At 46.3% G+C, this 47725-nt stretch carries 38 protein-coding genes and 1 rRNA gene; 3 read left to right on the top strand and 36 right to left on the bottom strand.

What is annotated here, in order from left to right; genetic code table 11:
* Positions 1–441 precede the first annotated feature (441 nt).
* The 4 genes from ASG85_RS26115 to ASG85_RS26100 all read right to left on the bottom strand — a co-directional run bounded on the left by ASG85_RS26115 (position 442) and on the right by ASG85_RS26100 (position 5704).
* Entirely contained in the window at positions 442–1728 is a 1287-nt protein-coding gene (locus ASG85_RS26115) for a dicarboxylate/amino acid:cation symporter (protein WP_060648178.1), read from the bottom strand.
* Positions 1729–1856: 128 nt separating this feature from the next.
* Entirely contained in the window at positions 1857–3281 is a 1425-nt protein-coding gene (locus tag ASG85_RS26110) for an NAD-dependent malic enzyme (RefSeq protein ID WP_060648173.1), read from the bottom strand.
* Positions 3282–3411: 130 nt separating this feature from the next.
* Complete coding sequence (locus ASG85_RS26105; protein ID WP_060648177.1) at positions 3412–4128, bottom strand: response regulator; 717 nt, start codon at positions 4126–4128, stop codon at positions 3412–3414.
* Positions 4106–5704: a sensor histidine kinase gene (locus ASG85_RS26100; RefSeq protein WP_321166607.1), complete on the bottom strand. Its 1599-nt coding sequence runs from the start codon at positions 5702–5704 to the stop codon at positions 4106–4108. The genes ASG85_RS26105 and ASG85_RS26100 overlap by 23 nt, the downstream gene beginning before the upstream one ends.
* A 117-nt stretch (positions 5705–5821) precedes the next feature.
* Between ASG85_RS26100 and ASG85_RS26095 the strand changes: the two genes are divergently transcribed.
* Positions 5822–6898 carry a DctP family TRAP transporter solute-binding subunit gene (locus ASG85_RS26095; RefSeq protein WP_060648171.1) on the top strand — a complete coding sequence of 359 codons (1077 nt, stop codon included), beginning with the start codon at positions 5822–5824 and terminating at the stop codon, positions 6896–6898.
* A 75-nt stretch (positions 6899–6973) separates the two neighbouring features.
* On the opposite strand, the gene ASG85_RS26090 is transcribed toward ASG85_RS26095, so the two are convergent.
* The 5 genes from ASG85_RS26090 to ASG85_RS26070 all read right to left on the bottom strand — a co-directional run bounded on the left by ASG85_RS26090 (position 6974) and on the right by ASG85_RS26070 (position 13201).
* The gene (locus ASG85_RS26090; RefSeq protein ID WP_057301935.1) at positions 6974–7246 is read right to left on the bottom strand and encodes a Fur family transcriptional regulator; all 273 of its coding nucleotides are present in this window, start codon (positions 7244–7246) and stop codon (positions 6974–6976) included.
* 65 nt (positions 7247–7311) lie between these two features.
* Complete coding sequence (locus ASG85_RS26085) at positions 7312–8775, bottom strand: catalase (RefSeq protein WP_060648170.1); 1464 nt, start codon at positions 8773–8775, stop codon at positions 7312–7314.
* Positions 8776–9312: 537 nt separating this feature from the next.
* Positions 9313–10236, bottom strand: a complete 924-nt coding sequence (locus ASG85_RS26080; protein ID WP_063860382.1) for a polyprenyl synthetase family protein — start codon at positions 10234–10236, stop codon at positions 9313–9315.
* Positions 10237–10244: 8 nt separating this feature from the next.
* Positions 10245–10883, bottom strand: a complete 639-nt coding sequence (locus ASG85_RS26075; protein ID WP_057301938.1) for a response regulator transcription factor — start codon at positions 10881–10883, stop codon at positions 10245–10247.
* Positions 10880–13201 (bottom strand): ATP-binding protein, encoded by a 2322-nt coding sequence (locus ASG85_RS26070; RefSeq protein WP_057301939.1) that lies wholly within the window; start codon positions 13199–13201, stop codon positions 10880–10882. Before ASG85_RS26070 ends, ASG85_RS26075 begins: the two co-directional genes overlap by 4 nt.
* 70 nt (positions 13202–13271) lie before the next feature.
* Between ASG85_RS26070 and ASG85_RS26065 the strand changes: the two genes are divergently transcribed.
* Entirely contained in the window at positions 13272–13472 is a 201-nt protein-coding gene (locus ASG85_RS26065) for a hypothetical protein (RefSeq protein ID WP_060648168.1), read from the top strand.
* A 243-nt stretch (positions 13473–13715) separates the two neighbouring features.
* The gene (locus tag ASG85_RS26060; RefSeq protein ID WP_057301941.1) at positions 13716–14153 is read left to right on the top strand and encodes a hypothetical protein; all 438 of its coding nucleotides are present in this window, start codon (positions 13716–13718) and stop codon (positions 14151–14153) included.
* Between the two features lie 100 nt (positions 14154–14253).
* Here ASG85_RS26060 and ASG85_RS26055 read toward each other — a convergent pair whose 3' ends face one another.
* The 27 genes from ASG85_RS26055 to rrf all read right to left on the bottom strand — a co-directional run.
* A complete protein-coding gene (locus tag ASG85_RS26055; protein ID WP_060648167.1) occupies positions 14254–15231 on the bottom strand; it encodes an aromatic ring-hydroxylating oxygenase subunit alpha in 978 nt (325 codons plus the stop codon).
* Between the two features lie 21 nt (positions 15232–15252).
* Positions 15253–16401 carry a BMP family ABC transporter substrate-binding protein gene (locus ASG85_RS26050; protein ID WP_060648166.1) on the bottom strand — a complete coding sequence of 383 codons (1149 nt, stop codon included), beginning with the start codon at positions 16399–16401 and terminating at the stop codon, positions 15253–15255.
* 8 nt (positions 16402–16409) lie between these two features.
* On the bottom strand, positions 16410–16895 hold the full coding sequence (locus ASG85_RS26045) for a (2Fe-2S)-binding protein (RefSeq protein ID WP_057301944.1): 486 nt from the start codon (positions 16893–16895) through the stop codon (positions 16410–16412).
* A complete protein-coding gene (locus ASG85_RS39405) occupies positions 16888–19341 on the bottom strand; it encodes a molybdopterin cofactor-binding domain-containing protein (protein ID WP_060648165.1) in 2454 nt (817 codons plus the stop codon). The genes ASG85_RS26045 and ASG85_RS39405 overlap by 8 nt, the downstream gene beginning before the upstream one ends.
* Positions 19325–20245 carry an FAD binding domain-containing protein gene (locus ASG85_RS26035; protein WP_060648164.1) on the bottom strand — a complete coding sequence of 307 codons (921 nt, stop codon included), beginning with the start codon at positions 20243–20245 and terminating at the stop codon, positions 19325–19327. Before ASG85_RS26035 ends, ASG85_RS39405 begins: the two co-directional genes overlap by 17 nt.
* Before the next feature lie 1206 nt (positions 20246–21451).
* Positions 21452–22087 (bottom strand): NTP transferase domain-containing protein, encoded by a 636-nt coding sequence (locus ASG85_RS26020; protein WP_156396814.1) that lies wholly within the window; start codon positions 22085–22087, stop codon positions 21452–21454.
* Between the two features lie 5 nt (positions 22088–22092).
* Positions 22093–23082, bottom strand: a complete 990-nt coding sequence (locus ASG85_RS26015) for an XdhC family protein (protein ID WP_060648160.1) — start codon at positions 23080–23082, stop codon at positions 22093–22095.
* A gap of 34 nt (positions 23083–23116) precedes the next feature.
* Entirely contained in the window at positions 23117–24712 is a 1596-nt protein-coding gene (gene ggt / locus ASG85_RS26010) for a gamma-glutamyltransferase (RefSeq protein ID WP_060648159.1), read from the bottom strand.
* On the bottom strand, positions 24706–25950 hold the full coding sequence (locus ASG85_RS26005; RefSeq protein WP_060648158.1) for a pyridoxal-phosphate-dependent aminotransferase family protein: 1245 nt from the start codon (positions 25948–25950) through the stop codon (positions 24706–24708). The genes ggt and ASG85_RS26005 overlap by 7 nt, the downstream gene beginning before the upstream one ends.
* The gene (locus tag ASG85_RS26000; RefSeq protein ID WP_060648176.1) at positions 25937–27217 is read right to left on the bottom strand and encodes a M20 family metallo-hydrolase; all 1281 of its coding nucleotides are present in this window, start codon (positions 27215–27217) and stop codon (positions 25937–25939) included. Before ASG85_RS26000 ends, ASG85_RS26005 begins: the two co-directional genes overlap by 14 nt.
* A 1-nt stretch (position 27218) precedes the next feature.
* Positions 27219–28619: an allantoinase gene (locus ASG85_RS25995; protein WP_060648175.1), complete on the bottom strand. Its 1401-nt coding sequence runs from the start codon at positions 28617–28619 to the stop codon at positions 27219–27221.
* 47 nt (positions 28620–28666) lie between these two features.
* The gene (uraH, locus tag ASG85_RS25990; protein ID WP_060648157.1) at positions 28667–29023 is read right to left on the bottom strand and encodes a hydroxyisourate hydrolase; all 357 of its coding nucleotides are present in this window, start codon (positions 29021–29023) and stop codon (positions 28667–28669) included.
* Positions 29020–30489, bottom strand: coding sequence for a factor-independent urate hydroxylase (pucL, locus tag ASG85_RS25985; protein ID WP_060648156.1), 1470 nt, complete (start codon positions 30487–30489; stop codon positions 29020–29022). The genes uraH and pucL overlap by 4 nt, the downstream gene beginning before the upstream one ends.
* Before the next feature lie 828 nt (positions 30490–31317).
* Positions 31318–32535 (bottom strand): response regulator transcription factor, encoded by a 1218-nt coding sequence (locus tag ASG85_RS25980; RefSeq protein ID WP_060648155.1) that lies wholly within the window; start codon positions 32533–32535, stop codon positions 31318–31320.
* The gene (locus ASG85_RS25975) at positions 32532–34394 is read right to left on the bottom strand and encodes a sensor histidine kinase (protein ID WP_060648154.1); all 1863 of its coding nucleotides are present in this window, start codon (positions 34392–34394) and stop codon (positions 32532–32534) included. Before ASG85_RS25975 ends, ASG85_RS25980 begins: the two co-directional genes overlap by 4 nt.
* A 31-nt stretch (positions 34395–34425) precedes the next feature.
* Positions 34426–35442, bottom strand: coding sequence for a substrate-binding domain-containing protein (locus tag ASG85_RS25970; RefSeq protein WP_057301956.1), 1017 nt, complete (start codon positions 35440–35442; stop codon positions 34426–34428).
* A 38-nt stretch (positions 35443–35480) separates the two neighbouring features.
* Positions 35481–37205, bottom strand: coding sequence for a methyl-accepting chemotaxis protein (locus tag ASG85_RS25965; protein WP_082588231.1), 1725 nt, complete (start codon positions 37203–37205; stop codon positions 35481–35483).
* An 89-nt stretch (positions 37206–37294) separates the two neighbouring features.
* Positions 37295–38458: a multiple monosaccharide ABC transporter permease gene (gene mmsB / locus ASG85_RS25960; RefSeq protein WP_060648152.1), complete on the bottom strand. Its 1164-nt coding sequence runs from the start codon at positions 38456–38458 to the stop codon at positions 37295–37297.
* Positions 38442–39992: a multiple monosaccharide ABC transporter ATP-binding protein gene (gene mmsA, locus ASG85_RS25955; protein ID WP_057301959.1), complete on the bottom strand. Its 1551-nt coding sequence runs from the start codon at positions 39990–39992 to the stop codon at positions 38442–38444. The genes mmsB and mmsA overlap by 17 nt, the downstream gene beginning before the upstream one ends.
* 90 nt (positions 39993–40082) lie before the next feature.
* Positions 40083–41213, bottom strand: a complete 1131-nt coding sequence (gene chvE, locus ASG85_RS25950) for a multiple monosaccharide ABC transporter substrate-binding protein (protein WP_060648151.1) — start codon at positions 41211–41213, stop codon at positions 40083–40085.
* A 188-nt stretch (positions 41214–41401) separates the two neighbouring features.
* Complete coding sequence (locus tag ASG85_RS25945) at positions 41402–41884, bottom strand: nucleoside deaminase (protein ID WP_060648150.1); 483 nt, start codon at positions 41882–41884, stop codon at positions 41402–41404.
* A 31-nt stretch (positions 41885–41915) separates the two neighbouring features.
* Complete coding sequence (locus tag ASG85_RS25940) at positions 41916–42845, bottom strand: ABC transporter permease (RefSeq protein WP_060648149.1); 930 nt, start codon at positions 42843–42845, stop codon at positions 41916–41918.
* A gap of 57 nt (positions 42846–42902) precedes the next feature.
* Positions 42903–44024 (bottom strand): ABC transporter permease, encoded by a 1122-nt coding sequence (locus tag ASG85_RS25935; protein WP_060648148.1) that lies wholly within the window; start codon positions 44022–44024, stop codon positions 42903–42905.
* On the bottom strand, positions 44021–45526 hold the full coding sequence (locus tag ASG85_RS25930) for an ABC transporter ATP-binding protein (protein WP_060648174.1): 1506 nt from the start codon (positions 45524–45526) through the stop codon (positions 44021–44023). Before ASG85_RS25930 ends, ASG85_RS25935 begins: the two co-directional genes overlap by 4 nt.
* Positions 45527–45912: 386 nt before the next feature.
* Positions 45913–46446 carry a chromate transporter gene (locus ASG85_RS25925; protein WP_057301964.1) on the bottom strand — a complete coding sequence of 178 codons (534 nt, stop codon included), beginning with the start codon at positions 46444–46446 and terminating at the stop codon, positions 45913–45915.
* Positions 46443–47033: a chromate transporter gene (locus ASG85_RS25920; RefSeq protein ID WP_060648147.1), complete on the bottom strand. Its 591-nt coding sequence runs from the start codon at positions 47031–47033 to the stop codon at positions 46443–46445. Before ASG85_RS25920 ends, ASG85_RS25925 begins: the two co-directional genes overlap by 4 nt.
* A 596-nt stretch (positions 47034–47629) precedes the next feature.
* Positions 47630–47725: ribosomal RNA gene (gene rrf / locus ASG85_RS25915) — 5S ribosomal RNA — on the bottom strand; the annotation flags it as partial.

Here is a 47725-nt window from a genome sequence, read left to right as displayed (position 1 = left end):
TAAAGAAAAATGAAGTAAAGCCGTTTAAACTCGCAATTTAATAAGTAATCTGTTGCTTTAGTCGACTAGTGTCCAGTATTAGGGGGTTAGACCGAATTACTGCCGAAATCTCGCTTCATTCCATCGTTGTTGCATAACGTACAACAATTTGGTCCTATTCAGGCCATTTCGCACCAAATGGGCTCAAAATGTTGTGCAAACTACAACTTCAAGTTACCAAATAGCCTTTTGGCATCTGAATTGTTGTATAAACTACAACACTGACAACCACTATAGCCCATTTGCCCTCACAAAAACTGAAAGAATCTAAAAATCGAATTTTGGCGTTTTGAATACCAGTTGGGAGGAGGCATTATAGGTGGTAAGCTCTGCCTTTCCCTCTAACCCCAAAAAAATAAAAAGAGGGCATTCCGTCAAATGGAATACCCTCTTTTAACCATTTTACACAGCAGAAACTTCTTTCACAGCCCCCGTTTGTAGCGACATATCTGGTTCTTCTGGATTTGCATTAAACTGATTTTCACTCTTCGCAATCACAATTGTCGCTACGCTATTACCAATAATGTTCGTAATTGCTCTCGCTTCGGACATGAACCGGTCCACCCCAATCAGAAGCGCCATGCCTTCAATGGGAATGACATTGTTCGGAATTGCGGCAATTGTGGCCGCCAGTGTGACGAAGCCTGATCCGGTAATGCCCGCAGCACCCTTTGAAGTTAGCATCAGTACGCCCATGAAGGTCAGTACCTGCATCCAGTTTAGTTCAATACCATAGGCTTGCGCAATGAATAACCCTGCCATAGATAAGTAGATCGATGTACCATCAAGATTGAATGAATAACCAGTAGGAACAACAAGACCTACAACGGACTTAGATGCGCCAAACTTCTCTAGCTTTTCCATAACGCGCGGCAATGCGGATTCGGACGATGATGTTCCTAATACAAGCAGCAGCTCTTCTTTAATGAAACGCAAAAGCTTAATTAAGCTAAACCCATACATTCTACAAATGGATCCGAGCACAATAAAGATGAACAATGCCATGGTTATATAGACGGACCCCATCATTTTACCGAGAGAAAACAAGGAATGAACGCCGAATTTACCGATCGTATAAGACATTGCACCAAAAGCAGCAATTGGAGAGAACTTCATGATGATTCCTACAATGCGGAAGAATATTTCATTCATCTTCTCTAAGAAATTCGTAACGGGTTTCACTCTGTCCCCAAGACCAGCCATCGCCAAACCAAACAAGATAGAGAAGAATAGAACCGGCAGCATATCACCTTTGGAGAAGGCAGCCATCACGTTATCCGGAACGATACTTGTAAGGAAATCGACAAAGCCGTGACTAGTTGCTGCCGCGTCTTTCGTATATTTCGCAACATCTGCGGCCTTCACACCAGCCGTGCTCATTCCTGCGCCAGGGCGAATGATGTACATGACAGCTACGCCGATAACCATTGCAAACGTAGTAATAACTTCAAAGTACAGCAGCGCCTTGCCGCCGATTCGACCTACTTTTTTCATGTCACCCATTCCAGATATCCCGATAACAATGGTAAAGAACACAATGGGAGCTATGACCATCTTGATCATTTTCACGAACACATCGGAAAGTACTTTTAAGCTCTCTCCCTGATGAGGGAAAAACTGACCGACAGCAATCCCGAGCACAATCGCTAGCAGTACCTGCAGGGTTAAGTTTTTTCTAAGTTTCATCATCATCTTAATTCCTCCTAAAGTTATTTGGGACCCCCGCAAAGTAGTCGGAATATACTTCAGAGCTTAGCGTCACTTTGTGGGGAATTATAGGGATCTTTGAGCGTAGCTCAAAGTCTCTCCTTGTATCGTTAGGCTTGGACTTTCTCTTTACGTCTTCTGGCGACCCCGTCTTCATAAGCTGCTTCTATAACCGCATCTCTCACTCGTTCTGCGACTGATTGATTGAACACACTTGGAATAATGTAAGACTCATTCAGCTCATCCTCTTGAACAACCGATGCAATCGCCTTGGCTGCGGCAAGCTTCATATTCTCAGTCACTCTGGATGCCCTGCAATCCAGCAATCCCCGGAACAAGCCTGGGAAGCACAGCACATTGTTGATTTGATTCGGGTAGTCCGAACGGCCAGTTGCCATAACCCGCACATAAGGCTCTGCCTCTTCGGGGAGAATTTCCGGCGTCGGGTTTGCCATTGCAAAGACGATCGGATTTTCCGCCATTTTGGCGACGTCTGCTCTTTTCAGTACACCAGGACCCGATACACCGATAAAAATATCTGCTCCTTCAATAACTTCCGACAGCGATCCTTGAATCTGCTTAGGATTTGTATGTTCCGCATACCATTGCCAAAACGGATTGTCGTAAACGCCATCACGCGTGATAGCACCCTGTCGATCGACACCGATAATATTTCGAACACCTGCAGCCATCAGCATTTTGGTGCAAGCCGTTCCTGCCGCGCCAACGCCGCAAAGCACAACTTTGCAATCCTCAAGCTTCTTGCCCACGATCTTAACGGCATTAATCAATCCTGCCAAAAGCACCACAGCTGTACCATGCTGATCATCATGAAAAACGGGAATATCCAATTCCTCGATAAGCCGCTGTTCAATCTCAAAGCATCTAGGTGCAGATATATCCTCTAGATTGATTCCGCCGAACGTCGGAGATAGCGCTTTCACGATATTCACAATTTCATCTGTGTCCTGTGTAGCCAGACATATTGGGAAAGCATCAACGCCTGCTAACTGCTTAAACAGCATCGCCTTTCCTTCCATGACGGGCATCGCTGCTTCAGGTCCAATATCCCCTAGACCAAGTACGGCAGTTCCATCCGATATGACCGCGACTGTGTTGCGCTTGATTGTAAGTGTATGAGCAAGCGACGGCTTTTCGTGGATCGCCATGCACACCTTGGCAACACCCGGCGTATACACCCTAGAGAGGTCATCCCGATTTTTAATAGGATATTTTGGACTCATTTCAATTTTCCCGCCCAAATGAAGGAGAAACGTTTGATCCGAAACATGAACGATTTTCACTCCCGCCAATTTTCGGATGGCCGCGGCAATCAATTCCGTATGCTTGTTATCGTATACATTGATCGTGATATCCCGAACCGTGATGTTTTTATCCGTTCTAACGACGTCAATGGCTATAATATCTCCACCTGCATCACTAATGGCCGTAGCCACACTGCCGAATGACGCGGTATCCTTATCCAATTCTAATCTCAAAATAATACTTGTATTAACTCCCGATGGGATTGACACGTTCTTCACCTCAAGCGATATTAGACTTTGTTATAACATCTATTTCTGTTCTCATGATATCGCTTTCAAAAGAAGGCGTGAAGAATTTGACCATATTGGTACTTATGGTCTTTTTGGTCTTCACTTTGAGTTATGATCTTTTATCGTCTGCCATCCATACATATCTATTAATCGGGCGCCCAATCCCGCCATATTCAAGGTCTAACTTCACCTGCTTATTCTTCTCCAGAAAATCCAGATACCTGCGCGCCGTAACTCTTGCTAATCCAACGCCCTCGGCTACTTCTTCCGCGGATAAAGATTTGTGCTGCTGCATCAGAAACAGCATGACTTGTTTCATCGTCAGTGCTTGCAGGCCTTTGGGCAAATCCCTTTGCACACTGAACGCAGGTGATTCAGGAAGCGGTTCTCCCCCGTTATTACCGTGTAATAGTTGATCCAATTCAACTTGTGATAATGTCGATTCTGTACCTAGTCGCCTCTTCATTATTTGGTAATTTTCCAGCGCTTCTCGGACTCTTTCAAACTTAAAAGGCTTCATGATATAGTCCACGGCCCCCTGATGAAGCATCCGCTGGATCGTTGGAATGTCATTAGCCGCCGTAATGACAATGGCATCTGTGTCCAACTGTTCATTTCGAATCTGCTGCAGCAATTCGGTTCCATTTTGCCCCGGCATATAGATATCTAGAATTACAAGGTCAGGCTTCAATTCACGAACTTTCTCGATACCATCTAACCCGTTAGAGGATGTCCCTACAATTTCAAAGCCGGGAACTCTCTCAACAAACTGTCTGTTCACTTCAAGAACCATCGGATCGTCCTCAATCAGTACGACTCTGTACATGAGTTTCTTCCTCTCTTGTATGCATCGGGAATGTGAGAATAAAGCTCGTCCCCACGCCAACCGTGGACTCTACTTCCAGATGAGCACCGCATTTGTTCACAATATTATGGATTAAATACAAACCAATGCCCCTGCCTTCGCCTGCATTTGTGGAGAAGCCTCGCTCAAACATGCGTTGTTTGGTTTCCTCACTCATACCCTTCCCATTATCCTCGACCAAAATCGATAATACCTCATCATCCTGTTCGATACTGATAAAGACCTCTTTCTTACCTTCCTTCTGCTTCAGGGCATCAAAAGCATTCTCAATCAGGTTCCCCAAGATGACCACAACGTCGTGCTGATCCAAATGTTCCGGAAATCGCACCAGCCTGCTTGCCCGGTCCAAACGGACATCGACGCCCAACTCTCTGCCGCGGCTGATTTTCCCCAAGAGCAACCCTGCCGCACTCTCATTCGCGATCTTGCTCGAGACAAAGCTGCTGAGCTCGGATTGCGCTTCCATCGTTTCGAATAAATAATCAAGCGCCTTTTGCTTATGATCAAGTTGGATCAAGCCGCCGATGGTATGCAGCTTATTCATATATTCGTGATTCTGCACACGAAGTGCGTCAACAAATGCCCTTACTCCGGTCAACTCTTCCGCGATTTTCGTCACCTCTGAGCGATCTTGAAAAATAGCTACGGCGCCAACCGTATGATGCCCAACTTTAATAGGAACCCGATTACTCAAAATATGGGCAGGACCAACATGCAGTTCTTGGTTATAAACAGCATGATTCAGCTGCAAAATTTCCGGAAGTCTCGTATCCGGCAGCACTTCCCGAATATGGCGTCCCAGTACTTCTCCTTCGATTTGCAGCATTTTTTTGGCTTTATCGTTAAAAACCGTGATGTATTCCTGGCTGTCTATGGCAATAACGCCTTCATGCATCGCATTGAAAGTGGCGGTTCGCTCTACGAGCAGCTGGGCGATTTCCTCAGGTTCCAAGCGAAACATCTGCTCCTTAATATGCCTTGAGAGCATCCACGAACCCAACACACCAAAAAGCAAAGATAAAAATACCGTCACATAAATTTGCCCCCGCATGTCGAGAATGATCCCGGTTAGTCCCGGCACCAGCTTCCCCACCAATACGACGCCTACTTGTTCGTGCTGCTCATTCATGACAGGTACGAAGGCTCTAAGCGCTGTCCCTTGCTCTCCTTTTGCCCTGGAAAGATACGTATGCTCGGCAAAGGCAGCATGCTCGTCCTCCCCCTGCGAAAGCTCCCCGATCCGGGAGGATGACGGGTGAGACCAACGAATGCCGTTCATGTCCATAACAACAATATAGTCAACGTCATTAATGATTCGAAGACGTTCAGTGATCGGATTAATTTCCTGCCTATGGCTTTGTTCCGTAAGCCCGCTGAGGATAGAAGGCAATTGGGTAACTGTGCGCGCAGTAACAAGCAGTCTCTGTCCAAGCTCTTGTTCCTGAAGGTGAATCACACGGCCTATTAAAATGATACCGCCGATACAAATCGCAAATAATACGATACCGAACGACAGGATCGTAATTTTCCAATTCATGCGAAGCCCCTTGATCTTCAAAGCCATCACCTACTTTCTAGCTTACCGTTTATTTCTACGATCATCATACATTATGTTACACTGAATTTATGATATACAACAGCTGGGGGGTCCATTATGAGAACATTTTTCGGTATTACGTTGTTTATTTTAATCGGCCTCCTGACAGCGGTGGGTTTCGGTTTTTCCTGGCAATTTAATAACGGCCCGCTTGTGGGTGATGATGAGCAGATTGGACTCGGCCAACAAAAGGTCATCCGATTCAGCTTTAGTGTAGCGGAGAATACACCCAAAGGTTTAGCCGCTCAAGAGTTCGCCCGATTAGTTAAAGAAAAAACAAATGACACCATCAAAGTAGAGTTGTTTCCGAACAGTACTTTATACAATGATACGGAAGAAGTTGCGGCTTTGCAGGGAGGCAGCATTCAAATGATTGCGCCAAGCTTCTCTAATATATCCGAGGTCGTACCTGAGTGGATGGCGATGGACCTCCCTTTTGCTTTCCAAAATGAAGAGGCTGTAGAAAAGGCGTTCCGGGGCAAGATCGGAGATATCCTAATGCGCAAACTTGAAGAAAAAGGCATTATCGGTCTAAGTTTTTGGGCAAATGGTTTTCAGCAGATGACCTCCAATCGCGGCATGCTCGTCCATCCGGAAGATTTTCGAGATTTGACATTTCGGATTCTTCCTAGCAAGGTTATTGAATCCCAATTTCGTCATCTGAATGCGAAGACAGTCCCCATTCCTTTTAACCAAGTTTACCGCAGTATGGAATCCGGTCTGGTCGACGGTGGAGAGAATACGATTTCGAACATCTACTCTAAAAAGATGTATCAAGTCCAAAAATATCTAACCATAAGCAATCATGCTTATCTAGGTTATGGCGTGCTAATGAATAAGGCATTTTGGGAGAAGCTATCCGCTGATCAGCAAAAAACGATTAATGAGGCCATGCAGGAAACCACGGTTTGGGCTAACCAAAATGCGATCGAGGTCAACCGTAAACAATGGAACGAGCTGCAGAGGATTGGCCAGATGAACGTTCACCTCCTATCCAAAGAGGAACGGGATGAATGGCAGCAAGCGCTTGAACCTGTCTATGAAGAAGCTGGGTCCTATCTTAGTAAAGATCTTATGGACGCCGTGAACGAACTCAGACGCGAGAGCACTAAAGAGCAATCGGGGTTATACTAAAAAAAGGCGCTGCAGCGTGAGAAGAGGCCATAATATCCCTTCTTACACTGCAGCGCCTTACTTATTATCAACCATTTACGAACAAATTGCCGCTTCATATCGTAAGGAGGCACCGACTACAGGCAACTCATTAACTAAACCAAGCTGTTTAAACACATGCAAGCTGCTGTTAACCGTCATTGCATTCATATGGGGATATTTAACGATCAATGCTTCACATATGTCTTTGACCGTCGTGTAACTGCCCTGCGCATAAAGAAACGTAAGTATTGCACACCGCTGAGGTGTTAAAGGTATGTTTTTGGCGCGCATCCGCTGCAGCGCTTGATTCAGATCATGTTGTACCATGATGGGAACCTCCTCTTCGATTTATTAGCATTTATTCACTTATTTATTTTAATTTATGATGGCCATTAGCGGTTCAAATGTTGTAAGTATCCCGAAATATCTACGTTCAAGCCAGCTGCCAAGCTTTCTCCCAGGCTGCTATCCGCTCTGTAGAAATTACATATCGCCAGCAATTTCGATTTCTCGTGAACAGACGAGAGGTCGCCTACCAGATTCGAAATGAAATTCGCTTGCTCCTGCTCGCTGAAGCTGCGGAATGTCTCTCCGGCTTGTGCGAAATCACTCGTTTTTGCGATTTTTTGTCTACCAACAGTTCCGTTAAGCGGAGCGCTGCTGTCGCGGAATTCAGCCGCTTCTTTCGGTGCGTCGGTATGGCGGGTCGGCTCATAATTCACACTTCCAGGCTGCGGCTTCATTTGCATAGCGCCATCTCGCTGATTATTTTGAACGGTTGCATAAGGGCAGTTCACCGGAATTTGCAGGTAGTTGGCACCGAGACGGTGTCTTTGTGTATCTGGGTAGGAGAAAAGTCGGCCTTGCAGCAGCTTATCTTCCGAAGGTTCTATCCCGGATACCAATACACTTGGCGCAAAAGCCGCTTGCTCCACATCAGCAAAAAAGTTCTGTGCGTTGCGGTTTAACGTCATTGTCCCTACCTTTTGCAATGGAATAAGATCTTCTGGCCACACTTTTGTTGGATCCAGCGGATCAAAATCGTAAGCGTCCAAATCCTCAGGCTGCAGCAACTGCACATGCAAATCCCATTTTGGGAATTCGCCGCGATCGATGTGGTCGTACAAATCTCTTGTCGCATGGCTGAAATCCTCGCCCTGAATGGCTGAAGCTTCCGCTTTGCTCAAATTGCGAACCCCTTGGTGCGGTTTCCAGTGATATTTCACATACACATAATTCCCTACGGAATTAATCCATTTGAATGCATGAACACCGAAACCATTCATTTCACGGTAATTCGCTGGTGTGCCGTAGTCCGAGAATACCCAAGTCAGCATATGCGTCGATTCTGGTGTCAGGGACATGAAATCCCAGTAACGGTCAGGTGTCTGCACATTCGTGTCAGGCGCCGGCTTCAAAGAATGAACCATATCAGGGAATTTCATCGCGTCGCGAATAAAGAAAACAGGAAGATTATTGCCGACTAGATCGTAATTGCCTTCTTCTGTATAAAATTTAACGGCGAATCCGCGCGGATCGCGTGCTGTTTCAGGTGACCCTTGCCCGTGAATAACGGTGGAGAAGCGTACAAATACTGCCGTTTCTTTACCCGCTTCCGCTAGAAAGCCCGCTTTCGTATATCGTTTCATCGAATTCTCAACTGTAAAGGTTCCAAAAGCTCCCGCTCCACGCGCATGAACCACACGCTCCGGAATACGCTCCCGATCGAAATGAGCGATCTTTTCTAATAAGTGATAATCCTCCAATAGCGTCGGGCCATTCTGGCCTGCTGTCCGTGAATTCTGGTTATCGCCTACAGGCGCGCCCTGGTTCGTAGTTAAGCGGTTATGGGACATCTGCATTCTCCTTCGTCGGTAAGATTGTGCTTAAATTTCTTTTATTTATAATAATTATTATCTAATATCTATTTTATTTTAGTTGAGAACCATTGTCAATAACATATATCTTCTTCTTTCTTCGACTAATGGCTCCAATTGGACACTTCTCCAACCTCCTGCTCATCCCTTTCATTTCTACCTACGCCTGTTAACCTCAGATTGCCGCAATTTAGATATGTGAGTGTCTTTTAAAGGAACGTGAAGCCGCTATTTGTACGAAAACAACCGAATTTCAGGATTAGGAGGAACGTAGATCCTCTATTTCATAGTTTTTTCCTCCAGATTGCCATTATTTCAAGAAATAGAGTCCTTACGTTCCGCCTAATTCAATTTCTAGCTCATTTTCACTAAATAGAGGATCGTCGTTCCTCATGACTTCACTTACTTAAAAAAAGGCCATTAAGTCCCACCGCACATGCGGAAGAACTTAACAGCCTTCAAGACCAAGGAATTCAACAAATATCTATTCACGCATGAAAGCGTGCATTTAACCACCTATTCCGCATCCAGAAAATCGCCGTACGTAGTTTCCTTAAACCTTTCTTTCCAAGGAGAGATGGCTTGCAAATTCTCATAAATCTCTTCCGCCTTTTGAATGCAAACCGATTGGACAATTCGGGCATATTCCATACATCCGGAATCTTGAATCATTTGCAAAAAATCCTCTTTCTTTTCCAAAAGGAACTCTGTAGTAATTTCACCCTCATAATAACCTTTCAATTGGCTGAATGCCGTATCTTCAATGGATAGTAGATACAACACAGGAAGCGTTCGTTTCTTTCCAATCAAATCGTTTTTCACATCAAACCGAACAAGATCTCTCATATCATTTTGAATTTGATGAATAAGGCCAATACAGTCAGCTAATTGATGAATCTGTTCAATGGTTTCCTCCGTGCATTCTAAAGCAGAATAGCCCATGAAACAGGCAAGCCGGAATAAGGAACCTGATTTCTCTTGCGTCATCATTAGATAATCATCTACAGTTGATATCGCATTGGTTATATCTTTTTGTTGGCCGTTAACCGATCTCGAAATGATTTTACTGACCTCGACAAGCAGCTTATCTTTGACCTCCAAGTGCCCCAATTCACCTAGAACTCCCATGAACAGCGCCATAACAGCATTCAAGGTAATGGCTTGCGGACAACGCATCCATGGCTTACTACCTTGATCTTGATCCTGCAAATCATCCATAATATCCAAAGTTAGAATGACCAGTTCCGTCACCGCAGCAAGTCGATGAATGTGAGGTGAGTCTCCTCCTAACATCCTGTGCGTGCAAATCGTGATCTTAGACCATGTACAGTTTTCCTTTTCTTTATCATCTATAAAAGATTTAAGCAGAGTATTTAAATCTTCTACATAAATATAGTCATCAATAACACGATGCATATGCTGCTGGATGTCCTGCATCATTTCCTCCCCTAAGCCTGCGTATAATATTTGCTTTTAATAAACTTTTCTAGTGCTTCTGTTCTTGATTTGGCGCCCCATTTGTCGTAAATCTTACGTAAATAATTATCAACAGTTCGCTTGCTCATAAAGATGCGTTCTGCAATTTGATCGTGAGTCGCCCCCTTGACCAACATGTTCATCATGAGTACTTCTTCCTCTAGCAACACACAGTCATCCTTGGCAGATTCTCCACTTAATTGCATCTGGTGAAAGAATGATAACGGCAGCATCGTATGGCCATCCAACATACAATTCACCATATTTTTAATCGTTCGTTCGCTCGACTCCTTCGATAGAACGCCGCTTACTTTGATTTCGATTAGTTTATTCAAGATGCCCTGTATATCAATTCCCGTAAAAATAACAATATGCATATTCGGATAAATGTCCTTTAACTGAGCAGCGACTTCTGTACCGGATACATCGGGAAGTTGATAATCTAGAAATACGAGGCCTGGCTGATGCAGCTCTACTTGTTCCAAGCATTGTTTGGCATTAGCGACAACACCGATAACTTCTATACCATCTATTTCTTCTAATAATGTCTTGGTCGCACGCGCAAATAAAGGATGATCATCAACAACCAATGTCTTGACGACTTCAATCATGCTGAAATCACTTCCTCCGTTGGTATTGTAATTATAAATTTCGTTCCGTTTCCGTTATGTGTGTTGAGCTCAAAGCGTCCACCCACATGCAAGACTCTGCTTCTCATTTGTTCAATCCCCATGCCTGATGCACCAATCTCTAGATGAACTTCGTCTCTGTCACGAAATCCTACCCCGTCATCCTCATATATTAAGCAAAAGTAATTATCTTTTTCCATTATACGGAAGTTAACTTTGGAAGCCTGAGAATGCTTTTTTGCATTATTAAGCAGCTCTTGGACGATTCGAAATATATGCCGCTTAGTAAGCAAATCTTTGGTTTCGATGACAGCAGAATGTCCTGCATCAAATTCAAGCTCAAATGGTGTTGTATATGACTCTTTCTCCAAATACATCTTCAACGTTTGAATCAGACCTACCTCTTTTAGCAAATGGGGATTTAACTCAAAGCAGCTTTGGCGTAGGCTGGCATTAATCATTTCCACAAAATTATTCATATTTTTCAACAGCACCTGATCTTCTTGATGCATCGTTGACTTATCTGCAAGAGAGGATATTCTTCTTTTGAGAAAGAAAAGATCCTGCATCGTCGTATCATGAAGATCGCTAGCAATTCGAATTCGTTCCTCTTCCTGAAGTTCAAACATCACCTTACGAAACCATAAAATATCATTCGCAGCCGTTTCTTGAGGAAGCTCGGAAGCTAATTGCTGCAATCTAGCTGTTAACTTGCGGATCAAGTGGACATTTTCCAAGCTAACTTCCAAATAGGATGTAATTAGCTGCAACCACTGCCTCTCTTCGTTCGAAAGCATCGTGTTTGTCTTTTTGCGTGTCACTATTAAATAACTCGTATATTCTTCGTGGCTATTCATCTCCAAGCATGTATATAGTGGATGATCGAGCAAGGATGATGAGTTGACAAGCTGCTTAACCTCTGAAGTATCTATTTCCCCTTCGTAAATGATCTCGGTTTCGTTCTTATACTGGAACACAATGGCTCCACCCATGACCTGAAGTGTACCAACAATATCCAAGAGTATAATTTCTTTCAACTCACGGAAACTGGAAATGGTTCCTAGGTTTTTGGAGATTTTCTTCAAAGCCAACTGCAGGGCGAATTTTCGCGGGAACAAAAACGGTTCAAGCCGCGTTGTCAAATATTCGGCTGCATACAGCACCGTAGAAATTAGTAGCATCGACCCGACGAAAACGAACAGAATTTGCTTTTCATCCACTACATGGCGAAATAAGAAAGCATATGCCCCTGTAAACAGGCTGGCTGGTAAAATAGCCAACAGACCAGCGAACAAAAATCGCCTGAACACAAGACCGATATCATATAACTGGTTGGAAGCAATCAGGTATGCAAAAGAGATGGGAAACAATAAAATAAACCCATTTGTATATATGGCATCAATAATCCAATGTCCAACAATTACTTGTGGAAGAAAGGAGAAGCTGATGACCGGTAAAAAAGAAATAAACAGTGATAACCAAACGTTTTTTACAATGCTGGACACGTAGGACTTTTCTTTACGGACTTTGAAATACATAATCGTTAATACACACAAGTTGAATAAAGTGACGCTAATGAAAAAGCCTAAAGTTACTGAGCCATTATAACTATGAATCGTATATGCTATCGAAGGGTAAAGGAGCAAGCATCTTATACAAAATCCTACTATCGCTATCGCATACAAATATTTCAAAATCCTAGACGGCAAGTTCAAATTACCTTTTTCCTTGAAAAAGACAATTAGAAAGTGAAAAAATACAATCGGCAATACCATCATCATGCTGGTGATTACAATTTTTCCAACAGTATCTCCCCTCACAGAAGCACCTAGACTCGTGTAAATGATTGTCATGGTTAGAAAAACAGCTGCGAGCAGCCTGGCTGATGGAGAACGGCGCATTTTTCCAAAAAGGAAAACAGCCATAAACAGACACACGAATTCCTCTACTAGCGGAACCACATCGTATATGGCCGTGCTATTGATGTTTACATCGATCTTGTGCTCATCCCCGCCTCTACTAATCAACAATGTATGGGCTTGCTCTACCGTTCTCCATTTTTGAACATTCGGGAATGCATCGGGAAGCCTACCGTCTACTTGCTTGACGATATCGCCTACTTTAACGTCCAGCTTCATACTGGCGCTTTCCTGATCCAATTCGTTAATCACCCATTGTTGCTGTGGAGTTAATTCAAGATAAATCCCTATATAAGGGGATTGAAAGGTAATATACGAGAACCACACTTGCAATATAACGAAAATCGATATACAAAACGCAACTCCATATTTATTTCTCATAATCTACCACCCTACCATTTATTTGCTATAATACAATTGTAGTCTAATCGTTCGAGAAAGGAGTGACTATATGCCTATCATCCAATTAACTCCGCAATTACATGATGCTGTTCACAAGTTGACACGCGTCAATTCACGCGAAGATGCAAGCCCTTTCTTAAATGAGCTATCTTTATCTAAAAAAGAGTCAGCAGCAGTGTTTAAAACCTTTTATTCTACAGTAGATACTAGAAAAAAAGGACCATCTGAACCAAGAAGTAAATGGGATTAATGCCTAGTATTATTTTACCAAATAAAAAAAGGATTGTATAATTAGCCCCGGCTAATCATGCAATCCTTTTTTTCGTTCTCATGTAATGGTTTTTGCATTTTTTGCACGAGTATGAAAAATACTCAGAAATCAGTGAAATGATTTATGTGATGCCCTTCATACAAGTTAACTTTATGATAATAAGTATATATATGGAAAACACACTTGGTTCTTTGCATGGATGAGAAGAAAGGAGTTCAAGGTATGAAAGATAAACTAATGAGCCGATGGAGTACCTATGAGCCCTTCTATATCGAACTAGCTGACAAAAAGATCGTCGATATTGTCATCACCCATCATGCCCATACTCGATGGATCACTCGTGTGGAAGAGGAAGAAACGAGTCTTGAGGATATATGTAAGTATTTGTGGGATAAGCTTAAGAGTGGCAAAATAGCGCCCTACTACCGCAACGAAGAAGAAGTATACGTTATCGATGATGATTTACTAATGGTCGTGCAATTTACTGAGGTAGAGAACGAAACCGATCTGGTCGGCAAACCCTTACATAGAATGATTGTCATCACCTTCCTTGGATTTATGTCTAAAACCATGGAATTGCGTGACTTACGATCCTATTATTCTTGGCTGCGCCATTCCAGGAGAATGACGCTAATGAAGAATAGCAGGAAAAAAAGATAACGAGAAAACATATGGAATCACTTAATAAAGAACGCTGCGGCGCATGGAAGAAGAACCAACTCGGTTATTCTCCCATGCGCCGCAGCGCTCAATTCAACCCCTAAGCCGTCCCGAAGGTGACGCCAAGTTCCCGAAGCCGCTTGCGGTACGCGATGCTCAAGCGATCTGTATTCAGGTGCAGCTCCGCTTGAAGATCGAGCGGCAGCAGCTCTGGCTTCTGGTTTTCGACCATTTCACGATCCTGCTCAATGAGCAGATCTTGAAACTGAACGAAAACCTCATCAGGTTCCTCATAAGCATAGTTCCTCTGCTTCAACATGAACGCTTTACTCGTCTGCTCCGTTTCCGGCAGCACCATCAAGAACAACCGGAAGATATGATCCGTATCGCGGTCTCTTTTGGTGAAAGCGACACAGAGCGGACCGAACACTTCGTATACGTATCGGCTATGTACGCCGCGCCCCGTTCCATCCGGGTCGGGTTGATAGACGACAATTTCCTCTGAAGTAAGGACACCGTCCTCCTCGGAAACCTGATAATCCCCAATTTCGGCAAATTCACTATCACCCAGTAGACCCTCATGTACAAACATCAAGTGGGATACGTCGAGGAAGTTCTCTATAATACGAGGTCCTGCAGCTTGCAGAGTGTAAGGTCCCATAATGACTTCTTTGAAGCCGTCAGGGATATACGCACTCACTTTTGGCAGCGAATGAACCGGTGCACCTAAGGTCACCCAGATAAAACCATGTGCCTCTACACATGCGTAGACGAACGCTTTCGCCTTGGAGGGAATCGCTCGATCAGCAGGCAGAGACGGAATTCGCGTACAAGTACCGCAGCCGTTATAGGACCAACCGTGGTAAGCACAGACAAGTTCATCCCCCTTCACTTTGCCCAGCGATAGTGGTACTCCCCGATGAATACATAGGTCCTTGAAGGCGTGGACGCCTTGCGAAGTGCGGAATACAGCCACTTTTTCACCTAACACGATGACAGGTATAGGCTTATCTAACAGTTCTGACGACAACAACACCGGATGCCACTCGTCAATCAAAGCAATATCTTGTATCGTCATCGTCCTTACGTCCTCTCATGCTTATTTAGGAATGACACCTTTAATGCCCTTAACAAACCAGGTTGTGCCCAAAATCTCTTCGTCTGTCATCTTTTTACCCTGTTCAAAACGCGTCTTGCCATCTTGATCCACGATAGGTCCTTGGAATACGTCGAAGGTACCATTCAAGATATCTTGCTTCTTCTTCTCGACAAGAGCTTTAACATCGGCTGGCACGTTTTTACCTAGAGGAGCTATATCTGTAATGCCTTCTTTCATGCTTCCGAAATATGCGCTGGATTTCCAAGTCCCGTCCATGACACTTTTAACCGTCTGCACATAGTAAGGTCCCCAGTTCCATTTCGGGTTCGAAATATACGTCTCAGGTGCAAATCGGCCCATATCCGAATCGTTTCCAATCCCCCAAACCTTGCGTTCCGCTGCAGCTTGAATACTTGCCGGAGAATCTTGGTACGCAGCCAAAACGTCAACGCCTTTATCCAGCAAAGAAATCGCAGCTTGCTTCTCCGTCGCCGGATCGAACCAAGTATTACTCCAAACCACAGACACATCAATGTCCGGATTAACGCTTTGCGCACCGAGTGTAAAAGCATTAATGGTATAAATAACTTCTGGAATTGGGAATGCACCGACATAACCTAAGTGATTGTTCTTGGTCATTTTACCGGCCGCCATACCTACGAGATAAGCACTTTGGTATTCGCGCCCCATGTAAGTCCCTAGGTTAGGCAATGTTTTATAGCCAGTTGCGTGTAGGAATGTCACCTTCGGGTGCTTTTGAGCTACATTGTACATCGGGTCCATATAACCAAAGGACGTTCCGAAAATAATATCGTTTTTCTGGGCTAACTCTTCAAACACACGCTCCGCATCAGGACCTTCAGGAATATTTTCAACCGTGGTTGCTTTGATGCCGAGCTCTTTTTCCAACATTAAACGGCCTTGATCATGCTCATAGGTCCAGCCTCCATCACCGGGAACCCCGATATAGACAAAAGCGACTCTAGGCAGCTTTTTCTCCACTGATGACGGCGTTGTATTAGCAGCTTGGGTTGAAGCTGGGGATGCATTAGGTGCGGTCGTGGTGCTAGTCGTAGTTGATTGTCCAGAGCAAGCGGTTAGGAACATAAGTAAGATAGCTGTTAAGGAAAACATCCCTTTTTTTGTCATAATGGCTTCTACCCCTCTCTTTTTATCGACAAACCACATCTTTCTACCGCTCTGAAAATGCCTTCATAGCCCGTGCATCGGCATATATTGCCGCACAGTGCCTCTTCGGCCTCCGCCCTAGTCGGGGTAGGATTCTTTTCCCATAAAGCCGTAAGCGTAACGACCATACCAGCGGTACAATAACCGCACTGCAGCCCTCCTTCCTCTAACATAGCTTGCTGAACAGGATGCAGCTCTTCCCCTGCAGATATCCCCTCAATAGTCGTTACTTCCTTACCCGCCGCTTGATAAGCCATGAGCAGACAAGAATTAACGGGTTTACCATCAAGCAGTACCATGCAGGCTCCACATCGCCCTATCTCACAAGAAACTTTGGTTCCTGTTAAAAGTAAGTCATCGCGCAGGATATCCGACATCCGTTTGGAAGCAGGGACCGGTACCGCAACAGCCTTACCGTTAATGGAACATTCAAGCACATATGTGGTATTAATCAATGGCCTCCACCCCTTCTAACCAGTCGATGGACTGCACGATGTTCTCCGGTGAAATCGGAAGTCGATTTACCCAAATCCCCGTTGCTTGCCGGACCGCTGCGGTAATGGCCGGGGCCAAACCGACGGAGCCGATTTCGCCAACCCCGCGCGGGCCAAATGTATCACCCTCGGGCAAATCTTCGATCGCTTCTACCCGAATGGTATGAGGGCTATCCTTGAAGGTTGGAACCAGGTACGTGTCCAAATTATGCCGGACGTAATTGCTGTCCTTCATGACAGCATCCTCGGTCAACGTAAATCCCAGTGCCATCACGCTGCCGCCTTCGATCTGCCCGAGGAACCCCATCGGATTAATAACAGGACCTGCTGCTATGACGTGATCGGTTTGCAGCACCTTCACTCGCCCCGTCAGCATGTTCACTTCCACTTCCACGATGACGGATGCGTAGGAATATAAATAATGAGCGCCGACTAGCCCTTCCGGCGTCGTCGGGTAATCGAACTCCGTATGCGCGATAATCGGCTGGGCTGCTGCCTCCGCAGCCTCCGCCAACTCCGCATACGTCACAACCGGCTTACCCGATCCATCGCCCTTGCGATGAATCCCGCCTGCGCCGGTTGCCAGCTCTTCGGCTGCGAGGCCGGCGAGTGCAGACGCCTGCTGAAGCAGCGCCTGCACGAACGGCGGCTTCAGCCGCTGCAGTGCGCGCCACATCATCGTGGTGGCGCGCGAAGCGGTGCTGGATCCGCTGCTCGGCACGCGATCCGTATCGCCGATGACGATGCGGATGTCTTCGGCGGCGCAGCCGAAAAAGTCTTGCAGCATCAACGTGAGCGCTGCATAAAGCCCTTGCCCGAACTCCTCGAAGCCGAAGGAGGCCTGGATCTTGCCCTCCGGCGTAAGCTCGATGCGTCCGCCGGAGTGATCCGGGATGCCCAGGCCGAGCCCGGCGCCGTGCATCACCATCGCTGCGCCGACGCCTCGGCGGATCCACGGGGCTTGATCTTCGCTCTTGTGATCTTCGCCCTTGTGACCTTCGCTCTCGTCATCCCGCTCTGCCCCCTGCAGCCTCTCCGCTGGATCCTGCTGCTTCTCGCCTTCGCCCTGCTTTACCGCTTCATCTTGCTTCCTCTTGCCCGCGCCCTGCTGTACCGCTTCATCGCCCTCCCGCTTCAGTTTCCTGCGCTTCGCCCAGAGCGGCGACTCCTTCACCTTGCTCCACACTTGGCTCGCTCCCTCGGTCTGCACAATCTTCTGTCCCATCGGCCCCGGGTCGCTTGGAGCACGCAAGTTCAGCTTGCGCAGCTCCCAGGAGTCCATACCGAGCTTCTCGGCTAACCGCTCAATCTGGCTTTCAATGGCAAAAATCACCTGATTGCCGCCAAAGCCCCGAAACTCACCGGAAACACCGTTATTCGTATATACACTCGTCCCCTGAACATCTACATTCGGAATGTTATAAGGTCCTATCGCATGTTCCGTAGCAAAATTCAATACCTCACAACCCAAGGTTGCATAGGCGCCAGTATCCGCAAGAATGCTGACTTGATGCGCGACGAGACGTCCCTCTTGATCCACGCCGGTCTTCATCCTAATCCGCATCGGATGCCGTTTGATACCTGATATGACCGATTCACGCCGCGAATTGTGCATTTTGATTGGAGATCCCGTCTTCAATGCCATCAGGGCACCGAAGGGCTGCACATTGAGCTCATCCTTACCGCCAAACGATCCTCCAATCGGACTGGATACGACCCGAATCTGCTCCTCAGTCATCCCTAGAATCCTTGACAGCTGCATCCGATCCTTGTAACCATGCTGCGTCGGCGAGTAAACCGTCAATCGGCCATCATCCTCTGGGATAAATAAGCCGCCCTCTGTTTCCATGTAAGTGTGCATTTGACGAGGCGTAAAGTACGTCTCCTCAACAATATGTGCACACCCCTCGAATGCCGTTTCTGCCTCCCCATGCTTCAAGCTGGTTCGGTGAAGCAGATTGCCATCGGGATGCAGCCTAATCGCACTCGCGTCTAGCGCCGTTTCTGGATCATCTACAACGGGTAATGGCTCATAATCAACTTCAATCAAGCTAAGCGCATATTCAGCGATCTCTTCCGTATCCGCAGCTACTGCCGCCAAAGCATCCCCCATGTAACGAACACGTTCATGACAGAACACAGGCTGATGCGGGAAGGCAATGCCGAATAAATTCATCCCAGGCACATCCTCTGCCGTTACCACGACGCGCACACCGGGAATCATTATCGCCTTGCTTGTATCGATGGAAAGAATCCATGCATGAGGATAACGACTGCGAAGTACCTTCCCATGCAGCATGCCGGGTGCTGTTAAATCCGTGAGATATCGGAGCTTACCGGTTACCTTTTCCTCACCGTCAGGTCGGATAATCCACTTTTTTGCATACGTATCACGACCTAGGAGCATCCGCTCCGCCCCCTTTTTGCCACGCTTTATAACATTCAGAAACGATGAGATTGGCCGCTGTCTGCTTGCGATAGGTTACACCGGCATAATCATCAGCCACAGCATCAAATTCCGCGAACACACCCTTATGCAGATACTTCAGAAGCTCCTTGGATAAAGGCTGGCCAATGGCAGCGGCCTCCAGATCTTTAAACCTTGCTGGAACAGCGCTTCCTCCACCTGCAGCTAATGCAATACTTGTGAGGGTTCCTTCCGTTCCGAGCGCTAGTCTCCCAGCTACTGTTACAACCGATGGGGTGAACGCTTCCCTTCGTCCCACCTTTAGATAAAACTCATAGCGGCTTCCCTCTTCCGCATTAATCTGAGCTGCCGTTTGCACCACGATCCCTGTCATTACCTCGTTCTGGGTCGAAATCGAACTTTCCAGCCAATCCGTCAACGCCTGTGAACGTTCATTCTGCCCATCCGAGCAAATGATTTGGGCGTCCATCACAAGCAATACAGGTATCAGGTCCCCCGTTCGTGACATTACGTTGCCTCCGATAGAGGCTAAATTCCGAACAGAGGGCGCTGCAATCTCCGAGCAGGCTTGCACTAGGAGTCCGCATCTTTGCCTAACCAGCTCATTTTTCATCAAATCGGATAAACAAAGGGCTGGCCCTATATGAATTCGCCCTTGAGAATCGATCGTTAATCCCGAGAGAGTTGGTATATTTCCAAGGCTAATTAAATGCTGTGGGAGCGGTGAATGACCGTTTTCCCAGCGAGTACGCAGCCAGGTTCCCCCAGCAATGAGTACCGAGTCATCTCCCCATTTATGCTTCAAACGCATAGCTTCCTCTACACTCGTAGGCTGCCATACTGAAGGCTGCTGCTCTGGCAGCTGGTACAAAGGAACTGACATGAACAACCCTCCTTAAAGTTTTTTTCTTTAGAAAAACTTACTTCGTAAGAGATACTTGAGTTTTCCGTAGGAACACTTACTTTGTAACCATTACTGAGCTTTCGTCTCAGCCGCCAATTGAGGGGCTCTGACATGGGGTTTTACTACTTTAAGCTTGTTTTTCATCGTTACATATACACTTTCACTCATTCCCCACACTTTAGGGATGAATTTCATCGTCTCAGCCGCCACTTGAGGGGCTCTGACATGGGGTTTACCACTTTAAGCTTGTTTTTCATCGTTACAGATACACTTTCACTCATTCCCCACACTTTAGNCCACTTGAGGGGCTCTGACATGGGGTTTACCACTTTAAGCTTGTTTTTCATCGTTACAGATACACTTTCACTCATTCCCCACACTTTAGCGATGAATTTCATCGTTACAGCCGCCACCTGAGGGGCTCTGACATGGGGTTTACCACTTTAAGCTTGTTTTTTATCGTTACAAATACACTTTCACTCATTCCCCACACTTTAGCGATGAATTTCATCGTTACAGCCGCCACTTGAGGGGCTCTGACATGGGGTTTACCACTTTAAGCTTGTTTTTCATCGTTACAGATACACTTTCACTCATTCCCCACACTTTAGCGATGAATTTCATNTTGAGGGGCTCTGACATGGGGTTTACCACTTTAAGCTTGTTTTTCATCGTTACAGATACACTTTCACTCATTCCCCACACTTTAGCGATGAATTTCATAGTTACAGCCGCCACTTGAGGCGCTCTGACATGGGGTTTACTACTTTAAGCTTGTTTTTCATCGTTACAGATACACTTTCACTCATTCCCCACACTTTAGTGATGAATTTCATCGTTACAGCCGCCACTTGAGGGGCTCTGACATGGGGTTTACCACTTTAAGCTTGTTTTTCATCGTTATAGATACACTTTCACTCATTCCCCACACTTTAGCGATGAATTTCATCGTTACAGCCACCACTTGAGGGGCTCTGACATGGGGTTTACCCATTTTAGGTTTGGTGCAAATCTTGTGAACTAAGTTCCCATTTATTCAAAAGCCATCCGCATATAAATTAGATATACTATAAACAATATCTGAAAACCGAGTCAACTAACTTAACATCACTTTGTGTTTTTGTATAAAAAAATAGCGCATTATTAGTAATAATGCACTCACACTCTCTTTTATGTTATTTAAGTTCACATATATTGGTGCGAAAATATTTTTTTCGCCTGTTCGTAGCGATCTACGGTGTCAATATCCATAAATTTCAACTGATTTTCCTCTTCGACAATTTGACCACGGTACACTGGCAAGTGAAATAAGGATCGCGCTCCGGCATCCCCTTCCAAAGCAGCCGCCGCTGGCCACATTCCTCGCCCCAAAATAACAGGAGGCTTCGGCATCCCCTTATCCCCGCTGGCGATATAATCGTAGCCCGCTTCCTTATTAAACGTATTCGTAAGGCGAAATAACATCTGTCCATCTACGAAAGGCTGATCCGCCAACAGAACTAAGATGCCATCTGCACCCATCTCTTCCGCCACCTGGATCCCCGTGCGTAGCGAGTGCGCCATCCCGCTTTCAGCATCCGCGCATATCTCAATCCGGCATCTGCCCAATAATATATGCATGTGAGCTTCTTCTGGTAACCAATCCAAGGAATCCCCAACACGCACGACAATAACCACACTATGCAGTTCGGAATGAAGAGCTTGCAGCAGAGCAACACCGCCAAGTCGTACGCCTTCAGCCATTTCTAGCGACTGCTTCGCTGTCCCCATCCGTTTGCTGCTGCCTGCAGCCAAGTACACACCAACGATTTTCTTCTTCACAATGCTCACCAAGGGCGGCAGCTTTGGATATCTCGCCCCATGGCTACAGAGGAGGTCCACTCTCCAGTCGTGCGAACACCACGCTTCATACGTATCAATTCAGCTACTATGCTGACTGCATTTTCGACAGGGCCTTCCGAGCCAATGTTTAAACCAACGGGATAATGCAGCCAATCCGGCCGCTCTAGTCCTTCAAGCATCCTCTCCGTTCGATCCCTCGAACCCATGATACCGAGGTAGCGCAGGGTTGACTCCATAGCTCCCCGCACAAATGCTGCATCCTTCTCAAACTGGTGACTCATCACGATGACATAATCCTGCGCATTCATCTTTAGTTGTTCCACTAATTGTTCTGGAAAAGCTACGACCGTCTCCGATTCCGGAAAACGCTCCACATTGCAGAAAGCTTCGCGCCAGTCCGCTACCACCACGCGAAACCCAACACTTGCCGCCATTTGAGCAAGCGGAATCGCATCTGGATTCGCCCCAAACACAATTACCCTCGGCTTCGGCGTAAACAACGAGGCGTATACAGCGTGTCGGTCTGAAGGCACACCCTCATCGGGATGACACAACGTATACGTTATATTCGAATACCCATCCGAGTATGTGCGAAGTAGGTTCACGGCCACCCCGCGATCCAAGCTAGCTTTCACCACCAGCAAGTTAACAAGCAGCTCCCCCGAAACAGGCTCCAGCAGGATACGAATCAACCCGCCGCACCCAATCGTTTCACCCCAGCCGAAATCATCTGCCGGTCTCATGTCGTATTCCACCATTTGCGGTTTTTGCGACTCCCATACAGCAGATACGTATGCGGACAGATCCGCTTCCAAACAGCCGGGAGAAATACTGCCTAGCGAGCTTTCATCCGCCATCAGCAGCATAACCGCCCCTTGCTTGCGATAAGCATGACCTTCCACATGAATGACCGTCGCTAATACACGCGCCTGAGCATTACTCTCGACCGCTTGCAAAATGTCATAAGCCTCCATCACTCATCGCACCTCGCCTTATGGATTTATCGTCCTACCAGCCGATCGCTAAACCGTCGCCCCGAGGATCCGCAGCACCGCTCATAAAACCTTTCTCATCAATCACAATGCCCTGCGCTTGCCCCATAATCCCATCCCAAGGGTTCACAGGTTCAACACGATGCCCCCACCTTTTCAAACGCGCATACACATCGCCATCCAGACGGTGCTCGAGCTTCAGCGCATCGCCATCTTCCCCCCACGTACGGCCGTATACCCAACGCGGTAGCGATATGGCTTCTTGAATGGACAATCCATAATCGAGCACGCCTGTCAAGATGGACAGCTGTGTTTGCGGTTGACCTTCTCCACCCTGTGTACCGAAAAGCATGTAAGGTTTCCCCGCTTTGCTCACCATGGCAGGCATTAACGTATGAAATGACCTTTTGTTCGGCTCTAGAACGTTCGCGCATGCGGGATCCAGCGAGAAATAAGAACCTCGATTTTGCATAATAATGCCCGTATCGCCTGGCACATAAGCAGCACCGAAGTCGAAATACAAGCTTTGTATAAACGAGACCGAGTTCCCTTCATCATCAACAACAGCCGCATAAGCCGTATCCTGCCCGATCGCTGGTGATAGGTGTTCACTCACCTTGAAAGGTTCCGCTTGTATCTCATTCCAGAGCTCCGCCGCATAGGATTTAGAAAGCAAACGCTCCAGCGGAATTTCCCGAAAACGGGGATCCGTCAAGTAAAGATCACGGTCTTTGAACGCCTTTTTGATCACTTCTGACATCATATGATAAAAATTCGCGGAGGCCCGCGGAACCGCACTAACCTCTATATTTTCCAGCATATTCATCATCATTAGCGCTGTGAATCCTTGTGAATTCGGCGGCATTTGATAAATCTCATATCCACGGTATGTTGTTGAAAGCAGTTCCACCCATTCTCCCGAATAAGTACGGAAATCATCTTCCTGCAGCAATCCACCATCCCGCTGAATGTTATCAACAACCTTTTGCATGAAGGAACCCTTATAAAAGGCCTCTCTACCTTCAAGTTGAACGATACGTAACGTTTGGGCCATGTCTTTCTGAACAAGACGATCTCCTTCCTTCAAAAGCTCGCCGTTCGCCATATACAAGGCACTCAGCTGCTCAGAAGCCCGAATGAAAGCCTCGTCCTTACGCATCCAAAAAAGCAAATTGCGCGAGATAGGAAAACCATTTTCCGCATAAGCAATAGCTGGGTCGAGCAGCTTCTCCCACGGCAGCTTCCCGTACTTCTCCCATACTTGCCACCAGGCATCGACCATGCCCGGAACAGTTATCGCGCTTAGAATTCCTCTTTGCGGAATCGTATTTAACCCTTTATCTTTGTAAAAATCAGGCGTCGCCAGCGCAGCTGACTTCCCGCTTCCATTAAAGCCCGTAAAAGTACCCGTCGCTGCATCATGCATGAGGAAAAAGGCATCCCCGCCAAGCCCCGTCATGTGCGGGTAGACGACTCCTAGCGTCGCACTGATCGCAATCGCGCTATCGAATGCATTGCCTCCCTGCTGCAAAATGGCACTCCCCACACTGCTAGCCAAATAATGAGGCGTAGCAATCATAGCACGCTCGGCTCGCGGCATGATGTTTAACATGGCAGCTCCTCCTCTTTACGAGCATATAACGTTAACGCGGCTTGCAAAGCCTTGCCGACAGTAATATCGGCGCCGTGCCATAGGAGAACGGCTTCCAGTGCACCAAGCACGTGGAGAACGTTTTTTTGATTACAGCTAAAGCCCATCGTGCCGATTCGCCAAATTTGACCCTTCAGCGGTCCGAAAGAACTGGCGATTTCAATGCCGAAACTATTTAACAGCATCGACCGCACAGATTCACCAGCGATTCCATCTGGAATACGGATGCAGGTCACAACTGTCAGCTTACAATCCGGATTCCCATATAGCGATAAGCCCATTGCTTGAAGGCCTGCAACTAATGCAGCCTCATGGCACTGATGACGACGATATCGATTTTCTAGGCCTTCCTGCAGGACAAGACGCAAGCCCTCGCGCAAAGCGTACAACATCGAGGTTGCCTCCGTATGATGATTGAGCCGTTTCGGACTCCAATAGTCCTGAAGCTGGCCCAGGTCGAAATAGTTGCTCGCGACTGGCTTGCCAGCTGACACCGCCGAACCTTTCTCACGGAGTCCTCGTTCAATGGTTTTACGTCGCATAACCTTGGCTTCGACTCGCTCATTATACGTAATTGGCGACATGCCGGATGGGACGGATAGACACTTTTGCGTTCCGCCAATAACAGCATCCAGCTGCCATTCGTCTGTCTTAACCGGGACACCGCCAATCGTAGCGACGGCATCCACAACAAGCAGGGCATCCACTTCACGGCAGGCTGCTCCGATGCCATCAAACGGTTGGATACAACCCGTGGATGTTTCGCCGTGGACGATCGCAACGATACTCGGTTTTTCCCGGTGTATGGCAGCGATGATCTCCTCTGGATCGAACACCGTGCCCCATTCTTTCTCCAGCAGGACAACCTCCGCACCGCAGCGCTCCGAGATTTCCACAAGCAGATTGCCAAAGCGGCCATAAATAGGAACAAGTACCTTGTCCCCCGGTTCAATCACACTTACCAAAACTGCCTCAATCCCTGAACGTGAGGTGCCATCTATTGGATAAGCCCATTGATTTTGTGTTTGAAAAACATCACGAAGCATTTCCATCGTCTCATTCATCAGTTCAGTGAATTCAGGATCGAATTGTCCCAGAATCGGATAAGACATTGCCCGCAGTACCCGCGGGTCGACCTCCACAGGTCCTGGGGTCATTATAGTTCGCAGCGAGGGCGACAAGTCTTTATAAGATTTCATCTACTTTCCCCCCATAGCCATATTGGTATAACACATGCACCAGTGCTTGGAACCCCGCGACCAGTTCGGTCGGTTCCGTAAACTCATCAGGACTGTGGCTAATGCCAGCGCGACTTGGAACGAAGATCATCGCTGTCGGACATATCGGCCCGAACAACTGAGCATCATGTCCTGCCCCGCTAGGCAGCCGCATACTCTGGAGCCCATAGGTATCACAGGCAGCTTCAATTTCTGCCGAAATCCCTTCATGCATAGCCACAGGCGAAGCATGTAAATTTTCAAGCGTATCTATTTGAAGATCTCTTCGCTTCGCGATTACTTCAAACTCAGCTAATAATCTCGCACGAAAAGCATCCATCTTCCACTCGTCAGTATGCCGAATATCCAGCGTAAATTCAACTTCCCCCGGTACCACATTCGATGTTCCCCGCTTCACTTCCAAACGACCAACGGTAGCTACAAGCGGTTCCCCATCTTCCAGCGCCATCCGCTCTGTCAGAGCCACCATTTCCGCAGCTCCTGCAAGAGCATCCTTTCGCATCGTCATCGGAGTCGTCCCGGCATGATTCGAGGTGCCCGTTACAACTACCGTTAACCTAACTTGACCTACGATAGCTGTAACAACGCCAATTTGCTTCTGCTTATACTCCAGGACAGAGCCTTGCTCGATATGAATCTCAATATACGCTCCTATATCTTCGCGCTTCGCAGGGTGTTCACTTACACTCACAGTGTCGAATCCAGCTTGCTGCATTGCCCCAAGCAGAGTCACACCTTCAAAATCAGCAATCCCTGAGACTCCAGTCAGCGACCTCACACCCGTCACATTTCCAGAGCCCCAATAAGCCAACGGGAAGCGACTTCCCTCTTCCTCACAAAATGAAACCACTTCAAGAGTTCGTTTTGGAGTTCCATAAACAGTCTTCAAATAACCAAGTGCCATCATGGAGGCCACTATGCCGTATGCCCCATCGTATTTACCGCCGTTTTTTACCGTGTCTACATGAGAACCTGTGAGAACTGACTTCAAAGCATGCTTGCTCCCTCGCAATTTTCCAAATACATTACCAACGGTATCGAAGCCTGCTTCCAGCCCCAGCTCGTGCATTTTTTGGTTTAGAGCCTGCTGCGCCTGCAGCCATGGCTGCGTATATAACAAACGGGTGACTCCCCCCTCTGGGTCAGCGCCATACGAGGAAAGCCATTCCAGTACTTCGAGCATCTGCTCTGCATATTGTGTCAGCAAATCCAGCGAGTTCGGTGTCATTTTAGCCACCGTCTTCACCTCCGATCACTGCTGCGTGGCGCAACCAAATCCCATCTCGGTCTGCTTTCTCCGCTCCCCCTTCACCAAGCTCATACACCTTAGCACCTCGCACGAAAGTCGCCCTCACTCGACATCCGAACGCTTTCCCTACATAAGGACTATGTTTATGGCGGTAAAGGAGATCACTATCCTGAAGTGAATAGCTCAGCTTCATATCTACTAAAGCAAAATCAGCATCCGCACCTAAAGCGATTTCACCTTTGCGGGGATGCAGCCCAAACCGCTTTGCTGGCTCAAGGGATAGCATCCGCGATACCATAGTTAGCGGTACCTCTCTGCGTAGGTAGCCTTCGTCCAGCATAATCTCCAGCGAGCTTTGCGCGCCGGATATCCCGCCCCACGCCTCGAAGAAATCCCCTTGCTTCATATGAGTAGGGCAAGGCGAGTGATCCGAGGCGAGGATGTCCAACTGCCCCTCTGCCAGCGCCGCCCACAGCTGAGCTTGATCTTCCGATGTGCGCAGCGGAGGCGCACATTTGGCAACTGATCCAAGCCGCTCCAAGTCGGCGCTAGTAAGCACTAAGTAATGCGGACACGTTTCCACCGTGACGTCCAGTCCTTTGGCCTTCGCCTCCGTGATGGCCTGCACAGCTTCCGCGCTGCTAATATGCACGAAGTGCAGCTTGCAGCCCGTCTCCTCGGCGTAGAACAGTGCGCGATTCACCGCTTCCAGCTCCGCTGCAATCGGTCTCGTCGCGACGAAGTCCAACGCCCCGCGTCTGCCTTCCGCGAGTGCCTGCGCAGCCAGCTTGGATACGATCTCCTCGCTTTCAGCGTGAAGTGCGAGCACTAGCCCCAAGCGGGCAATTTCTTTCATCCCTTCGTAAAGGGTCAGGTCGTCTACCTCAGCGAAAATATCTTCCCCTTCTCCACCAGGACAGGACATGAACGCCTTAAATCCAATGACGCCAGCTTCCGCAAGCTCTTGTAGATTGCCCACATTGCCTGGAACAAGCCCACCCCAAAGCGCATAATCGACCAAGGAATGTCCTTCAGCCGCTGCCAGCTTCCGCTCAAGCGCACTTAGCCGAACCGTAGGAGGCACGCCATTCAGTGGCATGTCAATATATGTCGTGCATCCGCCAGCCGCGAGCGCCGCTGATCCGGTAGCAAACCCTTCCCAGTGGCCGAGTGCTGGTTCATTGAAATGAACATGCGCATCAACCATCCCCGGCATAATGTGCAAATGTTCCGCATCATAGACAGGTGTATCCTCCGAGTACGCGAGGTTTTCGCCTAGAGCAGCAATTTTGCCACCTTGAATACCGATGTCTAACTGGCGTACTTCCTCTCTCAGGACTACGGTACCTTTTCGAATTACGAGGTCAAATTGGTTAGTCATACGAATCCCTCCCTCGGAGTCTTTCATGCTGCAGCCATCCTGCAGCGTTAACTTCCTCGATATGTGTTATAACCCCATGGCGCAATTAGAAGCGGCACATGATAATGAGCATCTCTGGTCGATATACCAAACCGAACCGGTACTTGATCCAGGAAAGCAGGCTCTGAGAGCTCAGTGCCAATTCCTCTGAAATAATCTCCTATATGAAAGACTAGCTCGTAAATTCCCGGTATAAAATCATCCCCGCTAAGCATCGCTCCCTGAACGCGGCCGTCCGCGTTCGTTACTTCCGAGCGAAGCAGTTCTGTGCGCCCGTCTTGGAGACGAAACAAATCAATCTTCACTCCTCTAGCCGGTCGTCCACTGCTAATATCCAGTACGTGCGATGTTAAACCAACGCTCATAGTCCCTCCAGGTCATTCTTTGTCATGGAAAAGCCTTGGAAACCATACGGCGGTCTAGGCTCTGTAAACACCTTACCTTCACCAACGGAAGCTTGCTCCAAAATCGTTTCCCACGTGCGATTGTTAGACTCAAAGCGAATTTCTTTTAATTGAGGAAAACGAGTGAGCGAGCGCTGCCCGATTCGATAAATAAGATTTTGAATCGACGGTGAATGCTGCTCATGGAATACGGTATGCGCAATATCACGAATTTGCTCAGCAGCCACATAGCGTCCAAGGTCAGAGTCTAGTGCATCCGCCACTTCTTCATAGCTCCAAGCCATATCTAAGAAAATAAATAAAGGACGGTCAAAAGATTCAGGAAGCGTCGTATACTCATCGCGAACGAAGCCCGCAAAGGAACTTCCTTTCACCTTAATCAGCTTTAAGTCAGCGATGCCGCCTGCATGTTCCACGACAGTTATTCCCTCGTCTGTGCGTACGACTTCAACCAGCGCGGTCGGATGTTCATTTTGCGAATAACGGTATACGAGATCACTACCTTCAAATCCTTTTGCGCCAGGAACCGGCAGCACTTCGAAAGATACTTGATCTGCCGTCATCTTCACACCTGTCATCTGTGGGTACGTCTCTAGGAAGTGGCGTCCGGCGAACTCTAGAAACCCTTCAGCAGTTGCGCCTTCATACTCGCCAGCTTTGCGCAGGATGAAATTCTTCATCGAGTCTGTGGCAACAACCATCGAGTTATCCCCTTCTGTGAAAGAGGTAAAAAACTTCTCTCCGCTAACCGCCACCTTGATATTCATCCCGAACAGCACATTATCTCGTCCCGTAAAGCCCGACTCCGGTATTAATGTCAGATTCGTCAGCGGCTTTGCATATGAACGATATACCCATACATCACCCTTGCCGTAATACATGATTCTCTCCGATCGGTTCGCTTGCTTCATCGCTTTCGCCTCCGCTTCATTGACTAACAGTGCCTCTAGGCGAAACCGCCCAATTTTACAAACCTCCTGCAAAGCTTTCGCAAGCTCGTCTTCCTTATTTCGATGTATCCGGGTGTGAATCGCTTCTCGAATGGTCTCTTTGGTCTGGCCCTTTACAGCCATAATAAAAGGAAACTGAAAGGTTTCCGTGTACCGCTTGTTGTAAGCTAGAAATTGTTCATATTCTTCAGCTGTTAGTTGGTTTAAACCGGCCCCGGACTGCTCCTGTACAGATTGATCTGTCATCCGCACTCGCGTTCCTAAGTCTGGGTGCGCTCTAAGCAGCGCAAGCTGCTCCACCCGCTCAGCAAGCCAAACCTCACGTTCAAAAGCACTGATCAATTCCTTCTCCGTCGCAAAAGGCCGCGAGCTCCATGCCCGCTCTGCCACCCATGGCGAGTGCTCAAATAGAGGGCCGAACCAATCGATGAAATCTTCTTGATTCAATTCATTCACTTTATGCAGCGTCAGCTTCACTACCCGTCACCTCTATTTCTCTGAAAATTCCAACCATTCTTTATCAAGATTTGTTTCATTGTAAATGCGCTGTGTATCATGGTCAATTTATATGAAAGAAGTTTGTAAACTTTCATAACATCAGTAACTTTTTTTGTGAGCCTGCACCTTTTCGTGTCATCATTAAAATAAACCTAGCCTACGACTAGGTTCTCTACAATTTGTTCTCGGGGATAAATAAGCAAGCCAGATGATCTTATTCCGGCCAACTTCGCGATTTTTTGTGAGATAAGACCACACAGCGTGCTTATCTGCTGCAATTCCTTACCTTCTGGGCTCAAGAACGAACAATAAGCACCCGTAACTTGCTTATGCCTGTAAACAGCAGCAATTCGAACAAATAAGCATTTTTAGCTGCTCTATTCCGAGTACATGGAACCCCTCATAGGCTCTCGCGATTACACATCTCATGTTGTAAATAATGCAACAATTCACAAGCCAAATAGCAATTTTGCTATTTGAAGTTGCAGTTCGTACAACATTTCGATCCCATTTATTGCAAAATGGCCTTATAAGGTAATTATTGTTGTACTTGATGCAACAACCGGTGAGAAAAGCGGAATTCAGGTAGAAATTGTTGCACTTTATACAATATGTAGCTGAAAGGATAAACAAGGGAAAATCTTCGCTTAGCCTAGAGTCAAAAAAATACACCTCGGCTCTCTGGTTCATAGGGCAGCTTAACGCTTCCATTTGACCATTTCCAGCTAAGGTGTATGTTTCATATCTTTGCAAGACGTATGTTTGTTATCTTTACAGCTGTATGCTTGTTATCTTTGCAATAAGCAATTACGACTGCATGGTTCCTTCTTTGCGGTACTGATTTGGCGCTATGCCTACTACTTTTTTAAAGGCTGTACTGAAATAATGCTGGGAGTCATAACCGACTTTTTCGGAAATTTCAATAATCGTCATATCCGTTGTACTCAGGTAATGAATCGCGTGTTTAATACGCGTATGAGTGAGCATATTCACAAAAGGTATACCTAGTTCTTGTTTGAATATTCTTCCCAAATACACAGGGGAAACCTTCATTTCATTGGCGATCATTTCCAACGTTATTTCCGGGTCGCTATATCTCTGTGCAATGTAATCCTTCGCCAGACGAACAAAAGGAGACAGATGTGCTTCTTTATATAAGGAAGTTCTCGCCTGCTGGTACACGTTAGAAACACCCGTAACGCCCTCTATGCCCTTCAGGAATTGAGAAGCTATGGATATTTTCAAATACGTTTGCACAGCCGCATCAATTTTCTCGATATCATCTGCGGGAACCGGTTCCCATACCAATACAACCAGCATCCCCAAATGGTCTCGAAATTTGACCAGCGTGTAGGGAGATAACAGCTCTTCAACGATATTCTCAATGGCAAACAAGTAAAGCTGACGGTCTCTTTCAGATAAAAGTTCCTTACCTCTTGAATTCCCGGACCATTGAATAACACCTAGCGTACTCGGCGCTCGATCGGGCATCTTCAGAAACGCAAGCTGCTCTCTGATCTCAACCTCACTAAGTCCCCCATCCATCCATTCCAGGCAGAATCGTTCTCTTAATAGCGAGAAGTTCCTTTCGATCTGTTTGGAAGCCATTTGCAGATGCTCTTCTTTCTCCAAAGAAGAAGCCATTTGCTTTGTTATTTTCGTCAAAACATCTGCAAGCTGCGCAGGATTCACCGGTTTGAGGATATAATCATCCACATTTAGGCGAATGGCTGCTTGCGCATAGGTAAACTCATCATGTCCGGTTATGATGATAATCTTGCAATCCGGCAGCTCCTCACGAATATGCTTGATCAAAGACATACCGTTCATTATGGGCATATTGAGATCAACAAGCAGGATATGAACACTATGCTTACGTGCCAGCTCTAAAGCCTCTTCGCCATCCTCAGCCTCTGCCACAACCTCCAAGCCAAGCTGCTGCCAGTTCAAAGAACTTAGTATGCCTTCACGAATGATCGATTCATCATCTGCAATCAATACTTTCCAGGGCGGACTTACGATCATACGGACACCTCTCTTTTTAATACTGGATGTGTAATCGTTACGGTTGTTCCCACTCCCTTTTTGCTTTCAATGGATACCCCATAAGCTTCTCCGAAGCTGATCACAATTCGTTCATGTACATTCGTTAATCCATACCCCTCACCCGATTGAGGATTTGTTACAATAAATGACGATTCCTGCAAGCTTACGGGCGGCGCATCCTGCTTATACTCACTTGCTGCCGGATTCGATTTAGAAGCAGCCGCCTCCAAGGTTCGCCTTAATCGCTCCAGCTTTTCCTCGGACATTCCTGCTCCGTTATCGCTAATGGTGATGACCACTTTTTCATTCTCATTCCGAGCGTGTATGTCGATATTACCAGGTCCACGGCGCTCTTTTATCCCATGATAAATGGCATTCTCGACAATCGGTTGAAGAATTAACTTGAGCACATAAAGTTGATGGAGCGAAGGGTCAATGACAATGGAATAATTCAATTTTTCCTTATACCTTGTTTTTTGAATGATGAGATAGCTCTTCACGTGCTCAAATTCTTCCATAAGCGTAATGACTTCATTTCCCTTGCTAAGGCCTATGCGAAAAAGCCTTGATAGGGAATCGACCACTTCTGTAACTTCATGCGCCCCGCTTTTACGAGCTAACCATAGAATCGTATCGAGTGTGTTGTATAAAAAATGCGGTTTAATTTGCGCTTGCAGACTTCGCAGCTCCGCTTCCCTCTTTTGCCGCTGCTCCTTTTCGACCAAACCGATCAGCTTCGTAATTTGCATCAGCATATGATTGAAGCTTCGCCCCAGCATGCCGACTTCATCTGTTCTTTCATCCTTGAAGCGGATAGACAGATTACCATCCTCGGCTCTCCTCATGAAGGACGTTAGCTGCCAAATGGGGAAAGAGATGGTATAGGATAAATAATAAGAAGCCGCAATACCAAGCAAGCATACAACGAAAACAAACATGATCAAATAAAGGCGGATTTCTCGGACCTCTCGGACCGTCTCTTGGGTTGAAAATACTCCTACTGTCGTCCAATTCGTAAAGGCTGATTTCCGATAAATGAACTGCATGTAGGTGCCATCGATCGTTTTTGAAAAAGTACCCGCGGGATTCTCGTCAATCCAGTTTCGCTGAAACTTGCTCACAAGAGGATGCTCCGGTGTATAGATACTTTCGCCTTTATTATCGATAACCATCAAGTAGCCCGATTTCCCCAAGCTTACGTCCTGTACGGTTTCTGCGATGACTCTAAGTTTTAAATCAATAAGAATGACACCTTTGACCGCTTGGGTTTCGGGATCCAGAATCGCCCTGACCACGGAGACAATATCCTCATCCTTGTAGTCAACGTGCGTGGTAACATTTCTTCCCGAGGGATGGCCCACAATGCTGAATATCCCTTTTTGATCAACAGCTTCCTTATACCAACTTTCTTCGGTTAAGCTCCGGGTTGTTCGGGCGTACATTTCGTTACTGAGGTAATCCCCCTTTGCATTCACCACCAGGATACCCGCTACTTCGGAATAAAGGGTTGTAAATCCTTGAAGGAATATCCGCATATCGTAGGTCTCAGATGCCTGCATGGCTGGCTCACCGCTTAGAAACCGCCTGACTTGTGGGTTAAAGGAAGTGAAATAGGTAATATTCTGCAAATTCCCCGCATACGCTTCCAGCGATTTATTCACATTTCCGATTAATTGAGACGTATGCTCATTAACCTGTTTTTCGATAATGCGATCAGTCGCTAATGCAATCAGAATACCCAGACAAATAGCCGGCAAAATGCTAATTAGTAAGAAGTGCATGATTAACTTATAACGGATTGGCCAGTTATTCAGTGTAATCCATTTGAACATCTTCATGCGCTTCACCTCATCATTTGCCTCTAAGCTGTCATTTGGCATAATAGATATCGACATTTTCTTTTGTCACGATTGTAATTCCTGTATCCACGTAGGTAGGAACAAGCGGCTCCTTGGCATTTTGCAGCGGTAAATGCGATTTCTGAGCTTCCTTTTGTAGATGGAGTAAATGCATAAGCGACCAATACCCCATATTCCAGGTACCTTGTGCAAGCGTTGCTGAAATGGTCTCGTTCTTCACCATATCAAGTGTCCCTTTATCGGTATCAAATCCAATAATTTTCACTTGTGAAAGCCGATTCAAGCTTTTTACTGCATTACCTACACCCACACCGCCATTGGCCTCAGTAGCAAATATACCGTTCAAATCCGGATGATCCTTGAGTACTTTAGCGGCAATCCGTTCGGATGCCAATTGATCCCCTTTACCATCTTCTATCGCTATAATTTGGAGATTGGGATAGCTGCTTCGGATTGTATCCTGAAATCCAGCCATGCGATCCTGGTGATTTAGTTGATTAGGCAGCGTAATAATCGCAAGCTTCCCCTGGGTCCCGGTCAACTCAGCCATTTTGTGAGCTGCGCTTACGCCAGCATTATAATTATTCGTTCCCAGAAAAGAGTAGGCTTCACTCTTAGGTGCGCCAGAATCGAATAATACGACAGGTATGCCCGCTTCGACAGCTTTATTAATGGTCACAACGAGTGCGTTCGGATTGATCGCTGAGACCGCAATTCCTGCCGGCTTCTTGGCAATTACTTGTTCCAAAACCGTTATCTCTTCGTACACATCGTACTGAGTAGCGCCTCGATACTCGACGGAAACATTCAATATCTTCGCAGCATCCTCGAAGCCTTTGAGACAACTTTTCCAATAATCAATGCCGGACTGGAAGTTGACCATTACATACTTCTCTTCGATGTTTCCTTGGAGACCGCGATTCATTTGCTTAAGCGATTGATCCGTAGACTCGCGGTATTGATAAAAATAAAGGAAAAGCAAAAAAGTTGCGATCAGTATCGCATACACCATCAACAGCTTTTTCATACTTGTTCCTCCTATAACCTTCTGCACACAGATGAGCTCTATATGTCATTCGATCTTAATTGAAATTTACCGATTAATTCATCTAGTTCTTCCGCCATCCCGCTTAAAACGTTGGCAGAGGACACGATTTCTTCCATACTCGCAAACTGCTCTTCCATGTTTATGGACACTTCTTTCGTTCCCGAAGCCGTGTGCTTGGCCACATCTTCTATCGAACGAAGAACTTCTAAAGCTGTTTGCGATTTCTGAGAAATGTCTGAGGATTGCAGGGATACCTGGCTTATTTGCACGCTAACCTCTTCGATTTCTTTTTTTATTCGTTCAAACGCCACGTTCGCTTCATTGACAACTGAAATCCCTGTGCTCACTTCTTGTGAACCTGCCTCACAGGAATGTGCGACTTCGCCCATTTCCTCTTGTATCGCATTCACCAATCTCGCTACTTCATCTGCAGCCTCAGTTGTTTGCTTAGATAAATGACGAACTTCTTGAGCAACAACCGCGAAGCCTTTGCCCGCTTCACCTGCTCTAGCCGCTTCAATCGAAGCGTTAAGCGCAAGTAAATTGGTTTGTCTGGAAATATTGGCAATCAGATCGTTCGCGGCAAGGACATGCATGACGTGTGTACCTAAGCGCCCAACGGAATCCGAAAGCACTTTCATTTTATTATAAATGGCGTTCATTTGGCTAATGGATAATTCGATAGAGGCCGTCCCCCTACTAACAGCTGCCAATGCGTGAGACGACGTTTCATTCGTTAATCCCGTAATCGAGGCAATTTGCTGTACGGAATGATCCATTTGAGCAAGGAAAGAGACACCCGTCATCATCTGTTGTACCTGAGATTCGGAGCCTGCGGAAATCTCTGTCACAACCGTTGTAATCTGCTCCGAAGCTTTGCTCAAATGCTCGGTATTACCGCTGAGCTCTTCTGCTGCTGCAGATACATGCTTCGCATGATCGTCAACCTGGCTAATGATTTTAAACAAATTGCCTTTCATTTGATTGAAAGCCTCCGCCAAGTCATGAAGCTCATCACGGCTGCGGACTCTAATATCTCGGCCCGTTAAATCACAAGAAGCTATATCTCTCGCCGCTTTAACAATCGTCCTGAGAGGGGCAATAATCATTCTAGAAACCATCCATCCTATGGCTAACGCGATCACTAAAGCCGTGATGCTTACCCATATGAGCTTGTAAATGGTTTGATCCATCACATTGCCATTTTCCACTTTCTTCAATTCCATGATGTTCTTTTGCTTTTTCTGAATCTTCTCAGCAAGCTTGGTTAAATTTTGAGTGAGGGGTACGGTCCTTTGAAAACTGGATTTCGTCTTCTCAAGATCATGCACCAATCCGGCAATCGTCTCGATTGACTCACCCATTACCTTATAGTAAGTTTGATCTTCCGCATTCTCGTCGATACCCTTGATGTCTTGCACCAAAGCATTAAGCTTCTGATTGCTTTCGAGAATTGCTTGAACTTTCTCCGGAGAAGGTTCAATGACATAACTGGACATAAGGCTATACTGCAATTGTGTTTGGTATTGGATATCTGAAGCAAGCTGCAGAATTATGGCATTATGATTTAATAAATTCACATAGGATAAGTTAATTTTTTTCAGAAAAAAGTAAGATAATCCGCTCGTCACTGCGACTAATAAAGCGATAACCACAAAGGCTATCATCAGTTTTGAACGCAAAGAAAAAGAGAGCACCTTGAAGTGATTACCTCTTAGCCATGTCATACGTTTACTCATCATTTATCCCCCACTCCGTAGGTGTAAGCCGCAAATAAGACTCTCCTTTTCAGGAAAAGTCTTATTTGATCCTCTATTGCCTAGTTATCTCACTAAGCAGTTTTTGATTTATTGTAAATATCAAAACCTACTGCAAATAACAACACCAGTCCCTTGATACCCTGCTGCCAGTCAATACCTAAGCCGACTAAGGACATCCCATTGTTCATGACACCCATCACAAGTCCACCGATGATAGCCCCAATAACCGTACCAATGCCACCAGTCGCGGAAGCACCGCCAATGAAGCACGCAGCGATGGCATCTAGCTCAAAGTTTACCCCCGCTTTAGGCGTAGCCGCATTTAACCTTGCCGCAAATACGAGACCGGATAGCGCTGCCATGACCCCCATATTTACGAACACCCAGAAGGTCACATGCTTCGTTTTGATTCCTGATAATTTAGCCGCTTTTTCACTTCCGCCAAGCGCATAAATATGTCGACCCATGACCGTTTTATTCATAACGAAGGAGTAAATCACAACAAGCACAAACAAAAGAACCAGGATGTTAGGAATACCTTCATAAGTGGCCAGTACATACGTAAATACGTTAATGATCAGGACCATGACGGCAATTTTAGCAATCAACCATCCCATCGGCATAACATCAAAGTTATATTTGACTTGATTCTTTCTTTTTCTAAGCTCACTCCACACCAAAATAAGGGATAATACAACTCCGATGATCAGTGTAGTGTTATGCATTGTGCTTCCATTTAATACATCAGGTATAAAGCCTGAGCTGATTTTCTGAAAAGCCTTCGGAAACGGTGCGATAGACATCCCCTTCAAGACGATCATCGTCAACCCCCGGAAGAGGAGCATCCCCGCCAGCGTAACGATAAAAGATGGAATTCTCACATAGGCGACCCAAAAGCCCTGCCACGCCCCTACCAATGCTCCAATGACCAAAGAAATGATAACTGCTAAGACAAAAGGAACTTTCATATCGACCATCAGAACGGCTGACACAGCCCCTACAAAAGCGGCTACAGATCCTACAGATAAGTCGATATTCCCCGTGATAATGACCAATAACATGCCAATCGCGAGCACCAAAATGTAACTATTTTGCAAAATCAAGTTCGTCACATTCAGAGATTTTAACAGTACCCCATCCGTCATGATTTGAAAAAATACCGTAATTAAGACTAGTGCTATAATCATGCCGTATTGACGGATGTTGCTTTTAAACATTTTACTCAGTGTTTCCATGCATGTGTCCCCCTGCCCTCGTTATGCACTTCATGATTTCTTCCTGTGAAGCTTTCTCTTTACTTAATTCGCCAACCATTTTCCCCTCATTCATCACGTAGACACGGTCACACATACCCAGAATTTCGGGAAGCTCCGAGGAAATAAGCAGGATGCCTTTGCCCTCCATTGCTAATTGATTGATGATCGTATAAATCTCATATTTGGCCCCCACATCGATACCCCGTGTTGGTTCATCAAGAATGAGAATATCCGGCTCTGAAAAGATCCATTTGCTTAAAACGACCTTCTGTTGATTGCCACCGCTCAAATTCCCTGTTTTCTGTAAAATGCTCGGTGTCTTAATATTCATCTTTTGGCGAAAGCTCTCCGCGTGGACAACTTCTTCATTCTCATTGACGACCTTATTTTTCGAAATCTTATCCAGTCTGGCCAGCGTTATGTTTCTTTTAATATCGTCAATCAAGATTAATCCATAGTTCTTGCGGTCTTCCGTCACATAAGCAACACCATGATGAATGGCCTTATCAATCGTTGGCAGGTGAATTTCCTTGCCATCTTTATATAAATGACCGCTGATTTTCTTCCCATAGGATTTGCCGAAAATACTCATCGCCAGTTCCGTTCTACCTGCTCCCATTAATCCCGCAATGCCGACAATTTCACCTTTACGAATGTTCAAATTGACTTGATCGATGACTTTACGATTGTCTTGCAGAGGGTGATAAACATTCCAATCCTTTACTTCAAACAGCGTCTCACCGATTTGCGGCTCCCTCATGGGGTAACGATGTGTTAAATCCCGGCCTACCATGCCTTTAATAATGCGGTCTTCCGTAATTTGGTCTTTCCTCATATCCAACGTTTCTATGGTTTGACCATCCCTAAGAATGGTAATCGAATCCGCCACCTTAGAAATTTCATTTAATTTGTGGGAAATCAGAATAGAAGAGATTCCTTGTTTCTTAAATTCCAGCAATAAATTCAGCAGATTATCGCTATCCTCTTCGTTCAAAGCAGCTGTAGGTTCATCCAAGATCAGCAGCTTTACCTTCTTTGATAACGCTTTTGCGATTTCCACCAATTGCTGCTTGCCGACACCTATATTGATCGTCAATGTTGTGGGCTGCTCACTTAATCCAACCTTTTGCAGTAGTTCCCTTGTCTTCACAATGGTATCATTCCAATTGATGATCCCTCGTGAGGTTTGTTCATTCCCCAAAAAGATATTCTCTGCAATCGATAAATAGGGAATAAGCGCTAATTCTTGGTGAATAATAACGATCCCCAAATTCTCACTTTGTTTGATATCTTTGAACTCACAAACTTGACCCTTGAACAGAATATCGCCATCATAGGATCCGTGTGGATATACGCCGCTTAAAACTTTCATAAGCGTGGACTTGCCTGCGCCATTCTCACCAAGCAGGGCGTGAATCTCGCCTTCTTGAACACGTAAATTCACATTACTGAGCGCTTTCACACCCGGAAATGTTTTCGTAATATTTTTCATTTCCAATATGGCATCCGACATGCGATCACCAAGCCTTCCATGTAATAAATGATCTAGCGATAGTCACGCTCGGCTATCACTAGATCATTTAGGTAGTTCCTAGGTTGACAATTATTTACCTAATTTATCTTTTGTGTAGTAGCCGCTGCCTACTAAGATTGATTCATAGTTGGATACATCTACGGATACTGGCTCAAGCAGGTAAGAAGGAACAACTTTAACGCCATTGTTATACGTTTTTGTATCGTTTACTTCGGGTTTGGTTCCTTTTAGAATACTGTCTGCAATCGCAACCGCTTTTTTAGCTAACTCACGAGTATCCTTAAATACTGTTTGTGTTTGTTCCCCAGAAATGAGCGATTTAACGGAAGCGAGTTCTGCGTCTTGCCCAGTAATTACAGGAAGCGCCTTGCCTGCTGTCCCATAGCCAACACCTTTAAGGGAAGATAGGATTCCGATACTGATGCCATCATAAGGAGACAACACAGCATCCACTTTATCAGAAGCATAGTTCTTACTTAGCAGATTATCCATTCTGGATTGGGCAACCGAACCATCCCATCTTAATGTAGCTACTTGCTCGAACGCCGTTTGCTTGCTCTTCACCACTAATTTACCGGAATCCAGGTAAGGCTTCAGTACGGAAATAGCTCCATCAAAGAAGAAATGTGCATTGTTATCATCAGGTGATCCAGCGAAAAGCTCAATATTGAATGGACCTTTACCCTCTTTCAATCCTAGCTTTTTCTCGATATAGGAAGCTTGCAGCACGCCAACCTTGAAATTATCGAATGTCGCATAGTAGCTCACAAACTCACTCTTTTTAATTAAACGGTCGTACGCGATAACTTCGATCTTGGCATCATGCGCTTTCTTAAGAACGTCCGTCAAAGATTCTCCGTCAATCGGTGCGATAACGAGGATATTAACACCTTTGGTAATCATATTTTCAATTTGAGCGACTTGGTTCTCAATTACGTCTTCCGCATATTGCAGGTCAGTTTTATAACCTAACTTTTCGAATTCCTTCACCATGTTAGCTCCGTCGCTCACCCATCTTTCGGATGATTTCGTCGGCATCGAAATTCCTACTTTACCTCCGGCTTTTGCATCCGTTTTGGCTGCTGCTGTCGGCGCCGCTGTGCTTGCCGCATCTTTTTGTTCCGTCGTTGCGGTTTTAGCCCCGCAAGCGGAAATCACCAACATCAAAGATAATAAAACCAAAGATACCATTTTTTTCATCTAAACTATCCCTCTCTTTGCCTCAGCTTCGTGTTTCATAGACTTAAGTATAGGGCTGAAGGCAGTCTGCGTCTTTTCAAAAAAACAACTCGTTTTTATAAATATTAAACTTATTTAAACGCTTTCATCTTGTGCCATACATAGAAAAGCCGCCAGGATATCATCCTGACGGCTTTCCTTTACACGTTTTAAGACCAATAACCAGCATGCGCGGCTGCAGCTTCTATTTCTACCTCTGGGAAAGGACCGAGCACTTGAATGGCCTTATTCCCTCTAGCAAACACCTCACGACACGGTAGATCGAGTGTTGGATTTTGTTCATCATCACCCGTCAAGATAGCTAGTTGTTTTTCCGATATTCCGTAAACGACACACCCAACGTTTCCCCAATAAATCGATCCGGCACACATTGCACAAGGTTCTGCGGACGTATACAAGGTGCACTCCCACAATTCTTTTTTGCTATACCGTTTGGAAGCTGCCTCCATCAAAGTTGTCTCCGCATGACCGGTGCAGTTCGACTCCGTAATCTCGATATTCCCCTGCTCCAGCAAAATTTCTCCATGCGGTCCAACCAATAGCGCACCAAACGGTGTATTCCCCGATTTTCTAGCTAGCAGAGATAGCTCTACACATCTTTTCAAAAATGGAATATGCCTATCACGGTCCATCACCAAGTACCTCCACCCCTTACGCTCAATATTAAAATCTTTGCTCCCGAATGTAGGGAACGCCTAGTGCTTCCGGTGCACCCGAAGGCTTATTGCGATTACGCCAACCGAGGAACATCAGAACCAGTATGGTCACGATGTACGGAATCATTTTCAGAAAATAAGAAGGGATATGACTGCCAATAAGCTGCACGCGGAACCCCAGCGTATCCAGTACACCGAAGAAATAAGCGCACACCAAAGCACGAACCGGATTCCATCTCGCGAAAATAATGAGCGCCACCGCAATCCAACCGCGCCCAGAGGTCATCCCTTCGTTCCAAGTTGGCGTGTATACGAGCAGCAAATCAGCTCCGCCAATACCGATCAACATGGAGCCAGTAATGATACAGCCGTAGCGAATCGCAATAACGGGAATACCCATAACATCAGCTGTGGCCGGGTTATCCCCCACCGCTCTTAGATGCAGCCCCCACGAAGTACGATGGATGAAGAGATGCATGACAATAACCAGTACAAAGCTAAACCAAGTAAAAAGATCCAAGTGCGCAAAAACCTTCCCAATAAACGGCACATTCTCCACCCATAGCAAATCTAGCTTTGGTACCGCTCCGGGTAATGGGATGCCGCTAACACGTTTTCCGAGATAAGCGCTAAGACCTGTACCGAAAATCGTCATGGCCAGACCGCTTACGACCTGATTAGCGTGCAGGGTTACACAAAGTAATCCATGAAGCATACCCAGAACACCGCCTACTGCAAGTACACAGAGAAGGGTCAGAGCCAAGCTTCCAGTATGAATGAAGACTAGACAAGAAGTCACTGCCCCCATCAACATAAGTCCTTCTGCACCCAGTTGCGTGATGCCTGATCTTTCGATAAGAATTCCACCCAATACAGCTAACAGCAGCGGCGTGCCAGAAGAGATAGCGGAAACAATTAATTGTGTGACGATATCTATGACATTCCCTCCCCTTTCAGCATGATTTCAAACCAAGCCCACCCATCAGCTCACCGATCACCGATTGCGGCGAATGCGGACTTTCCCAGCCATACCGCCCGCAATAAGGAAAAATAGGATAGCCCCTTGAATCATAGAAGAGGTCGATGAAGGAAGACCGATCGTCTGCACACTGTATCCTCCCACAATGAGCCCTCCGAATAACACCGACGAAATCACTAACCCTGCCGGATTCAGCTTCGCAAGCCACGCCACAATAATCGCTGTGTACCCGTACCCCGGCGAAATACCATACATAAGTCGGTGTGCCACACCGGAAACTTCACTCATTCCCGCTAAGCCAGCCACACCGCCGCTAATGATCATAACAACGAGAACATGTCTGGAAATTCGAATACCTGCATTCCGCGCAGCTTCCGCATTCGCACCAATGAGTCGCAGCTCATAACCCCAACGTGTATATCGGATCATAAAGGCATAGAGCAGCACGGCAATAATAGCAAAAATGATCCCAAAATGGAGTCGGGTTGTTCCAAAAGTAGGCAAAGACTGCGCCGCGGTGAACATCGGGGATCCTGGGAAGTTAAAGCCTTTCGGATCTTTCCATGGACCGAATACCGCATAATTTAAGGCAAGAAGAGCTACATAATTCAACATTAAGGATGTAATTAGTTCGTTAACTTGAAAATAGGTCCTCGGAATCGCCGTCAACAATCCCCAGACCCCACCGGCTACGATGCTCGCTACCGCCATAGATGGAATCGAAATATACATTGGCAGCTGTGGAAAATAAACCGTAACCGCGGTAGCCGCCATCGCTCCGGCCAAGAACTGCCCCTCGGCACCGATATTCCATACCGAAATCCGGTACGCAATTGAAACGCCAAGACCGCAAAGAAACAGTGGAATCGCCTTCACAAGGGTCTCCGTAATGCCAAAAGAGGAACCAAAGGCTCCTTTCAGCATTTTGGCATAAACCACAATCGGATTCATGCCGTTCAAAGCTATAAAAATGCCGCAGGCTACAAGCGCCAAGACGATAGATACAATCGTCACCCACCACGGACTGGCTGGCCCCACAGGATCAATCTCAAATCGGTAAGGCAAACGAAAACCAGCTTCTCGCTTAGGCACCTTTTTTTCTATCGGAATGGTTTCCGCCGTTTGTTGTTCGCTCACCCTGCATCCTCCTCAGACCCCGCCATCAACATACCGATATATTCCCGGTTCGCTTCCTTTCGCGGAATATTGCCCACGATGCGTCCATCGTACATGACTAGTATTCGGTCAGCTAGCTGCAGCACCTCATCCAAATCCTCTGATATTAGGAGAACTGAACTCCCCTTGCTGCGCAGTTCCTCTAGCAATTGGTGCACACCCTCAGTGGCACCTACATCTAGCCCCTGCGTTGGATGCACGGCAACCATCAGCTTCGGACCTTGATCAATTTCCCTAGCAAAAAGCAGCTTCTGCTGATTCCCCCCAGACATATTCTGAACAGGTGCATCAATCCCCGATGTCCGCACATCGAACATCTCAACAAGCTTCTGTGTCCAGCTTCGATTGCTTCCTGTGCGCAGTAAACCGAATCGAGATCGTTCCGGAGAACGATACGTCTTGAAGAGCAGGTTATCTACGGCGCCCAAATTGCCCGCTAAACCGCTCTTCATGCGGTTTTCCGGCACATGGGCAATACCCAGATCAATGGCTGCGCGCACCGAACCGTTACGTAATGCCTTGCCGTCAAAACGGATATCGCCTTGTTTCCAGACGCGAAGCCCTGTTAACACTTCCGCAAGCTCCTTCTGCCCGTTTCCAGACACCCCGGCAACACCAACAATCTCACCTTCACACACTTGAAAATGAAGCCCACCCAGCACCTTGCGTCCATGCTCCGCATACACATCCAAACCACCAACCACAAGCATCGGCTTTCCTTGCGGTTTCTCTCTAACAACCGTGCGGCTTTCTAGACTCTCCTTGCCGACCATCAACTGCGCCAGATCCCTCTCATTCGTTTCTGACTTCGTCATTGTTGCAATCATCTCGCCTTTACGCATAACCGATATGCGATCCGAAGCAAACATAACCTCCTTGAGTTTATGTGTCGTCATAATGACGGTCTTGCCTTCTTCTTTCATGCGATTCAGTGTCTCAAACAACTGATCCACCTCACCTGGCGTCAATACCGAGGTAGGCTCATCCAAAATAATTAAATCCGCTCCACGATAGAGCGTCTTCACAATTTCAACACGCTGCTGTTCCCCGACCGACAGCTGCCAAATAGGCCGGTCCACCGGAAACGGTAGCCCAAAATGCTTCGATATTCCCTCGATCTCTTCGGACTTTCTAGCGAGCCATCGTGGGCCGCGCCAGAACGAAGACGACTCCCCAAGAACAATATTCTCCGCGGCTGTTAACGTTTGAACAAGTCGAAAATTCTGAAAGACCATGCCAACCCCTAGGTTCATCGCATCCTTCGGCGAACGAATTCGTACCTTCTCACCGTGGATAAGAATCTCTCCGCTTGTTGGACGATATATACCTGAGAGCATGCACATCATTGTACTTTTACCGGCGCCGTTCTCACCTAATAATGCATGAATCTCTCCAGCTTTTGCTCGGAAATCAACATGATTATTAGCTACAACAGAACCAAATTGCTTGACAATCTGATTCATCTCAACTGAATAACCCTCCGTTTTAAGCAATGAGCCCCCTCCTTCTCGTCCTTTACACACCCCTATATATTCAAAACAGCATCTCCCATTTTGGGATCTGCTGTTTCTTAAAAGCATAATTTAGGTGTCATTTAGGCCATACCTTACACGAACCTAGTACATATCTATCTTCACCCACTATACTGTTCAAGTGAATTACACGTCAATTAACATTACATCATATTTGGGCATCTAACAAAAAATGACGATTCATTTGTGCTTGATCCCAAAGTGTAAAGGCTTCCCCTCCCGAGAATGTTATGTTAAGTTACGCGGACAACAAAAAGGAGCACTCCTCCTTGAAGAATGCTCCTTTTACTATCCTATTCTTTTCATCAGGAAAGAAATTATGAAAGAAATATACCACCATAAACGAAACCAGCCACAATCACAAACGCAGGGTGAATCTTCCTCTTTTGAATGAGGTAGAAAGCTACTGCGGCAATACCAATAAACTGCAAGTATCCTATCGTTTTCGTAGATTCCACCATACTGCTCCACGTGACCAACACCATCATGATCGCGATAACAGGCTGGACAAGCAGCGTCATTCCTTTGATCACCGGAGATTGCTTATATTTCTGCAGGATATTCAGCAAAATGATGAGTGCAATAATAGATGGAACAACTGTTGCAGCCACTGCAATTAGAACGCCGACCCAACCACCGATTTGAAAGCCGACATATGCGGCAATTTTCGTAGCAATCGGTCCAGGCAGCGCATTCCCAAGCGCTAACATGTTCGAGAATCCACTGCTGGTCATCCAAGCATGATTCGGAACAATCTCTTGATACATTAGCGGGATCGACGAGGGTCCTCCTCCGTATCCGAACACATTGGCTAAAAAGAAACTAACAAGTAAATGCCACCACTCATTCATACACCCTCACCTTTGCCAAGCTGCTTCTTGTTCTTACTCCACTTGTCCTTTAGCTTATGATGAAAAGCACCAAATAGTAAAAACATAAAAATAACGATAGCTGGATGCACAGAGAAAGTCTGCAGCAGCAAAAATGAAATAACAAAAAATGTGAGACCTGCCGCCCAACCCAAGCCTTTTACCGCTTTCTCTCCGAACTCATACGCCATCACGCCTAACATCACTGCAACAATAGGCACAACCGCCGCTATCATGCCTTTAATCACTTGAGAGGTACTAAAGAAATTAATAAACGAATACAACCCCACCATGGCTACACAGGTAGGAACAATGTGAGCTAAAACACCAATCGCCGCCCCCCATCCGCCTTTGAGCCGATATCCCAAATAGCCCGCAAGCTTCGTTGCTATCGGTCCCGGAAGCGTATTAGCTATCGCCAGCACTTCCATGAATTCCTCATCCTTCATCCATTGAAACCGCGTAACCGCCTCGTACCGTATCAACGGCACAATCGACGGCCCGCCGCCATAACCCAATATCCCCGTCCGGAACATCGCCATACCTATCTGAACATAGGCATTTCCCACTATGTATCACTCCTGTCTCTGCAGCACCATTCTACACAAAGTAAACTAAGCTTTATTGTAATATAAGTTGAAAGGATTAATTCGATTCTTTTCTCATCTTTGTAAAAATGACAAAGATTCTTCAGTTTCTTGGGTTCTGGCTTGAATTTGTGTAAAAGCTGTACGCGGGCGCTTTGTGTGGGTAAGCGTTTAGAAGTATTAGAGCCTCTTGAGGCTGCTATTTTTGTATTTATGGGTACTTTCTGTGGAAATTGGAGACTTTTGAAACTCTTATTAGTAGGATGAAGCTTGATTTGGGTTGCTTTGGGCAAAATAAGAGCTTCTAGAGACTGCTATTTTTGAATTTCTGGTGCTTTTGGTGGAAATAGGAGTCTTTGGAGACTCTTATTTGTGGGATAGGGCTTGGAGCTGGGTTGCTTTGAGCAGAATAAGAGCTTCTAGAGACTGTTATTTTTGAATTTCTGGTGCTTTTTGTGGTAGTTTTTGGAGACTCTTATTTATAGTATATGGCTTGATTTGGACAAGTTTTCTGATCAATCCGAACAAATGTAAACAAAAAACCTTACGAGGATTTCTCCTTGTAAGGTTTTTTAATTGCTTGGCAACGTTCTACTCTCCCAGAACCCTGCGGTTCAAGTACCATCGACGCTGGAGGGCTTAACGGTCGTGTTCGAGATGGGAACGCGTGGGTC

It is taken from the genome of Paenibacillus sp. Soil724D2 (assembly GCF_001427935.1).
GTDB lineage: Bacteria > Bacillota > Bacilli > Paenibacillales > NBRC-103111 > Paenibacillus_E.
This window is presented reverse-complemented; position numbering and strand designations above follow the sequence as displayed.

Excerpts from the sequence above, each read along its gene's own strand:
- ASG85_RS26115 (WP_060648178.1), bottom strand. The coding sequence starts at position 1,728 with ATGATGAAACTTAGAAAAAACTTAACCCTGCAGGTACTGCTAGCGATT.
- ASG85_RS26105 (WP_060648177.1), bottom strand. The coding sequence starts at position 4,128 with ATGTACAGAGTCGTACTGATTGAGGACGATCCGATGGTTCTTGAAGTG.
- ASG85_RS26100 (WP_321166607.1), bottom strand. The coding sequence starts at position 5,704 with ATGAATTGGAAAATTACGATCCTGTCGTTCGGTATCGTATTATTTGCG.
- ASG85_RS26095 (WP_060648171.1), top strand. The coding sequence starts at position 5,822 with ATGAGAACATTTTTCGGTATTACGTTGTTTATTTTAATCGGCCTCCTG.
- ASG85_RS26090 (WP_057301935.1), bottom strand. The coding sequence starts at position 7,246 with ATGGTACAACATGATCTGAATCAAGCGCTGCAGCGGATGCGCGCCAAA.
- ASG85_RS26085 (WP_060648170.1), bottom strand. The coding sequence starts at position 8,775 with ATGTCCCATAACCGCTTAACTACGAACCAGGGCGCGCCTGTAGGCGAT.
- ASG85_RS26080 (WP_063860382.1), bottom strand. The coding sequence starts at position 10,236 with ATGATGCAGGACATCCAGCAGCATATGCATCGTGTTATTGATGACTAT.
- ASG85_RS26075 (WP_057301938.1), bottom strand. The coding sequence starts at position 10,883 with ATGATTGAAGTCGTCAAGACATTGGTTGTTGATGATCATCCTTTATTT.
- ASG85_RS26070 (WP_057301939.1), bottom strand. The coding sequence starts at position 13,201 with ATGAGAAATAAATATGGAGTTGCGTTTTGTATATCGATTTTCGTTATA.
- ASG85_RS26065 (WP_060648168.1), top strand. The coding sequence starts at position 13,272 with ATGCCTATCATCCAATTAACTCCGCAATTACATGATGCTGTTCACAAG.
- ASG85_RS26060 (WP_057301941.1), top strand. The coding sequence starts at position 13,716 with ATGAAAGATAAACTAATGAGCCGATGGAGTACCTATGAGCCCTTCTAT.
- ASG85_RS26055 (WP_060648167.1), bottom strand. The coding sequence starts at position 15,231 with ATGACGATACAAGATATTGCTTTGATTGACGAGTGGCATCCGGTGTTG.
- ASG85_RS26050 (WP_060648166.1), bottom strand. The coding sequence starts at position 16,401 with ATGACAAAAAAAGGGATGTTTTCCTTAACAGCTATCTTACTTATGTTC.
- ASG85_RS39405 (WP_060648165.1), bottom strand. The coding sequence starts at position 19,341 with ATGCTCCTAGGTCGTGATACGTATGCAAAAAAGTGGATTATCCGACCT.
- ASG85_RS26035 (WP_060648164.1), bottom strand. The coding sequence starts at position 20,245 with ATGTCAGTTCCTTTGTACCAGCTGCCAGAGCAGCAGCCTTCAGTATGG.
- ASG85_RS26015 (WP_060648160.1), bottom strand. The coding sequence starts at position 23,082 with ATGGAGGCTTATGACATTTTGCAAGCGGTCGAGAGTAATGCTCAGGCG.
- ggt (WP_060648159.1), bottom strand. The coding sequence starts at position 24,712 with ATGTTAAACATCATGCCGCGAGCCGAGCGTGCTATGATTGCTACGCCT.
- ASG85_RS26005 (WP_060648158.1), bottom strand. The coding sequence starts at position 25,950 with ATGAAATCTTATAAAGACTTGTCGCCCTCGCTGCGAACTATAATGACC.
- ASG85_RS26000 (WP_060648176.1), bottom strand. The coding sequence starts at position 27,217 with ATGACACCGAACTCGCTGGATTTGCTGACACAATATGCAGAGCAGATG.
- ASG85_RS25995 (WP_060648175.1), bottom strand. The coding sequence starts at position 28,619 with ATGACTAACCAATTTGACCTCGTAATTCGAAAAGGTACCGTAGTCCTG.
- uraH (WP_060648157.1), bottom strand. The coding sequence starts at position 29,023 with ATGAGCGTTGGTTTAACATCGCACGTACTGGATATTAGCAGTGGACGA.
- ASG85_RS25980 (WP_060648155.1), bottom strand. The coding sequence starts at position 32,535 with ATGATCGTAAGTCCGCCCTGGAAAGTATTGATTGCAGATGATGAATCG.
- ASG85_RS25975 (WP_060648154.1), bottom strand. The coding sequence starts at position 34,394 with ATGAAGATGTTCAAATGGATTACACTGAATAACTGGCCAATCCGTTAT.
- ASG85_RS25970 (WP_057301956.1), bottom strand. The coding sequence starts at position 35,442 with ATGAAAAAGCTGTTGATGGTGTATGCGATACTGATCGCAACTTTTTTG.
- ASG85_RS25965 (WP_082588231.1), bottom strand. The coding sequence starts at position 37,205 with ATGATGAGTAAACGTATGACATGGCTAAGAGGTAATCACTTCAAGGTG.
- mmsB (WP_060648152.1), bottom strand. The coding sequence starts at position 38,458 with ATGGAAACACTGAGTAAAATGTTTAAAAGCAACATCCGTCAATACGGC.
- mmsA (WP_057301959.1), bottom strand. The coding sequence starts at position 39,992 with ATGTCGGATGCCATATTGGAAATGAAAAATATTACGAAAACATTTCCG.
- chvE (WP_060648151.1), bottom strand. The coding sequence starts at position 41,213 with ATGAAAAAAATGGTATCTTTGGTTTTATTATCTTTGATGTTGGTGATT.
- ASG85_RS25945 (WP_060648150.1), bottom strand. The coding sequence starts at position 41,884 with ATGGACCGTGATAGGCATATTCCATTTTTGAAAAGATGTGTAGAGCTA.
- ASG85_RS25930 (WP_060648174.1), bottom strand. The coding sequence starts at position 45,526 with ATGAATCAGATTGTCAAGCAATTTGGTTCTGTTGTAGCTAATAATCAT.
- ASG85_RS25925 (WP_057301964.1), bottom strand. The coding sequence starts at position 46,446 with ATGAATGAGTGGTGGCATTTACTTGTTAGTTTCTTTTTAGCCAATGTG.